General features: G+C 60.1%; 51 protein-coding genes and 1 riboswitch (2 of these 52 only partly in view). Of the genes, 24 read left to right on the top strand and 27 right to left on the bottom strand.

From position 1 onward, the window contains the following. The 8 genes from QLG10_RS12245 to QLG10_RS12210 form a co-directional block, all read left to right on the top strand. Positions 1–580: the 3' portion of a transporter gene (locus QLG10_RS12245; protein WP_282487413.1), read on the top strand. 347 nt of this gene lie to the left of the window's left edge; only the last 580 of its 927 coding nucleotides appear in the window; its start codon lies beyond the left edge, outside the window; it ends in the stop codon at positions 578–580. A gap of 141 nt (positions 581–721) precedes the next feature. Continuing rightward, positions 722–1,888 (top strand): DUF1624 domain-containing protein, encoded by a 1,167-nt coding sequence (locus QLG10_RS12240; protein WP_282487412.1) that lies wholly within the window; start codon positions 722–724, stop codon positions 1,886–1,888. A gap of 33 nt (positions 1,889–1,921) precedes the next feature. Continuing rightward, positions 1,922–2,117, top strand: a riboswitch (cobalamin riboswitch). A 145-nt stretch (positions 2,118–2,262) separates the two neighbouring features. After that, complete coding sequence (locus QLG10_RS12235) at positions 2,263–3,276, top strand: ABC transporter substrate-binding protein (protein ID WP_282487411.1); 1,014 nt, start codon at positions 2,263–2,265, stop codon at positions 3,274–3,276. 8 nt (positions 3,277–3,284) lie between these two features. Next, positions 3,285–4,289, top strand: a complete 1,005-nt coding sequence (locus tag QLG10_RS12230) for an iron ABC transporter permease (protein WP_177411642.1) — start codon at positions 3,285–3,287, stop codon at positions 4,287–4,289. Continuing rightward, positions 4,286–5,077 (top strand): ABC transporter ATP-binding protein, encoded by a 792-nt coding sequence (locus tag QLG10_RS12225; RefSeq protein WP_282487410.1) that lies wholly within the window; start codon positions 4,286–4,288, stop codon positions 5,075–5,077. The genes QLG10_RS12230 and QLG10_RS12225 overlap by 4 nt, the downstream gene beginning before the upstream one ends. Positions 5,078–5,098: 21 nt before the next feature. Then, positions 5,099–6,433: an OprD family porin gene (locus QLG10_RS12220; protein WP_282487409.1), complete on the top strand. Its 1,335-nt coding sequence runs from the start codon at positions 5,099–5,101 to the stop codon at positions 6,431–6,433. A gap of 62 nt (positions 6,434–6,495) precedes the next feature. Further along, positions 6,496–6,891 (top strand): hypothetical protein, encoded by a 396-nt coding sequence (locus QLG10_RS12215; protein ID WP_188263998.1) that lies wholly within the window; start codon positions 6,496–6,498, stop codon positions 6,889–6,891. 31 nt (positions 6,892–6,922) lie between these two features. Next, the gene (locus QLG10_RS12210; RefSeq protein ID WP_188263999.1) at positions 6,923–7,318 is read left to right on the top strand and encodes a GFA family protein; all 396 of its coding nucleotides are present in this window, start codon (positions 6,923–6,925) and stop codon (positions 7,316–7,318) included. 48 nt (positions 7,319–7,366) lie between these two features. Here QLG10_RS12210 and QLG10_RS12205 read toward each other — a convergent pair whose 3' ends face one another. Then, the gene (locus tag QLG10_RS12205) at positions 7,367–7,825 is read right to left on the bottom strand and encodes a helix-turn-helix domain-containing protein (protein WP_282487408.1); all 459 of its coding nucleotides are present in this window, start codon (positions 7,823–7,825) and stop codon (positions 7,367–7,369) included. 98 nt (positions 7,826–7,923) lie between these two features. On the opposite strand from QLG10_RS12205, the gene QLG10_RS12200 reads away from it, so the two are divergent. Both QLG10_RS12200 and QLG10_RS12195 read left to right on the top strand, forming a co-directional pair. Beyond that, positions 7,924–9,180 carry an MFS transporter gene (locus QLG10_RS12200; protein ID WP_282487407.1) on the top strand — a complete coding sequence of 419 codons (1,257 nt, stop codon included), beginning with the start codon at positions 7,924–7,926 and terminating at the stop codon, positions 9,178–9,180. Positions 9,181–9,297: 117 nt separating this feature from the next. Further along, on the top strand, positions 9,298–9,807 hold the full coding sequence (locus QLG10_RS12195; RefSeq protein WP_282487406.1) for a DUF417 family protein: 510 nt from the start codon (positions 9,298–9,300) through the stop codon (positions 9,805–9,807). A gap of 45 nt (positions 9,808–9,852) precedes the next feature. Here QLG10_RS12195 and QLG10_RS12190 read toward each other — a convergent pair whose 3' ends face one another. Further along, positions 9,853–10,698, bottom strand: a complete 846-nt coding sequence (locus QLG10_RS12190; RefSeq protein ID WP_282487405.1) for an AraC family transcriptional regulator — start codon at positions 10,696–10,698, stop codon at positions 9,853–9,855. A gap of 263 nt (positions 10,699–10,961) precedes the next feature. On the opposite strand from QLG10_RS12190, the gene QLG10_RS12185 reads away from it, so the two are divergent. Genes QLG10_RS12185 through QLG10_RS12175 form a run of 3 tightly spaced genes read left to right on the top strand, consistent with a single transcriptional unit; the run spans position 10,962 to position 15,747 of the window. After that, positions 10,962–12,764: an acyl-CoA dehydrogenase gene (locus tag QLG10_RS12185; RefSeq protein WP_282487404.1), complete on the top strand. Its 1,803-nt coding sequence runs from the start codon at positions 10,962–10,964 to the stop codon at positions 12,762–12,764. A gap of 41 nt (positions 12,765–12,805) precedes the next feature. Continuing rightward, positions 12,806–14,917, top strand: coding sequence for a 3-hydroxyacyl-CoA dehydrogenase NAD-binding domain-containing protein (locus tag QLG10_RS12180; protein WP_282487403.1), 2,112 nt, complete (start codon positions 12,806–12,808; stop codon positions 14,915–14,917). Positions 14,918–14,970: 53 nt separating this feature from the next. Then, complete coding sequence (locus tag QLG10_RS12175; RefSeq protein ID WP_110751361.1) at positions 14,971–15,747, top strand: SDR family NAD(P)-dependent oxidoreductase; 777 nt, start codon at positions 14,971–14,973, stop codon at positions 15,745–15,747. Between the two features lie 166 nt (positions 15,748–15,913). Here the strand turns inward: QLG10_RS12175 and QLG10_RS12170 are convergent, their stop codons facing one another. The 5 genes from QLG10_RS12170 to QLG10_RS12150 form a co-directional block, all read right to left on the bottom strand. After that, positions 15,914–17,590, bottom strand: coding sequence for an ABC transporter ATP-binding protein (locus QLG10_RS12170; protein WP_282487427.1), 1,677 nt, complete (start codon positions 17,588–17,590; stop codon positions 15,914–15,916). A 109-nt stretch (positions 17,591–17,699) separates the two neighbouring features. After that, positions 17,700–18,902: an aminotransferase class I/II-fold pyridoxal phosphate-dependent enzyme gene (locus QLG10_RS12165; protein WP_110751357.1), complete on the bottom strand. Its 1,203-nt coding sequence runs from the start codon at positions 18,900–18,902 to the stop codon at positions 17,700–17,702. After that, on the bottom strand, positions 18,889–19,149 hold the full coding sequence (locus tag QLG10_RS12160) for a phosphopantetheine-binding protein (RefSeq protein WP_110751355.1): 261 nt from the start codon (positions 19,147–19,149) through the stop codon (positions 18,889–18,891). Before QLG10_RS12160 ends, QLG10_RS12165 begins: the two co-directional genes overlap by 14 nt. Positions 19,150–19,184: 35 nt before the next feature. Then, on the bottom strand, positions 19,185–20,102 hold the full coding sequence (locus tag QLG10_RS12155; RefSeq protein WP_282487402.1) for an NAD(P)-dependent oxidoreductase: 918 nt from the start codon (positions 20,100–20,102) through the stop codon (positions 19,185–19,187). Continuing rightward, on the bottom strand, positions 20,099–21,829 hold the full coding sequence (locus QLG10_RS12150) for a fatty acyl-AMP ligase (RefSeq protein WP_188264003.1): 1,731 nt from the start codon (positions 21,827–21,829) through the stop codon (positions 20,099–20,101). Before QLG10_RS12150 ends, QLG10_RS12155 begins: the two co-directional genes overlap by 4 nt. An 828-nt stretch (positions 21,830–22,657) precedes the next feature. Between QLG10_RS12150 and QLG10_RS12145 the strand changes: the two genes are divergently transcribed. The 7 genes from QLG10_RS12145 to QLG10_RS12115 all read left to right on the top strand — a co-directional run bounded on the left by QLG10_RS12145 (position 22,658) and on the right by QLG10_RS12115 (position 30,006). Beyond that, the gene (locus QLG10_RS12145; protein WP_110751349.1) at positions 22,658–23,800 is read left to right on the top strand and encodes an N-acetyltransferase; all 1,143 of its coding nucleotides are present in this window, start codon (positions 22,658–22,660) and stop codon (positions 23,798–23,800) included. After that, entirely contained in the window at positions 23,784–24,614 is an 831-nt protein-coding gene (locus QLG10_RS12140; protein WP_110751347.1) for a nucleotidyltransferase family protein, read from the top strand. Before QLG10_RS12145 ends, QLG10_RS12140 begins: the two co-directional genes overlap by 17 nt. Before the next feature lie 72 nt (positions 24,615–24,686). Further along, on the top strand, positions 24,687–25,760 hold the full coding sequence (gene lptF / locus QLG10_RS12135) for an LPS export ABC transporter permease LptF (RefSeq protein ID WP_110751473.1): 1,074 nt from the start codon (positions 24,687–24,689) through the stop codon (positions 25,758–25,760). Then, positions 25,757–26,839 carry an LPS export ABC transporter permease LptG gene (lptG, locus tag QLG10_RS12130; RefSeq protein ID WP_110751345.1) on the top strand — a complete coding sequence of 361 codons (1,083 nt, stop codon included), beginning with the start codon at positions 25,757–25,759 and terminating at the stop codon, positions 26,837–26,839. Before lptF ends, lptG begins: the two co-directional genes overlap by 4 nt. A 79-nt stretch (positions 26,840–26,918) precedes the next feature. Then, positions 26,919–28,103 (top strand): CDP-alcohol phosphatidyltransferase family protein, encoded by a 1,185-nt coding sequence (locus QLG10_RS12125; RefSeq protein ID WP_110751469.1) that lies wholly within the window; start codon positions 26,919–26,921, stop codon positions 28,101–28,103. Further along, the gene (locus QLG10_RS12120) at positions 28,096–29,058 is read left to right on the top strand and encodes a hypothetical protein (protein WP_282487401.1); all 963 of its coding nucleotides are present in this window, start codon (positions 28,096–28,098) and stop codon (positions 29,056–29,058) included. The genes QLG10_RS12125 and QLG10_RS12120 overlap by 8 nt, the downstream gene beginning before the upstream one ends. A gap of 129 nt (positions 29,059–29,187) precedes the next feature. Continuing rightward, a complete protein-coding gene (locus QLG10_RS12115) occupies positions 29,188–30,006 on the top strand; it encodes a metallophosphoesterase (RefSeq protein WP_282487400.1) in 819 nt (272 codons plus the stop codon). 31 nt (positions 30,007–30,037) lie between these two features. Here QLG10_RS12115 and QLG10_RS12110 read toward each other — a convergent pair whose 3' ends face one another. After that, the gene (locus QLG10_RS12110; protein WP_110751341.1) at positions 30,038–30,835 is read right to left on the bottom strand and encodes a phosphocholine cytidylyltransferase family protein; all 798 of its coding nucleotides are present in this window, start codon (positions 30,833–30,835) and stop codon (positions 30,038–30,040) included. 211 nt (positions 30,836–31,046) lie between these two features. On the opposite strand from QLG10_RS12110, the gene QLG10_RS12105 reads away from it, so the two are divergent. After that, a complete protein-coding gene (locus QLG10_RS12105; protein ID WP_282487399.1) occupies positions 31,047–33,407 on the top strand; it encodes an ELM1/GtrOC1 family putative glycosyltransferase in 2,361 nt (786 codons plus the stop codon). A 47-nt stretch (positions 33,408–33,454) separates the two neighbouring features. Here the strand turns inward: QLG10_RS12105 and QLG10_RS12100 are convergent, their stop codons facing one another. The 4 genes from QLG10_RS12100 to QLG10_RS12085 all read right to left on the bottom strand — a co-directional run bounded on the left by QLG10_RS12100 (position 33,455) and on the right by QLG10_RS12085 (position 37,602). Next, positions 33,455–35,392 carry an LTA synthase family protein gene (locus tag QLG10_RS12100; RefSeq protein WP_282487398.1) on the bottom strand — a complete coding sequence of 646 codons (1,938 nt, stop codon included), beginning with the start codon at positions 35,390–35,392 and terminating at the stop codon, positions 33,455–33,457. A 234-nt stretch (positions 35,393–35,626) separates the two neighbouring features. After that, positions 35,627–36,307 carry a class I SAM-dependent methyltransferase gene (locus tag QLG10_RS12095; RefSeq protein WP_110751337.1) on the bottom strand — a complete coding sequence of 227 codons (681 nt, stop codon included), beginning with the start codon at positions 36,305–36,307 and terminating at the stop codon, positions 35,627–35,629. 130 nt (positions 36,308–36,437) lie between these two features. After that, positions 36,438–37,124: a histidine phosphatase family protein gene (locus tag QLG10_RS12090; protein WP_110751335.1), complete on the bottom strand. Its 687-nt coding sequence runs from the start codon at positions 37,122–37,124 to the stop codon at positions 36,438–36,440. A 259-nt stretch (positions 37,125–37,383) separates the two neighbouring features. Continuing rightward, on the bottom strand, positions 37,384–37,602 hold the full coding sequence (locus tag QLG10_RS12085; protein WP_282487397.1) for a hypothetical protein: 219 nt from the start codon (positions 37,600–37,602) through the stop codon (positions 37,384–37,386). A gap of 17 nt (positions 37,603–37,619) precedes the next feature. Between QLG10_RS12085 and QLG10_RS12080 the strand changes: the two genes are divergently transcribed. Beyond that, entirely contained in the window at positions 37,620–39,083 is a 1,464-nt protein-coding gene (locus QLG10_RS12080) for a HAMP domain-containing sensor histidine kinase (RefSeq protein WP_110751333.1), read from the top strand. A 453-nt stretch (positions 39,084–39,536) separates the two neighbouring features. On the opposite strand, the gene QLG10_RS12075 is transcribed toward QLG10_RS12080, so the two are convergent. From QLG10_RS12075 to QLG10_RS12035, 9 genes are all read right to left on the bottom strand, one after another. Further along, positions 39,537–40,904 carry an ATP-binding protein gene (locus QLG10_RS12075; protein WP_110751331.1) on the bottom strand — a complete coding sequence of 456 codons (1,368 nt, stop codon included), beginning with the start codon at positions 40,902–40,904 and terminating at the stop codon, positions 39,537–39,539. Continuing rightward, positions 40,901–41,563 carry a response regulator gene (locus QLG10_RS12070; RefSeq protein ID WP_110751329.1) on the bottom strand — a complete coding sequence of 221 codons (663 nt, stop codon included), beginning with the start codon at positions 41,561–41,563 and terminating at the stop codon, positions 40,901–40,903. Before QLG10_RS12070 ends, QLG10_RS12075 begins: the two co-directional genes overlap by 4 nt. Before the next feature lie 11 nt (positions 41,564–41,574). Next, the gene (locus tag QLG10_RS12065) at positions 41,575–42,219 is read right to left on the bottom strand and encodes a tetratricopeptide repeat protein (protein WP_110751327.1); all 645 of its coding nucleotides are present in this window, start codon (positions 42,217–42,219) and stop codon (positions 41,575–41,577) included. Further along, entirely contained in the window at positions 42,216–43,025 is an 810-nt protein-coding gene (locus QLG10_RS12060) for an SDR family oxidoreductase (protein ID WP_110751325.1), read from the bottom strand. The genes QLG10_RS12065 and QLG10_RS12060 overlap by 4 nt, the downstream gene beginning before the upstream one ends. After that, positions 43,012–43,686 carry an iron-containing redox enzyme family protein gene (locus QLG10_RS12055; RefSeq protein ID WP_033043748.1) on the bottom strand — a complete coding sequence of 225 codons (675 nt, stop codon included), beginning with the start codon at positions 43,684–43,686 and terminating at the stop codon, positions 43,012–43,014. The genes QLG10_RS12060 and QLG10_RS12055 overlap by 14 nt, the downstream gene beginning before the upstream one ends. After that, positions 43,683–45,164: an AMP-binding protein gene (locus QLG10_RS12050; protein WP_282487396.1), complete on the bottom strand. Its 1,482-nt coding sequence runs from the start codon at positions 45,162–45,164 to the stop codon at positions 43,683–43,685. The genes QLG10_RS12055 and QLG10_RS12050 overlap by 4 nt, the downstream gene beginning before the upstream one ends. Beyond that, positions 45,154–45,831 (bottom strand): thermostable hemolysin, encoded by a 678-nt coding sequence (locus QLG10_RS12045; protein ID WP_282487395.1) that lies wholly within the window; start codon positions 45,829–45,831, stop codon positions 45,154–45,156. The genes QLG10_RS12050 and QLG10_RS12045 overlap by 11 nt, the downstream gene beginning before the upstream one ends. A gap of 117 nt (positions 45,832–45,948) precedes the next feature. Continuing rightward, positions 45,949–47,304 (bottom strand): dicarboxylate/amino acid:cation symporter, encoded by a 1,356-nt coding sequence (locus QLG10_RS12040; protein ID WP_110751319.1) that lies wholly within the window; start codon positions 47,302–47,304, stop codon positions 45,949–45,951. Positions 47,305–47,410: 106 nt separating this feature from the next. After that, the gene (locus QLG10_RS12035; RefSeq protein ID WP_110751317.1) at positions 47,411–48,466 is read right to left on the bottom strand and encodes a tartrate dehydrogenase; all 1,056 of its coding nucleotides are present in this window, start codon (positions 48,464–48,466) and stop codon (positions 47,411–47,413) included. Between the two features lie 136 nt (positions 48,467–48,602). Here QLG10_RS12035 and QLG10_RS12030 point away from each other — a divergent pair, with 136 nt between their 5' ends. Further along, the gene (locus QLG10_RS12030) at positions 48,603–49,511 is read left to right on the top strand and encodes a LysR family transcriptional regulator (RefSeq protein WP_110751315.1); all 909 of its coding nucleotides are present in this window, start codon (positions 48,603–48,605) and stop codon (positions 49,509–49,511) included. A gap of 60 nt (positions 49,512–49,571) precedes the next feature. Here the strand turns inward: QLG10_RS12030 and QLG10_RS12025 are convergent, their stop codons facing one another. From QLG10_RS12025 to QLG10_RS12005, 5 genes are all read right to left on the bottom strand, one after another. Continuing rightward, on the bottom strand, positions 49,572–50,912 hold the full coding sequence (locus QLG10_RS12025) for an MFS transporter (protein ID WP_110751313.1): 1,341 nt from the start codon (positions 50,910–50,912) through the stop codon (positions 49,572–49,574). Positions 50,913–50,995: 83 nt separating this feature from the next. Continuing rightward, entirely contained in the window at positions 50,996–51,928 is a 933-nt protein-coding gene (locus tag QLG10_RS12020) for a 3-keto-5-aminohexanoate cleavage protein (protein WP_248677168.1), read from the bottom strand. A gap of 96 nt (positions 51,929–52,024) precedes the next feature. Further along, the gene (locus tag QLG10_RS12015; RefSeq protein ID WP_188264032.1) at positions 52,025–52,813 is read right to left on the bottom strand and encodes an SDR family oxidoreductase; all 789 of its coding nucleotides are present in this window, start codon (positions 52,811–52,813) and stop codon (positions 52,025–52,027) included. Next, the gene (locus QLG10_RS12010; protein WP_110751308.1) at positions 52,810–53,532 is read right to left on the bottom strand and encodes a GntR family transcriptional regulator; all 723 of its coding nucleotides are present in this window, start codon (positions 53,530–53,532) and stop codon (positions 52,810–52,812) included. Before QLG10_RS12010 ends, QLG10_RS12015 begins: the two co-directional genes overlap by 4 nt. A 108-nt stretch (positions 53,533–53,640) precedes the next feature. Further along, positions 53,641–54,513, bottom strand: coding sequence for a LysR family transcriptional regulator (locus QLG10_RS12005; RefSeq protein WP_282487394.1), 873 nt, complete (start codon positions 54,511–54,513; stop codon positions 53,641–53,643). Between the two features lie 100 nt (positions 54,514–54,613). Between QLG10_RS12005 and QLG10_RS12000 the strand changes: the two genes are divergently transcribed. Continuing rightward, positions 54,614–56,005, top strand: coding sequence for an aldehyde dehydrogenase family protein (locus QLG10_RS12000; protein ID WP_282487393.1), 1,392 nt, complete (start codon positions 54,614–54,616; stop codon positions 56,003–56,005). Between the two features lie 135 nt (positions 56,006–56,140). On the opposite strand, the gene QLG10_RS11995 is transcribed toward QLG10_RS12000, so the two are convergent. After that, positions 56,141–57,312: the 3' portion of a saccharopine dehydrogenase family protein gene (locus tag QLG10_RS11995; RefSeq protein WP_020801089.1), read on the bottom strand. Its footprint extends 73 nt past the window's final position; the window shows 1,172 of its 1,245 coding nt (coding positions 74–1,245); its start codon lies off the right edge, out of view — the gene reads right to left on this strand; it ends in the stop codon at positions 56,141–56,143.

Here is a 57,312-nt window from a genome sequence, read left to right as displayed (position 1 = left end):
TGGGTTGATAGATCCAAGATTGCGCTTCTCGGTCAATTTGTATGGCGCCCCGGCGATGTCCCTGGCTGAGTTCCCCAGCTATCAACAAGATGTGATTATCGGCGCCAGCCTGGCAATTACGGCGCCACTTGGCCAATACGACTCCAGCAGACTGGTAAATCTCGGCAACAACCGCTGGTCATTCAAACCCGAACTTGGGGTTTCCAAGCGCCTGGGTCCCGTGACCCTGGAATTATCCGCTGCGACAACTTTTTACACCGACAATAACCAGTACCTGGGTGACCGTACTTTTTCCCAGAACCCCACTTACCAGGCACAGGTGCATCTTATCTATGCCTTTAGTAACGGTGTCTGGGCCTCACTGGATGGGACGTACTTCGCTGGCGGGAGTACCAAAGTCGATGGGGTTGGTAACCACGATTTTCAGGAAAATACACGCTATGGGGGTACCCTCTCGCTGCCGTTGAACCGAAATCACTCGCTAAAGCTGTTTGCGAGTGAAGGTGCGCATACCCGTACCGGTAGCGAATACGATGCCGTTGGCATCGTCTGGCAGTATCGCTTCGGTGGAGGGCTTTAGGGACGCCATCACCGGCAAGCCGGCGCCTGCAAAGTCGAATAGCATTTCTCCCATACGTCAGTTTTTATGTTATGTTATAACAACCCTGACGCTATCGATTACTAACCGACAGCGTGACCCACCCCCTGCCTGCGACTTTCGATGACAAACCTTGTTCAAATCCCGCCCATCACCTGCCTGAGCCAACGCCTGACGTCCATCGACGCCCTCAGGGGCCTGGTGATTATTTTCATGCTGCTGGATCATGTGCGCGAGACATTCTTCCTGCACCGCCAGGTCACCGACCCGATGCTTGTCGACAGCACGGAGCCAACGTTGTTTTTCAGCCGCACCCTCGCACATTTGTGCGCGCCGGTATTCGTTCTGCTTACTGGACTGTCGGCATTCCTGTACGGTGAAAAGCACCAGGGCACGCCGTCGATGTTCCTGTTCAAGCGTGGCCTGTTCCTGGTTGTGCTGGAGTTCACCCTGGTGAATTTCGCCTGGACCTTTCAGTTCCCGCCTGCTGTGATCTACCTGCAGGTGATCTGGGCGATAGGTGTCAGCATGATTGCCCTCTCTGTGTTGGCCTGGCTACCTCGGCCAGTGTTGTGTGTCCTGGGCCTGGCCATAATCGGTTTGCACAACCTGCTCGATCCCCTGCACTTCCCGCCCGGATCGGCGCTGCACCTGCCCTGGGCGATTTTGCATGATCGCGGCTGGATCGAGTTCTCCGAGCACTTGCGCCTGCGCACCTCCTACCCCGTGCTGCCGTGGATCGGGGTCATCGCCCTGGGTTACTGCATCGGCCCCTGGTTCGCGCGCTCAACGCCGGTCGCCGTGCGTCAGCGTTATCTGTTGTTGGCCGGGGCGAGCGCATTGATCGGCTTCATCGCCCTGCGCCTGGTCAATGGTTACGGCGAGGTGCAGTGGGTGGTCCATGAAAGCACCACGCACACCCTCATGAGTTTCTTCAACATCACCAAGTACCCGCCTTCCCTGCTGTTCCTGTGTTTGACACTAGGCGTCGGGCTACTGCTGCTGTCCGGCTTCGAGCGGACCCGACAACACCAGTGGATCGGCGCCCTGGCGGTGTTTGGCGCGGCACCGATGTTCTTCTACTTGCTCCATCTATATGTGCTGAAAATCCTGTATCTGCTGAGCGTGGCGTTGTTCGGTCTGAACCAGGGCGACTACTTCGGCTTCGACGGCATAGGCGCCGTATGGTTGACCGCCGTGCTTCTGGCGGCAACGCTGTATCCACCGGTGCGCTGGTTCGCTGCATTGAAGGCGCGTCGTCGCGATATCGCCTGGCTCAAATACTTCTGATCACGCGATGGGTTCGCCTCGGGCGGCATGATCGACTACCATGCCGCCGCCGGTTCCCAAACGGGATTAATAGGGAATCCGTGATGCTGCCAATGCATCAAACGGAACTGCCCCCGCAACTGTAGGTGCCGAGCCTGCTCCTGAACTGCCACTGGGATCGATTCCCGGGAAGGCTGGAGCACGCCATGACGCATCAGTCAGGAGACCTGCCGGCCAAGCAACAAATCACTAACCGGCGGGGTGTCCGGGAAGGACATCTGTGCGCGCGTCACTCAGGTGATGGGCCTTGCACTGCTGTTTTCGGCAGCGCTCGATGATGTGTTTTCCTGACCTTGCACCCTGGCTGCGTGTACGGTTCAAATGGAGATTGCATCATGCTGTTGCCGCGCTTTTTCGCCCTTGTCACCGGCCTGGGACTTTCTGCCCTCGCCTGTGCCTCCCCGACTCATTACCCGCTGACGATCGAGAACTGCGGCAGCACACTGACGTTCACGCACGCCCCTGCACGTGCGGTAACTATCGGCCAGGCCGGCACCGAAATGCTCTTCGCCCTGGGACTCGGTGACAAACTGGTCGGCACTTCGCTGTGGTTCAATGATGTGCTGGGCAAATACAAGGGGCAAAACGACAGGATCGAACGCCTGGCCGATAACGAGCCGAGTTTCGAGTCGGTCATCGGCAAGCGCCCGGAACTGGTCGCTGTCGAACTTGAGTGGATGGTCGGCCCGCAAGGCGCAGTCGCTACCCGCGAGCAGTTTCACGAGCTGCAGATTCCAACCTATCTCATGCCCTCGGACTGCGAATCCAAGGACAACCTGGTGGGGGCCGACGGCACCCGCCTGCAGCCGTTTCGCGTTGACAGTCTCTACAAAAGCATTGCCCATCTGGCCGAGATTTTCGATGTCCAGGCGCGCGGGCAGCAACTGAACGCGCAACTGCAGGCCAGCCTGGCCAAGTCCATTGCCGCGGTGCAAGGCAAAGACCTCACGCACACCAGCGCGCTGGTCTGGTTTTCCAGTGCCAGCCTGGACATCGATCCCTATGTCGCCGGGCACAAGGGCATCCCCGACTTCATGCTGGGCACCTTGGGCGTGCGCAATGTGGTGCAGTCCGACGAAGAGTGGCCAACCGTTGGCTGGGAAACCATCGCCAAGGCCAACCCGACATTCCTGGTCATCGCCCGCATGGATCGCCGGCGTTTCCCGGCTGATGACTATCAAAGGAAACTGCAATTCCTGCGCAGCGATCCTGTGACCCGCAACATGGACGCGGTGAAAAACAACCGCATCATTATCCTCGACGCCATGGCCATGCAGGCCAGCCTGAGAATGTTCGACGGCCTCGAATCGCTGGCAACGGCCATCAACCGCTACGACCTGCCAAAATGACTGCGGCGCTGATTCGCACGCTGCTAGCACTGGTGATGCTGCTCGTGGCCGTGATCGCCGGCGTGGCCATCGGTGAAACCCGCATCGAACCCGGCGTGGTGTTCCAGGTGTTGGCCAACAAACTGTGGATGGCCGGGTATGCCCTCGATCCTATCGATGAGGGCATCGTCTGGAACTACCGCCTGACCCGCGCGTTGGTGGCGGCGGCTTGCGGGGCGGGCCTGGCGACCTGCGGGGTGATCCTGCAATCGCTGCTGCGCAACCCGTTGGCCGATCCCTACCTGCTTGGCATTTCCGCGGGGGCCTCGACGGGCGCGGTGCTGGTGGCGTTGCTGGGCCTGGGTGCCGGAGCGATTTCGATGTCGGCCGGGGCGTTTGCCGGCGCCGTCGCCGCCTTCTCCGTCGTGGTGTTGCTGGGCCGTGCCAGCGGTTCGCCCGGCAATACAGGCCAGATCATCCTGGCGGGCATTGCCGGTTCGCAACTGTTCAATGCGCTCACCGCGTTCCTGATCACCAAGTCGGCCAGTTCCGAACAGGCTCGCGGCATCATGTTCTGGCTACTGGGCAATCTCAGTGGCGTGCGCTGGCCCTCCGTGTGGCTGGCTGTACCGGTTGCGGTGGCCGGCCTCGCGGTTTGCCTGTGGCACCGGCGGGCACTGGATGCCTTCACCTTCGGCGCGGACTCCGCGGCCTCACTCGGCATCGCGGTACGTCCCGTGCAATTTCTGTTGATCAGTTGCGCCGCCCTGGTGACGGCGGTGATGGTGTCGATTGTCGGCTCTATCGGTTTCGTTGGACTGGTCATTCCCCACGCCGCCAGGCTGTTGCTGGGCACTCGGCATACCCGCCTGTTGCCGGCGAGTGCGCTGGGCGGTGCGGTGTTTCTGGTGGCCGCCGATGTGCTGTCGCGGACCTTGATCAAGGGCCAGGTGATTCCGGTCGGCGTGATTACCGCATTGGTCGGCGCGCCGGTGTTCGCGCTGATCCTGGTCGGTCGGAGGAATGCCCGATGAATGCGCTTGCGCCGGTTACCGACGAAACCGTGCTGAGTTGTTCCAGCCTCGAATTGCATATCCGCGAAGTTGAACTATTGCACCAGATTCACCTGGACATTCGTCGTGGCGAAACCCTGGGCCTTGTCGGGCCCAACGGCTCTGGAAAATCCACCCTGCTCAAACTGCTGGCCGGCGTGCGTGCGCCCAGCCGGGGAGCGGTCCATCTCAACGGCCAAGACCTCAAGGCCCTGTCCCGGCGAACCATCGCCCAAACCCTGGCGGTGGTTGAGCAGCAGGCCGACACCCTGGATGCGATCAGTGTGTTCGATGCCGTGGCCCTGGGCCGAACGCCGTGGTTGTCGGCCTTGACTCCATGGTCGAAGGCGGACGAAGACATCGTCCATCAAGCCTTGCGCGACGTCGATGCGACGCATCTTTGCAGGCGCACGTGGCGTAGCCTCTCTGGCGGCGAGCGTCAGCGCGTGCATATCGCTCGCGCCCTGGCCCAGCGCCCGCAGATCCTGTTGCTGGACGAACCGACCAACCACCTGGATATCCAGCACCAGCTGGCGATTCTGCACGTTGTTCACGCATTGCCCGTGACCACCGTGATTGCCCTGCACGACCTCAACCAGGCACTCACTTGCGATCGTCTGGCGGTGCTGGAAAAAGGGCGCATGGTGGCCCTTGGCAAGCCGCTCGAGGTGTTGACCCCGCGACGCCTGCTGGAGACTTTCGGGGTGCACGCGCACTACCTCATTGACCCCTTCGACGGCGCGCACATCCTGCGCTTGCGCTCATCCTGATTCGTTTGTGGACACCCCGGAATGCATACCCGATCGGCCATTCTCTTCGCCTTGGCAAGCCCTCTTACACTCGCCGATTCAGCTCAATCGCAAGCCAATGGATTTATCCAGGACAGCGCCTGGAGCGTGCTCAATCGCACGGTTTACGACCATCGCGAGTACCTCAATGGCGCCCGCAATGGCGCTGCGCGTAATGCCTACAAACCGCGTGACGAGCGTAATGGCTACGCCGAAGAATGGGCCTACGGGCTGATGGCGACGGTGCAATCGGGCTTCACCCAGGGCTTGATCGGGGTGGGCATGGATGCCCATGCCTACCTCGGGGCACAACTCGACAGCGGCGGTGGCCGCGCAGGAAAAGCGCGATTGCTCGGTCTCGACAACCAGGGACATCCCAAGGATGCGTTCAGCCGCGGCGGTGCGGCACTCAAACTGCGCCGGTCATCGACCGTGCTGAGCTATGGCGAGCAGCGCGTGAAAACGCCGGTGTTCAGTTCGTCCGATAGCCGCCTGCTCCCGGAGACCGCCACCGGGGTGTTTCTCACCAGCAGCGAGTTGGAGGCGCTGACGCTGGTAGCAGGACATTTCAGCGAAAGTACCGATCGCAACGCCAGCAGCCATGACCAGGGCTTTGTGGTCAACTACTCCAACGCCGGGAAAGGCGATGCCTTCGATCTCGCGGGCGTGGTCTTCACACCGGCAAAGAAGCTGACCGTCAGCGCCTATACATCGCGCTATGAGGACACCTGGAACCAGCATTACCTGGGTGGCACCTTCATCCAGCCGCTGGATGAAACCCGCGCGTTGTCGATCAACCTGAACCTGTACCGCACCACGGATGAGGGCAAGTCGCTGTCCGGCAGGATCGACAGCACGACCTGGAGCCTGATGTCCACGTACACCCAAGGCCCCCATGGCTTCAGCCTCGGCTACCAGAAGGTGGACGCCAACACACCGTTTGACTACGTCACCCGTGGCGCTATCTTCATCAGCAACGCCGTCCAGCTGTCGGACTTCAACGCTCCCCATGAACGGTCCTGGCAAGCCCGCTACGATCTCGATGCCAGCCCCTGGGGGTTACCGGGCCTGACCATGAGCGCCGTCTATGTGCGCGGAAGCCGGATCGATGGAAGCCATGTCGACCCGCAAGGCGGCTACGCCTACCTGGGTTATGGCGAAGGTGGCAAACATTGGGAACGTGACCTGCAGGTGCGCCATGTGGTGCAAGGTGGCGCGGCAAAAGGCACCACCCTGTCGTTACAATACAATGTGCATCGGGGCAATACCGCACAGGCAGAACTGGACACGGATCAGGTACGCCTGGCTGTGGAGTATCCGCTGACGGGAAGGTTTTGACGCTTGGCGCTCAATACTCCAACGCTAAGATAGACCCTCTCCACTACAAGGAAGCAACATTCATGGAAAGCCCCTTTTCTCAAGTCACCGAACGCTTGAACAATCGCCGATTCACGGTAGCAGGCAATACCCACGGACTGTCCGGTGCAGGCACGGTGTTTCACTACCAGGTCGAGGGAGATGCCATTTCAAGTACCTACCAGGGCGGCAAGATCCGCATCGGCCATCAAGTCGGCCGCGTGACGGGCGCCGATACCATCGAGCTGCTTTTTCATTGCCTGACTACGGAGGGTGAGATTCTGTCCGGCTGGTCTCGTGGCACGGTAGGCGTTGATCACGAGGGGCGGACCACCCTGTCATTCGTATGGGGTTGGTTGTCGGGTGCGACTGGAGGTGGGGAGTCGAGCTACGTCGAGCTTGTCGCTTGGCAAACGCCGTCAGACTGTAAAAAGCCGTGATCTTCACACAGTGCCCAAACCGGAGGATGAAATGAAAGGAAGCTGCGCTTGTGGGGCTGTAGGCTATGAGATCGACAGCATTGATATGCCCATCAGCCATTGTCACTGTAATACCTGCCGCAAGACCCATGCCGCTGCTTATGTCTCCACAGCTGGCGTGTTGAAAGAGCATTTCAGGTGGACACGAGGCCTGGACGCGTTGAGGCCTTTCGAATCATCTCCCGGGAAGATCCGACACTTCTGCTCGCACTGCGGATCGCACCTTGCGGCAGAGCGTAACGGCTCAAGCGCGATGATCGTGCGCGTGGCGACGTTGGACGAGGATCCTGGTTCCAGGCCGGAGTATCACATCTGGACGGAGCAGGACGTAGCGTGGCTGAATGGAGAGGGCCTGCCAGGGTACTCACAATGGCAGCCTGGGCGATGATGGAAAGTTTGCCTGGCCCTCACCACTTCTGGAATGACAACAGTCGATTCACGACTCGCCATCAACCAGTCTCACCCTGTGGCAATCAGCGGGCCCCAGCGTCTGCCCGCTCGCTGAGCGCACCTCAATCGACATCAACGGCTGGCCGGACGCGTTGTCCAACAGCACAGAACGGGTCTCCTGCGGCTCGAACAGGAATCGTTCGCCCCACTGCCTCATGCAGACCACCAACGGAAAGATCTCCCGTCCTTTCTCTGTCAGCACGTACTCCTTGTAGGCGCTGCCATCCGACGCCGGTCGGATGTCGAATATCCCGATCTCGACCAGGGTCTTCAGTCGCGAAGCCAGAATATTCTTGGCCACGCCCAGGCTCTTCTGAAATTCGCTGAACCGGCGAATGTCGTCAAAGGCATCGCGGATGATCATGAGCGACCAGCGATCGCCAATGGAATCCAGTGTTCTTGCGACCGGGCATTCGTTGCCTTGTGGCGTAGCGTCGTCGAGCATTTTTTACTCCCGGGAATGCGGTTGCAATTTGAAACCTGTCATGCCAACAATAGATTCAGGTTTTAATTTGCAACCAGTTTAACGCCACGGAGGCGCACATGACAGCAGATACCGATTCAGCGGCCCAATGCCTGGTCAGGCGGCCTGGGCAAATCGGCGAATGCACCGGGTTCAAACACTCTCCAGGGCTTTCACCATCGCTGACGTTATTGTTTTCCATCACCTGCGCACTTGCAGTCGGCAACGTTTACTTCGCGCAACCGTTACTCGATTCCATGGCCCAGAGTCTGGGCGTGGACTCATCAATGATCGGGATTGTGGTGACGGCCACCCAGGTGGGTTACGCGCTGGGGCTGCTGTTCATCGTCCCGCTGGGGGATCTGGTCAATCGCAAGCGGCTGATTCTGGCGCAAGTGCTGCTGTCGGTGGTGGCGCTGGCGGCGGTCGGTGCTGCACAGCAATGGCTGCCCCTGTTGAGTGCCATGATCGTGATGGGCCTGCTGGCCGTGGTCGTACAGGTACTTGTGGCATACGCCGCCGCGCTGGCAACGCCCTCGCAACGTGGGCAAGCCGTCGGGACGGTAACCAGCGGGATTGTCCTGGGTATTCTTCTGGCGCGGTTTACCTCTGGCGTGATTGCGGACATCGCGGGTTGGCGCGCCGTGTACTTTTTGTCTTCAGGACTGATGCTCACGCTCGCGGCGGTGCTGTGGAAAAGCGTGCCCGTAACGGCGGTGCCAAGGCATCAAGACAGCTACCTCACGCTCATCCGTTCGCTGTTCACCCTGTTCATTACCGAGCCCACGTTACGCACCAGGGGCCTGTTGGCGATGCTGATCTTTGCCGCTTTTTCCGTGTTGTGGACGTCCATGGTGCTGCCCTTGAGCGCCCCGCCGCTATCGCTGTCACACACGGCTATCGGCCTGTTTGGCCTGGCGGGCGTCGCCGGTGCCCTGGCCGCCAGAAGAGCCGGTCGCTGGGCCGATAAAGGCCTGGGGCAACGAGTGACCGGCATTTCGCTAGGGCTCCTGACGATGTCCTGGTTGCCCATCGCTTTCGCCCAGACGTCCCTGGTCGCGCTGGTCTGCGGCGTCGTGCTGCTCGACTTTGCGGTGCAGGCAGTACACGTCAGCAACCAGAGCATCATCTTCGCCGCACGACCCGACGCGCACAGTCGCATGGTCGGCGCCTACATGTGCTTCTACTCGGTCGGCAGCGCGCTGGGAGCCGCCGCAGCGACCCAGGTTTATGCGCTTTGGGGCTGGATGGCCGTTAGCCTGTTGGGCGCCTCGATCAGTACTGCTGCTCTGGTCTTGTGGTTTTTCTCGTTGCCAAGTCAAGACGATCTGCACTGAACGCAATACGTTCTGACGCCACGAGAAGGGGATCAAAGGCAACACTGTCCGCACTCCCAACGCACACCGCGGCGGGTTGTTGATTAGTGTTCCTCACCACTCCTGGAAGCCTTGATCATGAAAACCTTAAGCATCGACAACAGCAGCACCCACAACGTGCAGAACCCTTCCACGCTCGGGATCAAAACCATGGCGCTTGGCACCTACGGTGCCTACTTTGCACTCACCGTCATTTACTTCTGGTTTGGCGGGATGAAGTTCACCCACTACGAAGCCGTCGGGCTGGTTCCGTTGGTGAGCAATAGCCCTCTGCTGGGTTGGGTCTACGACATTTTCAGTGTCGATACGTTCTCCAGCCTGCTCGGTATCCTGGAGGTCTCGATCGGGGTCCTGATTGTAGGTCGCTTGCTGTCACCCAAGCTTTCATTGATCGGCGCAGCCCTGTCTGCCGGTCTGTTCTTCACCACCTTGAGCTTCATGCTCTCAACCCCCGGCGTGATTGAACCCGGCCTCGGTTTTCCAGGCATTTCGGTGGCGCCGGGGCAGTTTCTGCTCAAGGACATCGGCTTGCTTGCCGCCTCGATATTTATCGCCGGCCACTCCCTGACCGAACTGCAAAGCCGTTGAACCGATGATCGACCCTGCGCGATGGCCTGAAGCAGTTCGATGCTTTCAGGCCATTGCCCCATCATCTTCTCCCGCCACGTCTTTCACCCAGTCACGCGGGCTGCAGCCCGTCTTGCGTCGAAACGCACGTGCCAGTGCCGAAGGGCTTTCATAGCCGACCTCAGCGGCGATCAGCGTAATCGACCGCCCTTCACGCAGGCGTTTCTGCGCCAGGCTGATACGCCAACTCAACAGATATTCGGCAGGTGTCTGCCCGATGACGTCGCGAAAATGCACCGCGTAGGCCGCGCGCGACATATTCGACTCGCTCGCCAGTTGCGCAATTGACCAGGCACGCTCAGGTGCGTTGTGAATTTGCACGAGGGAGCGCGCCAACCGCGGATCGGCCAGGCCGGCCATCATTCCGGTGCGCAATTGTTGGTGATCAAGCAAATGCCGAAACAACAGGATGATCAGCAGTTCAAATAAACGCTCCAGAGCTGCCTCCCTGCCACAATGCGCGCTCGCTGCCTCGCCGAACATCCATTTCAGCGTATCGGCCAGCATGGGCAGTTCATCCAGGGACAACACCAGGCGATCGGGTAGCGAAGCCGCCAACGGATTATCGATTCCGCCCTCGAACTCCATGGAGGCACACAACAGTTGAGCGCCCTCGGACTCATTGGCAAACAACTGATGCCGGCTGGGGCGTGGCATGAAAATCAGGCTGGGCCGGATCAGCAGCATGTCCTTGCGATCAGCGCCCAGCAACGTGACGCTGCCCGCCTGCAGCAGATGAATATAACCACGCCCTTGCGCACCATCGTAGGACGCCAGGCCGCATAACCTGCCGTTGTAAAACAGATTTGCGCGTACGCCGAACTGCGAAAACAAGGTAGACAGGCGATCCATGGACGATCTCTTGGCCAGGCATAGACGCTCAGATCATAGCATCGGCGGTGGGTGCTTCGACGCAAGCCCCGTGCGTGGAACCGTCAAGGTTCTCTCTTCGCGCCTGTTGCGGGCGAGGACACTGTTTCCATCACCTGACCACGTCCGGGCCTCCCCCAAAGGAGGGGGATAAAAGCCCGGCACATCACACTATTGTGGACGCCTGTAACGGGCCGAGAATTGCTTCCATGGCCCACACTCGACACTGTTTGACGAGAGATGCCATGACTGACCTGCTGCTCAACGAACGCGAACTGCGCTTCCAGCTTTACGAGCTGCTCGATACCGAAGCGTTGTTGCAACGCCCGCGCTATGCCGAGCACGACCGCGGCGTGTTCGACGCTTCTCTCGCCACCGCCCGCCAGATCGCCGCTGAGCTGTTCGCCCCGCACAATCAAAAGGGCGACGCCAGCGAACCGAGCTTCGATGGCGAGCGGGTTCACATGATCGCCGAAACCAAAGTCGCCTGGGACGCCTTTGCCCAGGCCGGGTTCCTGGCCGCTCACCACGACTTTGCCGATGGCGGCCTGCAATTGCCGGAAGTGATCCTGCGAGCTTGCATGGCCTACTTCAACGCAGCGAATATTTCCACGGTCGCCTATTCCTTCCTGAGCATCGGCGCGACCAATCTGCTCAGAGCCTTCGCCAGTCCACCGTTGCTTGAACGCTTCCTGGCGCCCATGCTCGACGGTCGCTTCAGCGGCACGATGGCCCTCACCGAACCCGGCCAGGGCTCGGCGCTGGGCGATCTGCGCACCCTGGCACGCCCGGCTGAAAACGGCACTTACCGAATCTTCGGCCAGAAGATGTTCATCTCCGGTGGCGACCACGAACTGACCGAGAACATCGTGCACATGGTGTTGGCCCGTATCGAAGGCGCGCCCGCCGGGACCAAGGGCATTTCGCTGTTCCTGGTGCCCAAGTTCCTGGTCAATGCCGATGGCAGCGTCGGTGCGCGCAACGACGTGGCCCTGGCCGGCCTGCTGCACAAGATGGGCTATCGCAACACCACGTCCACGGTGCTCAGCTTCGGTGAGCACGACGGCGCCGTGGGCTACCTGGTCGGTGAGGAACATCAGGGCCTGAGCTACATGTTCCAGATGATGAACGAGGCCCGCATCGGTGTCGGCCTCGGGGCCGCCAGCCTCGCCTACCAGAGCTACATTCACGCCCTGGACTACGCCCGCCAGCGGCCACAGGGCCGCTTGCCCGGGAACAAGAACCCGGCGGCACCCCAGGTGCGCATCGTCGAGCACGCCGATGTGCGCCGGATGCTGCTGCAACAGAAGGTCTACGCCGAGGGCAGCCTGGCGCTGTGCTTGTATGCCAGCAGCCTGGTGGAAGATGCCCACACCGCGACCACTGCGCTGGCGCGCAACAATGCCGGCGAATTGCTCGACCTGCTGACGCCGGTGGTCAAGACCTACCCTTCGCGCTACGGCCTGCTCGCGTCCGAGATTGGCGTCCAGGTGCTTGGCGGCGCCGGTTATACCCGCGAATACCCGCTGGAACAGTACTACCGCGACAATCGCCTGAACCCGATTCATGAAGGCACCGAAGGCATCCAGGCCATCGACCTGCTGGGTCGGAAACTGGGGCCGCGCGGAGGTGACGGCTATCGACTGTTCACCGCCGAAGTGCTTGCCACCCTGCTCACCGCCAACAGCGACCCACATTGTGCGCCGCTCGCGGCACTGCTGGCCGATGCCTTGCGCGTACTCGAGCAAGTCACCGCCAGCCTGCAAGCGCAGGTGACGGCCGATGCCAACCTTGGCATGGCCAATGCCACGCCCTATCTGGACCTGTTTGGACGCGTGGTGGTCGGCTGGATCTGGTTGCGCCAGGCCCTGCTGGCCAGCCGCGCCCTGGGTTCGGGCGCCGGCGACAGCGACGCCGATTTCTATCAAGGCAAGTTGCAGGCTGCGCATTACTACATGACCTGGGAACTGGCGTCGCTGGAGTCCCAGGGGCGGCTGCTCACTGAAGCCAACCATGTCGCCTACTACATGCAGGACCGCTGGTTCTAAAGCCCCTCCCCTGTGATAACAATAAATTTCGGGAAATCAACATGAGCAACCTGGTCACCTACCACGTCGAAGACAATCTCGCCCTGATCGGCCTGGCATCAAAGCCGGTCAACGCACTGGGGCAACCCCTGCGTGCGGCCATTCTCGACGCCTGTGAGCGCGCCGCCAGCGATCCTGCCGTCTCGGCGATCATCGTGCACGGTGCAAACGGCTTGTTCTGCGCCGGTGCCGATATCAGCGAATTCGGCCTTCCCGGGTCTTTCGCCGCCCCTTCGCTGCCCGACTTGCTGTTGCGTCTGACCCAAATCGACAAACCTCTGATTGCCAGCATCGATCGCTTCGCCCTCGGTGGCGGGCTGGAGCTGGCGCTGGCCTGCGGTTATCGCATCAGCGCTGCCGACAGCCGTCTCGGCTTGCCGGAAATCAACCTGGGCCTATTGCCCGGTGCGGGTGGGACCCAGCGTTTACCGCGACTGATCGGCGCCGAACCGGCACTGGAAATGATGATCTCCGGCCAGCCTGTCAGCGCAGGCAGGGCCCTTGAGCTCGGCTTGATCGACCGCTTGCCCGGGGATGGCGAATGCCTGCTCGATGGCGCACGTCACTTCGCCCGGGAGTTGATCCGCGAAGGCGCACCGGCGCGCCCCGCAGAACGTCACGCCAACCCGGCCGCGGCCCTGCCCGATGGGTATTTCACAGACTATCGGGCCAGCCACGAACCGCGCTGGAAAAACCGCCTGGCGCCCCGACTGGTGCTGGCGGCCGTCGAATCGGCCTGCGTGCTGCCGTTGCAGGCCGGGCTGCAGCGCGAAGTCGCCCTGTTCAAGGAAGCCGAAGCCTCGACGCAATCCCAGGCCTTGCGCCATGTGTTTTTCGCCGAGCGCGAGGCCGGCAAAGTGGCCGGTGTCACCGCTAACACAGCCTTGCGTCCGGTCGCCCGGGTCGCGGTGATCGGCGCCGGGACCATGGGCGGTGGCATCGCCATGAACTTCGCCAACGTGGGCATCCCCGTCACGCTGCTGGAGCTCAAACCCGAGGCGCTGGAGCGTGGGCTTGGACAAATCCGCAGCAGCTATGAGATCAGCCGGCAACGCGGCAAGCTGACCCAGGAACAGCTCGACCAGCGCATGGCCTTGCTCACCGGCACCCTTGACTATGCCGACATTGCCGAGTGCGACCTGGTGATCGAGGCGGTGTTCGAAAGCCTGCCGATCAAGCAGCAGGTGTTCCGCACCCTGGATGAGGTGTGCAAGCCAGGCGCGATTCTGGCCAGCAACACCTCCACCCTCGATGTCGACCAGATCGCCGCGGTTACCCGCCGCCCGCAAGACGTCATCGGCCTGCATTTTTTCAGTCCGGCCAATGTGATGCGCCTGCTCGAAGTGGTCCGCGGCAAACTCACCGCGCCCGAGGTGCTGGCGACCACACTGAAACTGGGCAAGACGATTGGGAAAATCCCGGTAGTGTCCGGCGTGTGCTTCGGCTTCATCGGCAATCGTATGCTCGAACCCTACTCCCGCGAAGCCCATCGCCTGGTATTGGAGGGCGCTACGCCAGCGCAGATCGACCAGGTGCTGACTGATCTGGGCCTGGCCATGGGGGTGATGGCGATGCACGATCTGGCCGGGATCGACGTCAGTTTCCTGGTGCGCGAGTCGCGTCGTGAAGCGATTGCCCATGATCCGAGCTATTGCCGCCTGGCTGACGAACTGAACGCCCTCGGCCGCTTCGGCCAGAAGACCCGGCGCGGTGCGTATATCTATGAGGGTCGCGAGCGCAAGGAGGACTTCGAGGTCATCACCCTGGCCGAACGCATCGCCGGCGAACTGGACATCCGCCGCCGGCCGATCGCCACGCAGGAGATTCATGACCGCTGCCTGTTCATGCTGATCAACGAGGGCATTCAACTGCTCGACGAAGGCATTGCCGAGCGCAGTGGCGATATCGACCTGGTGTGGATCAACGGTTACGGCTTCCCGGCGTGGCTCGGCGGGCCGATGCACTATGCCGAGCAGATCGGCCTGGACAAGGTGCTGGACGGTATCCGCCATTACCGCAAGGCCCTCGGCGAATACGGCGAGATGTGGTTCCACCCTGCCCCGTTGCTGGAACGCCTGGTGGCTGCCGGCAAGACCCGCATCGAACGAATCTGAGTACCGATCGGCCGCCATGGGCGGCCGATCCACTCCCCGACAGGAACAATGCGATGAATGACAACCCCGGTTTTTCCCTGATTGGCAAGACGGTACTGGTCACCGGTGCCTCCAGCGGCATTGGCGCACATCTGGCGCGCGTGGCCAGCGGTGCGGGTGCGCGCGTAGTGCTGGGCGCCCGGCGCGCGGAGCGCTTGCAGCAACTGGCGGAGGAAATTCGCCAGACTGGCGGTGAGGCTATGGCCGTGGCCTTGGACGTTACCGATCGCGACAGCGTCGAAGCAGCGTTTGACGCCGCCCAAGCTGCTTTCGGTGTGGTGGATGTAGTGCTCAACAATGCCGGCATCGGCAACGGCCAGCGCGTGCTGGAGATCAGCGAGGCCGATTGGCGGGCGATGCTGTCGACCAACCTCGACGGCGTCTGGCGCGTTGCCCAGTGTGCGGCGCAACGCCTCGCAAAGGCACAGCGACCTGGCAGCATCGTCAACATCGCCTCGATGCTCGGGCTGCGCGTAGGCACTGGCTACAGCCACTACTGCGCGGCGAAGGCTGGCGTGGTGCAACTGAGCAAATCCCTGGCGCTGGAACTGGCGCGCTACCAGATCCGCGTGAATGCCATTGCGCCGGGTTACTTCAAGACCGAAATGAACGATGAGTATTTCGACAGCGAAAAGGGCCAGGCGTATATACGCGACACCGTGCCGATGCGGCGACTGGGAAGCCTGCAGGAACTGGAAGGCCCGTTTCTCCTGCTCGCGAGCGAGGCCGGCGCCTTCATGACAGGCGCGGTCCTGGCAGTGGACGGCGGCCATCTGGTCGGCAGCCTGTAAACGCAAACTCCCGCGAATGAACGGATATCTCTGTAGGAGCGAGCATGCTCCGGGCGGCGTTCCGACGATGGAGGTCAACGATGACGCGAGGAGCCTGACACGCCGCGGTGCTCTCTGGTTTTTCGCGAGCATGCTCGCTCCTACAGACCGTACCCCTGCGCTTTTCTCAGGCTTTCGCCTCGTCAGCCCGAGTGCCATCAGGACCGACGGCATGGTGCGTGGCCAGTACCTTGCCGTCTCGGACCTCGAGAATCTGATCCGCAATGCGGATCACGGCTGGCCTGTGCGACACTGCGATGACAGTGATACCAGGCGTGAGGTTCTTCAGCACCTGGCATATTTCCGCCTCCGACTCCGGATCGAGGGCGCTGGTAGCTTCGTCCAGGATCAGCAGCCTGGGGCGATGGGCCAGGGCACGCGCGATGACGATACGCTGCCTTTGCCCACCCGAGAGTTTGGCACCGCGCTCGCCGACGATCGATTGCAGTCCGCCAGGGCATTCCTGCACAAACTGCCATGCACCGGCTTGACGCAGCGCGCGCTCTGCGTCGGCGGCGTTCAAGGCCCTGTCTCCCAAAGTGACGTTCGCCAGGATGCTATCGTGCAACAGTAGGGTTTCCTGGGTGACGTAGCCGATCATTCGGCGCCAGGCCTTCCTGTCCAGGGCGTGCAAGTCACAGTCGTCGACCCTGATACGTCCGGACTGTGGCGCGAGGAGCGCACAGATCAGGTCGAGCACAGTGGTCTTGCCGGAGCCGGAAGGACCGATCATGGTGGTGAATGAACCGACCGGGAAATTCATCGACACGTTGTCAAGAACCTGCCGCCCGCCGTAGCCAAAACTGATATTTTCAAAAGCGATATGCCGCTGCAAGGAAGGCGTGCAAGTCCCTCCGACAGGCTCGGCATCGGCAATAGCGTTGTCGATCGACTCGTTGATGGCCCAATAGGCGCTCTCTTGCGCGGCCATCCGGTGATAGCGCTGCTGTGCCTTGTGCAGCAACCCCAGCATGCGCACTACCACGAAGATCAACACCATCACCGAAGACAGCGGCATGCCGCCGATGACCAGCCCCGCGTAGAGGCCCGCCGCGGCAAGGATCGCCAGCATGGGCTCCTGCAAGGCCCGCAGCGTTTCGCGGCTCATCACTTCGCGCTCCAATGCAGTATTGAGCTCGCCGGCGTGACGACGCAGCAAGGAGTCGGCGATGTCATCGCGTGCCATGGCTTTGAGCGGTTTCACCGAGCCAAGGGTGTCCGTCAGGTGCACCAGCAACTCGCGCATCAGGCGGGTCTGGCTTTTCCCGACACGCCGCGATGTCTTGACCAGACCTCGCACGGCAGCCAGCAGGACGAAGCCGATCACCAGTGACAGGATCGCGGCCTGCCACGAGACAAAAAGCGCGATCAGTGCATAGGCCGCCGCCTGGATACCCAGCGCCAGCATATTGGCCGCATGCTCATAGGCCGTTGAAGCCCGGAAGGCTTCGGTTGCCACGGCATTGGCCAGTGCTCCGGAAGGTTGGCGCAGGTAATATTCCCAGCGGCTACCCAGCAATGCCTTGATGAGGCTCACACGCAAGTCGGTTGCCACATGCGCCACGGTATAGCCCACTTGACGGTTGCCCAACAGTATCAGCAGGTTGCTCAGCGTCATGCCCACGACAATGACCACCAGCATGTTCGCGATCGTCGGCTGCAGGCCAATCGAGTTCATCGCCCCGAAGACGTAGACCGCCAGCTTCGAATGGGGCTGGTCTTCAAGCATGGCCGATATCAAGGGCAGCATCGTGCTCAAACTGACGCTTTCAACCACCCCTGCCAGCAGCAGACTCAGGAGCATCAGCACGGTGCGGGCCGGATAGGAGCGGCCAAAGGCAAAAATAATCCGCATGACTGTGGTTCGCTATGACGTGGGTGTAGATCAGCTCACCAACATCCTGGGACACTGATCAAGCGTTTCCTGCGACAGGCCCCATCGGGCCACGCAAAGAAGCGAAGGCCTCGATGATATGGTCTATTTGTCCAGCTGTATGCGCCGCACTGACGCTGCATCGCACCAGGGTGACCGCGCCGGGTGTCGCCGGCGGAAGGACCAGATTGACATACACGCCCTTCTCCATCAGCGCCCGCCAGACCGCAAGGCCTTCGTGAGGCGATTTCAACATGACGGCAATCACCGGGCTGACTTGTGGTCCCAGTTGGTAACCGGAATCGGCCAAGCCCTGATAAAGACGCCGTGCGTTCGACCATAGCTGACTGCGCAGTTGCGGGCGTCTTTTTATGGCCATCAGCGCCGATCTTACCGAGGCAATCGCAGAAGGAGATGGCGAAGCGGTAAAAATATAAGGCCTGCTGGCGTAGCGCAGCAGGTCCATTTGCGCGTCGTGGCAGGCGGCAAATCCGCCTACCGCGCCCAAACTCTTGCTGAACGTGCCTAACAGGATGTCCACCTCCGAGTCTACGCCCAACTCCTCGGCCAAGCCCCGGCCGTGAGTTCCCAGGACGCCAAAGGAATGAGCCTCGTCGACCAGCAGGTAACCTCCGAGGCGGCGCTTGACGTCGACTATTTCCCGCAGTGGCGCCTGGTCACCCAACATGCTGTAGATTCCCTCCACCAGGATGATCGCTTCTCGGGCACGCTCACCGAGCCGAACCATGCGCCGCTCCAGGTCAGCGGCATCGTTATGGCGAAACCGGATGACTTCCGCACCTCCCAGCTTGCAAGCGTCGTAGATGCTCGCGTGGCAGTCGGCGTCAAGCAACACTACCTCGCGCGCCCCTGCCAACGTCCCGATGACAGCCAGGTTGGCGACATAGCCTGTGGAGAACACAATGACGGAACGCCGCCCCAGGAAATCGACCAGTTCCTCTTCCAGCGCGCTATGCCCGGCGTAACTGCCGTTGGCCATGCGAGAGCCAGTGGTGCCGGTACCTTCAAGCTCCAGCGAGCGCTGCGCCGCCTTGATGCTGGCGGGGTCGAAGGTGAGCCCAAGATAGTTGTTGGTGCCGGCAAGAATGACCCGCTTACCCTGGATCATGCCCTCGGTTGGGGAATACATCTCATCGATGCGAATTCCAAAGGGATGGATCTGCGAGTCGCAGAGACTGGCGCGCTCGGCTGCCAGCTTGCCGAACTTGTCAAACAGTCCCATATTTACGCTCCGTCAGGGTAAGAATGGCCTCGGCCAACTGCTCGGGGGTGCGCACCTTCACCAGAACATTGAGCTCGATCGAGATGTCGTACTCGTCCTCCAGTACCATCAGCATGTCCATCACTCTTATAGACTCAATCCCCAGGTCCTGGATCAGGTCGGTATCCGGTTTTATCAGCGCTTCATCAGGTGCAAGTTCCTTGATGAGCTCTATCACCTTTTCGAGTATCGCTTCTTTTGAGATCAACGTGGCTCTCCTTGAGTTCAGTAGCGGTCACCCGTTCAGAACAAGTGATCGTGCAGCGCCTGGCGCAAAAGAATCCGTGGCGCCCAACCCAATGCCGCGCTGATGCGGGCATTGCTGCAAGTCCAGTCAGGGTGCATCAGTTCATTGACTTTACCGGGGGTCAGCATGGGCGCCTGGCGGGTGAAGCGCGACAGCACCAGGTTCGCTCGTGCGATCCCCTTCAACACTTTGGCAGGCACTACCGCTTGCCGTACCGGCGCATTGCGGATATCGGTGGCGATGCTGGCCAGGCTTGCCCAGTCGTACCCCTGTGCCTGGCCATCACATAATTCAAAGGTCTGCGATTGCATGACAGGCGCATCCAACCACTGCATGACGGCACTGACCAGATCGTCGACATGCAGAAAGCTAAGCAGTGAATCGCCTTTACCCGGCGTGACCAGCCAGCCCCGCAGGAGCCACTCGAACACCGGGCGCAACTCGCGGTCGCCTGGCCCATACACGGCGGTTGGCCTGAAAATGCACACGGGTATCGTCCCGGCCGCCTCCCTGACCTGGCACTCCCCTTCGAATTTGGAAGCGGCGTACCAGGACAATGTCGGATATCGAGCGGCAAGGGACGAGATCAGCAGAAAACGCTCGCAACTGCCACTCATCCGCGCCGCCTCCATCAAGCGCTTGCTGCCCTGCACGTTGACCTCGTCGAAATCTCGGGCATTCCTGCCCCTGACCTTCCCTGCGCAATGAATGACCGCATCCGCCCCCCTGGTGAGCTCGGCCAGGGCCTGTTCATCTTCCAGTGTTCCGCTGATCCACTTTGTTCCATCCGCTGTCATTGCGCTCCTGGAGCGAGCCAGGGCACGGACCTCCACGCCACGGGTGATGAGCCGTTTGCGTAGGACACTGCCTATGAAGCCAGTCGCGCCAGTGAGCGAAACAATGCGAGCACTCACATCTCCTCCAGTGCTGGATAAGGAAGGTCGGTGTTCGCCTGGGCCAAAAATCGTTCAAGGGCTTCGGCACGGGAAGGCTTGCCCGAGGAGGTTCGGGGCAACGAGTGAGGCGGCACAAGGTGCACGTCAGCAGTGAGACCGAACTCACTGGTGATCTTCGCCACCAGGGTTCGGACCAGGCGTTCACGACCTTCTGGCTCACGGATGCGGCATTGAATCTGGACCACGACCTGGGGCTCATCATCGACGGGAACGACGAATACAATCGCATCGCCGGGCCTCAGTTCAGGTTCGGATTCCACCAGGTATTCAATATCCTGCGGCCAGATGTTGCGACCGCGCACAATCAGCAAATCCTTGCTCCGACCGGTGATATGCAGTTCACCCTGGGACAGGTAGCCCAGGTCACCGGTGTTCAGCCAGCCATCTTCCAGGACTGCCCGGGTGCTCTGTGGGTCATTGAAATAACCCGACATTACGCTGGGTCCCTGGACGAATATCTGCCCGACCTCACGCTCCGCAACCTGCTGCCCCGCAGCGTTGCGGATTTCCACGCGATGGCCGGGCAAAGGGGCGCCACAGTTGGTGAAAGCGCAGCTTGCCGGATCATCGGTGGCGCTCGCCTGCGCCCTGAGCTGATGCTCCAATACCGAGCGCGCGACATGGTCCACCTGCACCCCCACCCCGCGACGGGCGAAGCTGACAGCCAGCGTGCTTTCCGCCAGACCGTAGCAAGGCGTGAAGGCCGCCGGATCGAATCCGGTGTCGAGAAAACAATCGGCGAAACGGCTTAACACCGATGCCCGAATCGGTTCTGCCCCGATCCCCGCGACCCGCCAGCAGGAGAGATCCAGCGGCGTTTTTTCCAGGTCCCGGACTCGCCGGGTACAAAGGTCATAGCCAAAGGGTGGCGCCACCGAGACAGTGACCCGATTCTGGCTGATAAGCTTGAGCCATTGCCCGGGCCGCGTGGCGAAATCCCGGGTGTGCAAGTAGTCGACAGTCAGTTGCGCCGCCATGGGCGCCAGGACAAAACCCACCAGCCCCATGTCATGATAAAAGGGCAACCATGAGGCGCACCGATCCCCTGCGCGAATGCCAACACCGTCCACGACGATGCCTTTGATGTTGGCCATCACCGCACGCTGGGTAATGATCACGCCACGCGGGAAGCGGGTACTGCCGGACGTGTATTGCAGGTAGGCGATGTCCTCCGGCGAGACCGTGGGTAGCGTCTGCGACGCGGGCAATTGGCCCAATGTCTCAAGCGACCCGACGAACACCTGCCGGGTGTCCCCCAGTGCTTCGCGGATATAGGGCAGCCATTCCTCCAACCCCAAGACGGCCGCCGGCGTGCAATTGGCGAACAGCCCCTTCAACTTGTCCACATAGGAACGATGGCTTCCCAGGCTGGCAGGAACCAGCAGAGGAACGGCGATCAAGCCGGCGTACTGGCAGGCGAAAAACGACTCGATAAAGCTTGGGTGCGTATCGGCGATGAGCGCAACCCGATCGCCTTTGTTCAACTTGAGCCCAAGTAGGCGCTGGGCAATCGAGACAGCATTACTTCTGAGCGTTGAGTATTCGAGCGCTGCATTCAAGCGGCAATGTCTGTCGTAGAAGTTCATCCCGCCCTGGCCTGAAGCGGCATAATCGAGCGCTTCCACCAGCGTGGGAAAGTCCGCTAGACGTTGGGTGAGTGCCTGGTTTGAAAGGGTCGCAGACATAAGTAGACACCCATCCATTTAGCCAAGTAAGGACAAGTCAAATAGCGGATTTATCACCTGCGCCAGTAAAACACGTGCCGTTCTACTGCCCTCAAAACCGTTTCCATGGAGTCGTGGCCCCAAGGATATCCGGCTCAGCCTTTTCAATTATTTACAAAGCCTAACGCAATACTAATCGGCATCTGGATGAGCGCAAATTTTTTCCCGGATGAGCGACGACCGGCGAGTATTAATCGTGATGAAAGCTTCTCGTTCTCAGCGTGATGTCTATCACAAAGTGCGTGGATTACTGTAATGCAGCTCACTTTAGGTTTGGGGGGTTGCAGGTGGATATTTGGATTGGGTGCATATCCATTGCTGCGGTAACGGCCACTTAGGGTTCCGCTTTTACACTTGGAAGAACGGAACACCGCTCCTACAGGGCCCGCCGCCATCCATGCCGGTTTACCCACTGCGCAGAACCGGAACGAAGCCTCTCGAGGCAAGAAAATCAAAAGCCAAAGCCAAAGCGAGGCGGCCTTATAGCCGACCTGATTGCAGGTCTGTCCGCGATGTGATCGTTCCCACGCGCAGCAAAGGAACGCCGCCAGGGACGCTCCGCGTTCCGCTGACGACACGTGGCGTGAGCCGTGCGCAATGGTGACGCGGAGCGTCACGGGATGCATTCCCACGCAGAGCGTGGGAACGATCACGGAGTACTAAGCTTTTACTGGTTCACTGGCTCCCTCGTTTTCTACACATACGCCCTGCGCCAATACTTCAGCTACGCTCTCTGAGGTACTAAGAAAGAGATACGAGTTCAACTGCTTCGGACTTTTGTGGCCAACGATGATCAATAAGAAGTTGCCAATCATTACGCGACCCGTCCTCACAAGCCTGGACCTCAAGACATTCATCAGTTTCCCCGGCACCCTGTATCGCAACGATCCTTGCTGGATCGAACCGATCCATTACGAGCGTCAGGAACTCCTTTCACAAAAGAATCCAGCCTCCCCTCACCTGACATGGCAGGCGTGGCTGGCCTGGTCGGGAACTGAAGTCGTGGGGCGGATCACCGCACAGGTCGACAGTCTTCACCGGCAATTGCACGGCCATGATTCGGGGCACTTCGGGATGCTGGAAGCGGTGGACGATCCCGCTGTGTTCGACAGCCTGTTCGCGGCTGCTGAAGCCTGGCTGCGCGAGCATGGCGCTGCACGTATCACGGGTCCCTTCAACCTGACCATCAACCAGGAAAGCGGGTTGCTGGTAGAGGGATTCGATCATCCCCCTTGCGCCATGATGGGGCACGGACAGCGTTTTTATGACCAAAGGCTCGCCGCCCTTGGCTACCGGCAAGCCAAGGATCTGCTCGCCTACTGGATGCGCACCGATCAATTGCACTTCCCGCCAGCGTTGACGGCGATGATGGCGCGCGAGCGAAAGCGCGTGGTGATCAGGCCCCTGGACCCCCGTCAGTTCCGGCGGGACATGCTCATCCTGCGGGAAATCTTCAATGACGCCTGGAGCCGCAACTGGGGTTTCGTCCCGTTCACCGAATCCGAATTCTACGAGCTTGGCAGCCAGTTGAGGCTGCTGGTCCCCAAGGACTTGCTGTACATCGCCGAAGTCGATGGCGAGCCCTGCGCGTTTATCGTGGCCATGCCTAACATCAACGAGGCGATCGCCTCGCTCGACGGGCGCTTGCTGCCCTTTGGCTGGCTACGCCTGCTGTGGCGGCTTTACGTCAAAGGTGCGCGGACTGCACGCGTGCCCCTGATGGGCGTCAAGCAGGCTTACCAGTTCAGCCGATTGGGGCCTGCACTCGCCTTGCTGTTGATCGAAGCGCTCAAGCCGCCCTTCGTCAAGCGCGGCATAGAAGCCCTGGAAATGTCCTGGATCCTGGAATCGAACGCGGTAATGCGCAAGATTCTCGAACAAATCGGCGCCACCGCCTACAAGCGCTACCGGATCTATGAAAAGCACATTTGAGCTCAGGCCGTTCACCGCGCTGGTCCTGGCTGCTGACAGGGGGCCGGCCGATCCCGTTGCCGCCATGGCCGGGACTTGCTGCAAGGCATTGGCGCCGGTGGCCGGGATCCCCATGGTTCGTCGCGTCATCGAGGCGCTGGCGGCCAGTGACCGGATCGACCGGATCGTACTCGTGGGGCCTGCGCAACATTTAATGGCGCAAGAGGCCTCGTTGACGCATTTGCTGGACTGCGCCAGCGTCAGTTGGCTGGAACCTGCCAACTCCCCCAGCGCCAGCGCGGCGCTGGCGCTGGCGCGTCAACCCGCAGACAGTCCCGTGTTGGTGACCACGGCGGATCATGCGCTGCTCAGTCCGCAGATCGTCGACTATTTCCTTGCGCAAGCGACTTCAAGCGGCCATGACTTTGTGGTGGCGGTAACGCCGCTGGACACGGTGCTGGCGGGTTTTCCAGGCACCCGACGCACCAGCATCCGGCTCCGCGGCGGCCCCTATTGCGGCAGCAACCTGTTCGCCTTCATGACCGAGGACGCGCGACGTCTTGCCAGCTACTGGCAACGGGTCGAACACGATCGCAAGCATCCCAGGCGGGTCATCGCTGGCGCTCTGGGCGTCGAAGGAGTACTGCGATATTTGTTGGGTCGATTGACCCTGGAACAAGCGCTGCAACAGCTTTCCGACCGGTTGGGGGTGAGTCTCGGGGCGGTGGTCATGCCCTTCCCGGAGGCCGCTGTCGATGTCGATTCGCCGCTGGATTATCAAATGGTGGAGAGAATTCATGCCCAGAGAAATCAATCGATACCGAGCGATACCTGATGGATCCTGGCGGCAGGAATGCTCGATCGCGCGAGCGCGGCATGGGCAAGGCTGCCGGCCAGGATCCAGGGCATGTTCCTGATCGAACGCTACGTGATCGCCGAGATCCGGCGGCCGGTGATCGTGATGGTCAGCATCCTGGTGTTCATCTTTGCCAGTTATTCGGTAGAGCGGTATCTCGCTGACGCCGTCGAGGGCACTCTGGCCTTGCAAGCGGTACTGGCGATGGTGTTCTACAAGGTACTGATTGCCCTGGAAATGCTGGTGCCCGTGGCGTTGTATGCCTCGGTGACACTGGCGGTGGGACGGCTGTGCCATGATTCTGAAATCATTGCGATAGCCGCTTCGGGTGCAAGTCCCCTGCGGATCTATCGAGCCGTCCTGTTGCTGGCTATTCCGATCTCACTGGCGGTGGCCATGCTGTCGCTCTACGGCCGCCCCTGGGCCTATACGCAGGCCTATGTGCTGGAACAGCAATCGCGAACAGACCTGGACGTCAATCATCTGCAGGCGCAACGGTTCAACCTGAACAATGAAAACGGCAGGATGATCCTGGCGCAACGCATCGACCGCACTGATGGCCGCCTCCACGATGTACTGATCTATGACCCGGGTGACTCGAAAACCCGTGTATTTCGCGCCAGGCAAGCGAGAATCCTGGATCCGAATCCGGACGATCCGATCGTGGAGTTGACGCAAGGCCATTCCTATTTGCTCAAGCACAGTGCTTCCCGGGACATTTCGGAAAAGTTCGAGCATATGCGACTGCACTTGCTACCCATCGAACGGGCCGCCGAGGGTAAGCGCAAGGCAGCCCCCAACGAAGTGCTGAAGGCTTCCAGCGCGCCCTCGGACAAAGCTGAATTGCAATGGCGCCAGACGCGGGGTGTAAGCGCCATGGTCCTTGCGTTGCTCGCCATTCCGTTAAGCCGTACCCGACCCAGGCAGGGACGGTTTGCGACCCTGCTGCCCGTGACCGCCGTCTTCGCGGTGATCTACTACGCAGCGGACATCTGCAAGACGATGGTGGGCAACAGTACCCTGCCCTTGTATCCGGGCTTGTGGACAGTGCCCCTGCTGATGAGCCTGGCCCTGCTGGTTTTCCTGGCGCGCGACCTGGCAAACTTTCGGTTCGGCTATCGATGAAAATCCTCGATCGCTACATTACCCGCCATGTGTTCTTCGGTTTCGCGGCCGCGGCAGCGCTGCTGCTACCGTTGTTCACCACCCTTGACCTGGTGGGTGAATTAGACGACGTCGCGCCCGGCGGGTATCGGTTGAGCCAGGCCATCGAAGTCGTGTTCCTGACGCTGCCGCGCCGTGTCGTCGAGCTTGGCCCCTTTATCGCACTGCTGGGTGGCATTGCCGCGCTGGGGCAATTGTCAGCCACACGGGAACTGACGGTCATGCGCGCTACCGGGCTGTCGATTGCCCGGATCGGGTTCACGGCAACAGTGGCCGGTCTCGCGCTGGCGCTGTCATGGGCGGCGCTGGATGAGTGGGTGGCCTCTCCCCTGCAGCAAAATGGCCTGGAGCTGCGCAACGAAGCCATCGCCGCCGGTGCGCAGGCGAGCAACGATCAAGGCAGCGTCTGGGCTCGACAGGACGATCAGATCGTCCGTATTGGCAATCTTGCGCACAAACGGTTGCCGGTCAATATTGAGATTTTCAGGTTCGACAACGACCGCTCACTGGTTTCCTACATCTTTGCCGAGACGGCGGACATATTGGACGCAGGCCAGTGGCGTTTGAACAATGTCCAGGTAAAACAGTGGGACCAGGGCGCTGAAACGACGCAACAACTCGATCAAATGCCCTGGCGTTCGATTTTTGGCAGTGCGCGATTGGGCGACATTACGCTGCCGACCGAAAGCCTGTCTGCACGCCAGCTCTACCGCTACATCGCGTACCTCAAAGGCTCGGGCCAGCCATCGGCACAATACGAAATGGCGATGTGGCAAAAGCTCGGGCGACCGATCCTGACCCTGGCGATGATCCTGTTCGCCATCCCGTTTGCCTTCGCACAACCGCGCTCGCCCAACCTGGGTGCACGGCTGGCTTTGGGTGCGCTGGTCGGGTTAATGGTCTATGTAAGTAATCAGATCATCGTAAACCTCGGTCTACTGCTAAAAATGAACATTCTGGTCACTACTTTGGGGCCGGCCCTGGTCTTGCTTGTAGTGGCTATTATGATCGTGGCGTATCTGGACCGGGGCAGTCGTTGAAACCGTCATGCTGTTCAATGGACAGGGCGTTGGCGCCCGCTCCTTCAATCAATGTGATTCGGCGCAGGCGCAACCAACCATGAAGACTCCCGTATACCTGATCTGTAGCTGCCCGGTGCGGCTGTGGGGACTGACTTCCAGGGAGCGAGTGGGCCGTATGCTCGCAAAGTTTCCCAACGCCCATCTGTGCAACGCGAACGATCCGTTGCCGGCGCAAGGCGAGGTGGTCCTGCTGCGCGAGGATTACCTTTACGACGACCGCGTGCTCCAGGGGCTGCTGGCAACGCCTGAGATCGCGCTACAGGACCCGCGCACTGGCACCATTGTCGCCGCCCACGCCAGTGTCGAGCGGCTCGCCCACTTACCCAGCCTGGACACTGACGCTGTCGCCGGATTGCGCAAAGTGGTTCCCGGCACCGTGGCCACCGCGATGCAGACGCAACTGCGCAAATTCGATCCTCCCTGGGTCGCGCAAATCACCGCCGACAACCAGGCGCATCTTGAGAAGTCTCTGTTCAACGGCTCCTACAAGGGCGTCACCGATTTCATCACCCGGGCGATCTGGCCTGTCCCTGCTCGCTGGGCCACCGTCTGGTGCGTGCGGCTGGGGCTAAGTCCCAACCAGGTCACGGCAGCAAGCTATGTCCTGGCCATCGCGGCAGGCTTTCTGTTCTGGCATGGATTATTTGGCGCGGGCCTGCTGGCCGGCTGGTTGATGACGTTCCTGGATACGGTGGATGGCAAGCTGGCACGCGTCACCGTGACTTCCACGCGCTTCGGAAACCTTTTCGACCATGGCCTGGACCTGATTCACCCGCCGCTCTGGTACATCGCCTGGGGAGTGGGCTACGAGTCGACCTGGGATTCGACCATACCCCTCGAGCCCGTGCTCTGGGCCATTTGCCTGGGCTATGTCGCAGGCAGGCTATGCGAAGGTGCGTTCAAGCTGGCCGCGCCTTTTTCGCTGTTTCTCTGGCGCCCCTTCGACTCACTCAACCGGCTGATCACCGCGCGGCGCAACCCCAACTTGCTCATATTGACCAGCTTATGGGCGTTTGATGCCCATGACACGGCGTTGATCTGGGTGGCCGTCTGGACCTGCGTCTCGACGCTGATCCTGGGGGTGCGCACGATGTCCGCCCTTGTCTTGAAGCACCAAGGCCAGCCGCCACAGCCCTGGCTCAGCCGAATCGACATGAGCGCCGAACGCGACCGCTTGATCGTGCGGATGTTCGCGCCCCGCTCGGGCCTCAATGATGCCTGAAGCTTGCCCGCCGCTTCCTGCGAAGCTGCTTGAACAGGTCAGTGAGCAGTGCACGCAGCCGATGCCTGACGAGGTGCAGGCCATTGTCCAGGCATTGCACACACGCCTGGGCGATGCATTGGTGGCGCTGCTGGTCTACGGTTCATGCCTGCGCAACGGCGATCTCACCGATGGCCTGGTCGATGTCTATGCGCTGGTCGATAGCTACGCTCACGCTCATCACACGCGCTTGCAGCAGCTCGCCAATGCCTGGCTGCCACCCACGGTGATCCTCGTCAGGGCTGCGGCGGCCGATGGGCAAATACTCCATGCCAAATGCGCCATCCTGTCGCTGCAGGACTTCGAGGCGGGAACCGGTTCATGGTTTCAAAGCTACCTCTGGGCTCGCTTCGCCCAGCCCTGCCGGCTGGTTTATTGCAAAGACGAGGAAACGCGCAAGCGTATCCGTTTGGCCCTGGCTCAAGCCGTGATGACCCTGATGGATCGCTGCGTCGCCACGCTGCCGGATCGATTCGACAGTTTCACCCTGTGGGAGAGATCACTGTCGCTGACCTACCGGACCGAGCTGCGTCCCGAGTCAGCTGATCGCCCCAGGCAGCTTGTCAGGCATGACATGGACTATTATTCGCGCATCACCCGGGCAGCCGCGCCTGCGGTGAAGCAAATGGCGGCCTGTGCGGGCGAAGAAGACAGTTATCGCAACCTTTGTCCGATGGCCACGCGCCGAGGCAATGAACGTCTGTGGAAATGGCGGCGGGTCCAGGGAAGAACCCTGAACGTGGCGCGGTTGGTCAAATCCTTTTTCACCTTCGAAAACGGTGTCGACTACCTCATATGGAAGCTGGAACGCCACTTGGGTGAGCCTGTCGTCGTGACCCATCGCTTGCGTCGTTTTCCACTGCTCTTCGGCTGGCCATTGCTCTGGCGCCTGCTCAAAAGCCGCCGGCTTCGCTGAAGACGCTGCTGCTCGCAATGCGAACAATGGAGGCACCCCATGAACAGTGGCAAAGAACGTGGTCAGTGGCACCAACGGACGAAAAATTAAGCGCCAAGCCCTGTCGGGTATAGAGGATGTCCAGCAACGATGACCCGTCTCCTGCATATTTCCGATACCCATTTCGGCACCGAACAGCTCCCCGTCATGCAAGCCTTTGAAACGCACGTCAAGGCCCACGGCGCCGACCTGGTCCTTTTCTCCGGAGACATTACACAGCGCGCCCGGCGCGGGCAGTTCGCCTCGGCGCAGGCATTCATCAACCGCATCAAGGGCTATGGAATACCGCAAGTCCTGACGATCCCCGGCAACCACGATATCCCCATGTTCAACCTGTTCGCGCGCCTGTTTGCACCCTATGGGAATTACTACAAGTACATCGACAGCAATCTCGCACCCGTTTTCGAGAATGACGATGCCTTGATCATTTGCTTGAACACAACCCACCCGGCACGCCGCAAAGACGGCAAGGTCACTGCCCGACAAGTCGAGGAAGTGGCTGAGCGGCTACAGAAATGCGATCCGCAAAAACTGCGCATCGTCGTCGCTCATCAGCCGTTCGGCGCAATCGTCGCCAGCGACCGGCGCAATCTGCAGATCGGTGCGGGGGCTGCGCTGGAACGCTGGGCCTCGTCCGGGCTCGACCTGGTGATGGGGGGGCACATCCATCTTCCCTATGTGCTGGCACTCAGCACGCAATATGGCGCATTGTCCAAGGAAATCTGGGGGGTGCAGGCCGGAACGACCCTCTCCTCACGTATACGCGGCAATGCCCCCAATTCGTTCAATCGAATCCATCTGGACAAACAAACAAGGCGCGTCACCGTCGAACGCTGGGAATATTCTTCCTTGCGCGAGACCTTTGAGCCCAGCATCGAGTCTCATTGTGACTGCCTGCCTGGTCGATAGACGGGCTTGAAACCCCACCTTACGAGCAGCCCTACTCTCCCTCCGCGAGGGTAATTGCCGTCCCTTGCTTGCGGCATACCCAGGGCCTGACCAGTGCCTGCGCAGCCCGGAGGTCGGCAGGAAAGTCCAGCTCAGCCCAGCCCAATCCTTCGATGGACTGCGCGAACACTTGCCCGGTAGTCCCTGCGAGGTGATCGATGATGCTCAAGTACCACCTTTGCAGGGCTTCAGGACGCCGCATGCTGTCTTCCAGCGCACTACGAAACAGTGGTCCTCCACCGGCCTGAAAATGCATCATGCCGATAGACTCCCCGTCGACATCATCGAGCGGAATCAGTTTACCGATGGCGCTGATTCGATCACCGATCAGTTGGACTTTCATATCGTCGCTGTCGTACGCCAGTTTCTTGTCCACCGCGAGTGTAATCGCCCTGGCCGGTGCATCAAGCAATCGCTCCAGGACTGGCTGGTCGAATAACGTATCGCCATTGAGCAGGATGAAATCGTCATGCATGATCTGGCGAGCCATCCAGCAACTGGCCAGGTTATCGGCGACCTCAAAGAACGGGTTGTAGATCGTGGAAATGACGCCAGGCCCGTAACGTTCGTTCAGAGCCCGTTCGACCTGCTCTGCGCCATAGCCGATGACCGCGGTGATCCGGCTTATCCCGGCGGCCATCAGCGCATCGATCTGCCATTCTATGACCCGCTGCCCGCCGACTTCGATCAGGCACTTGGGGGTGTTCGTCGTATAGGGAAGAAGCCGTCGTCCTTGGCCGGCGCTCAACAAGATTGCAGCTGTACGGGTGCGTTGTTCGAATAGACCCATTTCTCCCGGGCTCCCATTTAAGGATTTGAACGAGCAGGACCCTGCGATCACTTAAAGACTTGCTTGGAAGACTAGAACAATCCATTCGCTGAGTTAAACCTTTCGACACCCGCCCATCGCCTCGATTCAAAAAAACACCGCACGCAAACTTTATCCTCGACTTGCGTATTTCGCTCTATGCTGTGGAGATTAATGTTCCGAGGAAACGCCCATGCGCCTGGAGGGTTCAGCACAGTCGTCCTCAAGCATCGGTACCTATGCCCCCGCTACCCCAGGGGACATTGGGGAACACATCGCGATACCGCGTATCGAGCCGATCGTCTTGGCAGCCCGAGCCGGGGCACCGCACGCACCTGCCGTGCGCATATTCCTGGGTACCGAACCTGCCCAATATCGCGCTGAGCGCATGTTTGTCTATGCGCTGGAACAGGTGCGCAACCCGGACCGCCGTTATGAGGTCTACCGCATGACCGGCCTGCCCGGCTTCAACCAGGCGGGCTGGCGCACCGGCTTTACCAATTACCGCTTCGCTATCCCGGACCTGGCGGGGCGCCACGGTCGCGCGCTGTACAACGACGTCGATCAACTCTACACCGCCGACCCGGCCGAGCTGTTCGACCAACCGATGGGCGAGCACGGCTATCTGGCGCTCGCGCCCAGGGAAACGGCCGTCATGCTCATCGACTGCGAACGGATGCACTGCTGCTGGAACATGCAAGCAGCCACCACGACCAGCAAAAAAAAGCTGCATGCGCTCGCCTCCGAGATACCGGGCTGCTTCGGCGTACTGGATGCCATCTGGCATGCTCGCGACCTGGAATACAAACACGGCGAGTCCCGGTTGCTGCATTACACGACGCTGCATCTGCAGCCCTGGCGACCTCTGCCGGCACAATACAGCTATCAGATTCATCCCTACGCGGAGATTTTTCTCAGCCTTGAGGAGGCGGCGGACGCTAGTGGGTATGAGCTCTACACGGCAGCACAGCCCAGTCCGCGATTCGTCCACTGCAGCCGGGAAGCCACCACTCTACCGGCGCTTATCCCGCAGGATGTCAGGCTGCTCAGTCGCAAGCTGCAGTGTACGAATCTCGGGTTGATCGGGCGTTGGCAACCCACGGAGGCACACGGCCCGACGGTCAGGCAACTGGATATCGAGCAGCTTCGCCAGGTGGATTTACCTCCCCAGGATTTCATCGCGGCCCAGGGTCTTGAAAAGCTGCCGCCGGAAGACTTGCCCTGGGTCATGGATCGCCTGTTCAACCAGGCTTCCCGATTGCTCTATATTCACGCAAGGCTCAGTGGCGATGGTTCAATGACCAGTTCTGTCAGCGGCTGGCGACGACTGCTGCGGCGCATCGCGCGGCGCTACCCGGATCGTTGCTGGCAGCTTGATTGCGTGGATGAAAAAGGCCATACGCAACGTTTCGTCGCGGACTACGCATTACGGCGCAAAGCGGCCGAGAACCCCAAGGTCTGGGTGCTGCTGAGTCAACATGCCGGCGACAATGCACAGCTGATAGCCATGGCCGACGCCCTGGGCTGGCCCTACGAATGCAAACACATCACCACACCCCCACGTCCTTATCTGCTCGACGCCCTGTTGGGCACCCGGTTGCCCAGACGGCCAGTCCCAGGCCTGAGCGCGCCCTGGCCAGACCTGGTCTTGAGTGCAGGACGGCGCTGCGCCCAGGTTGCCCAATGGATCAAGCATCGCTCCAAGGGCACGGCAAAACTGGCCCATGTGGGACGTGCCCAGCTCCCGTTGTGGCGCTTCGACCTGGTCTTGTCGACGCCACAATATGGGCTTGCCCTGGCAGACAACGTAGTGGACCTCCCTGCCCCGTACATGAATCCGCGTACGCTGGATCAGGCGCAACTGGCGCTATGGCGCCAGCGCTTCGCTGCACTGCCGCGCCCCTGGATCGCCGTCCTCGTGGGAGCCAGTGCCGCACCTTATTGCATGGACACGGAATCAGAAGTTCGACTTGGCCGTGAAGCCAATGCCGCGGTCAAGGCCCTGGGTGGCTCGATCCTGTTATCGACCAGCCCTCGCTCATCGGCGACAACCACCGATGCGCTGCTGTCTGCCATTGACGTTCCATGCTGGGCGTATCGATTCGGAGAGACGCAAGACAATCCCTACCCTGCGTTTCTCGCCCTGGCAGATGGATTTATCGTTACCGGCGATAGCCTTTCAATGCTCACAGAGGCTTGCATGACCGGGCGTCCGGTTGCGGTATTTCCGCTGCCTATCCAACGCAAAGGCAAGGCCCGGCTTCGCCACACACTGGAACAACGACTGGGGGTCATCGACCGGACAACGGGGGTACGTGGCACGCCCAAGCAGCAGGAGGGCTTCAGCAGGTTCTATTTCAAACTCGTGTCGGGCGGAGTGATCAGGCGCGAACGACAATTCGAACAGGCGCACATTGCGCTTGGTGTCATGCCCCTGCCCCAAGGGCTTTTGCAAGCGCCGTTGGTTTCCCCGCAATTGCTCGCCAGCGCGCGCGAACGCGCCATAAACGCCATTCGCGACTTGATATCCGGCGAACGTCCCTCAAGTGATTGATCGGCCCCCGCCCAATAGACGGGAAAGGGGGCGATCAATGGCGCTAGCTATTGCGTGGCAATACGTTCACTACCGGGCCAATTCAATAAACGATGAGTGAACCCATAACTGGCGGACTGGTAATAGGTAATTGCACGTGCGACCAGCGGGTCGTCGAGCTGAACCGTCACCTCATGGCTTGCACCCAGCGCGTCATCGTGGCGTCGCAAGGTCGCCCGGGGGCTGAGAATCGCCAGGTCTTTACCATCGAACAAGCCAAGGTGCTGGTAATTACCGACTAACACGCGGGGCGGCAAGGTGGAAGGTTGAAGCAAATCGCGACCGAAGAATGTCGACTCGTAATTGAGATTCAACAGACCCAGCAGGGTTGGCGCCAGGTCGATCTGACTCGCCAGCTGGCCGTCTTCACGCGCCGCGATGAGTTTGGGCGCATAGATGAACAAAGGGATCTGGTAGTTGCGAATCGGCAGATCTTCCTTGCCCGCGCTGCCAGCGGTGTGGTCAGCGACAAAGACGAAAATCGTGTCGTCGAACCAGGCTTTCTTTCGAGCTGCTTCCAGAAACTTGCCGATCGCATAGTCGGTGTATTTCACCGCGCCGTCACGCCCGTCACCGGATGCAATATCGATCCTGCCTTCAGGGTAAGTGTACGGACGATGGTTGGAGGTGGTCATCAGTTGCAGCAGGAACGGTTTCTGCTTGGCATAATTTTCGTCTGCCAGCTTCAGCGTTTGCTGGTAGAGGTCTTCATCAGCCATACCCCAGGCATTTTTGAAATGAATCTCGGCTTCATCGACGCTGCTTTGATCTACGACCCGATAACCATTGCCGCCGAAGAAGGCATTCATGTTGTCAAAGTAGCCACGGCCGCCGTACACGAACACGCTGTCGTAACCGACGTGATTGAGCTGTCGGCCCAGGCTGGCGAAACCACTTTCACGACCAACCCGTTTGACAATGGAGCGTCCCGGGGTCGGCGGGATAGACAGTGTTATGGCTTCCAGGCCGCGGTCCGTCCGGGTGCCGGTGGCATAGAAGTTGTTGAAGTACAGGCTCTCTTTGCGCAGTTGATCGAGGTTGGGCGTCAGGTTGTCGGGGTTCCCATTGCTGCCCATGTACTTGGCGCTGAAACTTTCGATAGTCACCAGGACAATATTATGTCGCTGGGTCTTATCGTTCGGGGTCACGGTACGGCGGACATCGAGCGAATCCTTGTCGATGAATTGCACGCCACTTTCCGCCAGCTCCTGATGGATTTGCTTGCCAACTACCTCCGCCGGCAAGGTGCCATAGAACTGATCGTAGTCCAGCTCGTTGTTGCGAAAGGCGGCAAAGAACTGATAGGGACCATTGCTGGCCAGCTCGTGTTGATAGGTATTGCCGCCCTTGCCACGTGGTGTGTCCTGGTCGACGACCAGAAGAACCACAGCACTCAAGGCGAAAATCACGCCGATACTCGATAAACGCTGGCGCCAGGAAGGCAATGGCGCACCCAACACCCGCTGTAGAGGCTTGTGCAAGGCAATGCAAATGACCACCGCGATCACCGCCAGCGCGCCAAGCAATTTGCCGATTGGGTAGGACTCCAGGATGTTGTTCAGCACCTCGTCGGAGTACACCAGGTAATCCACGGCGATGAAATTGAAGCGCACGCCGAACTCGTCCCAGAACAGCCATTCAGCCACCGCCGTAAACAGCATGGCGAAAACACTGAGCGTCAGCAGCCCTTGCAAGAACCAGCGATGCCCACGCGAGCGCCACAATGCGGGCGGACACAGCAGCACATACAGGCTCATTGGCAGTGCGGCGTACAGCAAAAAACTCAGGTCGTACAAGGCGCCAATCCCAAAGATCGACGCATAGGCTGTACCCGCCTCTGAAAGGTGGGTAGCGAATAACACCAGGCGGGTGAGGAAAAAAACCACTAGCCACAGGCCGGTGATCATCAACAGGAAACGCAGAGGGGCTGAAGCGGGCAAACGCATTGTTAACTCCTTGTTGTTCTCCCTCCTGGTTACATATTGATGCGCCGATTGGCCGGCAAGTCATAGGCATTAAGACTTTCTTGTCTTCGAATGCACTGAGTTACGACTCATGCTGGAGGGGCGGTAAATATATCCGACGGGTTGGTAAAATTTCGTCAAAACAATGAGCCATTCAAGTGCTTCAGCGACAACAACTCGACCATTGCCCATGCAGGCCAATCAATTTGCCCCCGTTTAAATCTTGCGCAGAACGTAAACGCGCCACATTGCATAAAACGGGATAAAGTCCGACTTGCTGTCGATGACGAATCCAGCCTGCTTGAATTCGGCTTCTGCGACGGATCGAGGGATAACAAACCTGTTCTGGTATTCAGTTTGTTCGCCGCGGGCCTTGCGCCTCTGTTCGTGGCGTTTTCGCTTCCAGGACTTGAAGTTGCCATCGACCCACATCGACAAGATGACGGTGTCTCGCGTCACCCTGTGAAACTCTCGCAGCATCGTCAAGCGATGCGCAGATTCACCGATGTGATGAATCAACCGCATGCTGAAAATACTGTCGACCGAATTACTGGGTAGATCGATGGCAAACGCTGAAGTCTCGAGAGGCTTGACACGTTTAACTATATCGGCGGGTTGATTCTCAAGAGCGGTGTTAATCATAGCCGGCGAATTGTCTGCGCCAATGATGATTCGATTGGAGTTTTCTGCAAGTACAGGCCAGAATCGCCCCGCACCGCATGGAAGGTCGAGAACCAGCCCGGGGTCCCCAGCCTTGTGCAGCGCATGTCGAGCCATCTGCACGTCCCGATAATGGGACAGTTTGCGAGATAGGCCATCCTGATGCTTCAGGTAGTATTGATGTGCGTGATCCTTATCGTATTTTTCGGAAAATTTAAGTTTGAGGGGGGCGCTCATGGCGATCTCCAGTGACCAGAATTGAGGCTAATCATTCGCCTGTCGCCGGAAAGTAAACGTGATGTGAATTTTCTGTGGTGCGAAACCTGGGGTAGACCCTGCCGAGCGCCGTCCGTGTAAATACACGTGCTCATATTAAATGTGCGTCGGCCAGCGCTTTCCACTGTGCAGCATTCAATGATCCGAGAATCCTTGGTTCGTGCTTGCCATCCACCTTGACGAATATGGATTGCGTGTAAGCGCTGGAGCGATCTCCCGCACGCACGCCCATCTGACGTTCGAAATGATCGATGCAACCGCTGTGGGTGATCAGGATCAGATTTTCATTGCGGCTTTTATGAGCAACTACGGCATCTTTGAAAGCACTGTCGCATTCACTCACCCAATCCTGAATTGCCACGGCCGCGCCAGAAATCAGATCGGCAGTCTGCCGGGTGCGAGTCGAAGGGCTGGCGATCATGCGGGCTCTTTCAAGACCGAGTTGTCGTAACCCTGTGCCGACCGCTATCGCTGCATTACTGCCATTGACCGTAATGCCCTCGGCGTCACTCAGACAAGGATTCGCCGATCGGTCGCATCGTTCGGCGTGCCTGACCAGGACCACTGTGGAACCTTGCATCCACGTCTCTTTGAGCTCTGATTTGATCATGTTGTTGCCCGCGCCAAGATCCATCACTTGGGTCGCCGTCGAAAACCATAAAATCACCGCGCCGAGTGCTAGCGTAGTAAGGAACAGAGCGAAATATTTGCCACGTAAGCCTAAAGATTGCGGGACGAATCTTGAAATTAACGAATCATTGATCAGGGTGCGGGGCATACCATCGAACCTGCAGGGCTTGGTGCCAGCCAGGGATACCCCTTAGAACTTCACCATCCGGTAGCGCCAAGGTAAATACGACGCTGTGCTGGAGTAGTGAAAGCGATGTGAAAAAACAGTAAACCCGACACTTCACCGGCGGCGTTGCGCAACGAAATTCTCCATGACTGGTTGAAGGAACATCAGAGCATGGCGTTGCTGCCAAGCGCGCCCACGCACATGGACGGTGAGACCTGCACGGCCGAGTATCGTCTGAGCTTCAAGAAGTGATTGAGCGCTTTCCTGTTGCGTATTTGCTTCCCCACGGCCAGGGGACAATCACCCCCATATATGGGGGATAAAACCCGCTTCGCACCGGCGTTTTTTTCCTGGAGAAATGGCTGAAAGATGCACCGCCCAAGCGCAGCGTTGCATTGGCATGGATGCTGCTATTCACCCAAGGCTTGCTTGAGAGGTTGAAGCTGCTGAAAAGCAGCATACCCTGGAGTACTCCCTATGCCTGCAATCGACGTGCTGTATAGACGCTTTCTCCCTGGAACAGTTGACGCGATTGCACCCACTCAACAATTCAATCTCCTGCGCTGGTTTTCGATCGTCAGTTTCGTTCTGATCAGTGTGATCGCTTTCGGGGTGGGTTCTTGGTCGACCAGATTTCTGGTCGCCGAAAGCCTTGAACGCGATGCGCTGATAACAGCGCAGTTCATCCAGACCATTGCCAAAGGTGAGATACGTCACCACGGGCTGGCGGGTAAACAGATCGGGGAGGTGCTCGCCTACGCTCAACACCAGTCGATGCCAGAAGAAAAGAAACAGAGCGCACAGCCCGCCAGCTTCGAGTTCCTGGACTATCTTGCGCATCTCCCGAATTCGCTCTTGATCAATATCTATTCCCCAAATCGAACAGTGGTCTGGTCAACCAACCAGAAGCTGGTTGGGCGAGCATTTTTGAACGACGAGCTTGAACAGGCATTCAGTTCCAAAGAACGGATATCCACCAAATACAGCAATGTCGCTGCAGACCGCAGTGAACAGAAATTCCTGTACCCCCCAAAAAAGTTCTTCATCGAAAGCTACATCCCTCTGGTCGATGACCGGGGAAACATTCTGGCGGTGGTTGAAATCTACAGGGAGCCCATCGACCTGATTGAACGCCTGAACCACGGTCACTGGATCATCTGGTTGTCCACCATGGGCGGTCTGCTTGTTTACTTCGGGATTTACCGGATTGCCCGACGAACATCGATCCAGTTGGCGTCGCAAGAGGCTCAAGTCGTTGCCAACAAGACGTACGTTGGCCTGGGCGAAATGTCCACTGCCGTCGCCCATAGCCTGCGTAATCCTCTGGCCTGCATCCGCTCAAGTGCGGAATTGGCAAATGACATTCAGGGCCAGCCTGCAAAGAAGCAGCTCGACGATATTATCAATCAGGTGGAGCGGGTGTCGCGGTGGGTGCAGGAATTGCTCCTGTGCCTGGGACCGATCCGCGGGGAGGCGCAACGGGTGGATTCGATGGAGATGGTACAGGCCACCCTAAACAGCTTCAGTGCGCAACTGAGTCAGGCAAAAATCCAGGTCGAGTTCAAAAACGAGCCAATGCCTCGGGTAATCAGCAATCCGCTGTTGCTCTCGCAGATTTTAGGTAGCGTCATTGCCAATGCCATAGAAGCGATGCCGACGGCAGGAAAACTGAACATCGCGGCTCGCCTGGATGATGCCCATCAATGGCTGCACCTGACCATTGGCGACACCGGGGGTGGCGCTTGCCGGCAACAGCAAATGATGGCCTTCAAATCGTTCTACACCACCCGACAAGGCAGGCTGGGTATCGGATTTATCATGGTGAAGCAGATCATGGAAAGCTTCGGCGGCGATGCGAGCCTGATAATCGATGAAAAACAGGGCACCTGCGTGCACTTGAGTTTCAGGGTCCAGGACAGGAGAACCCACGCACCGCGCTAATCCTTGGCGGGTGCACGCTGCAACACGAACAGGATGAACAGGACGATCGCCGAACTGAAGACCAGGCGCGAACCGAAATGGTCAGCCAACCAGCCATTGATATAGGGCAAGAAAATCAAAAGCCAAAGCAAAAGCAAGGCGGCCTTAAAGTCGAACTGATTGCAGGTCTGTCGCCGATCCCCTGTGGGAGCGAGCCTGCTCGCGATGGGCGTCAACGATAACGCGCCCTTTCTGGATGAACGCGTTGTCTGGACATTTTTCGCGAGCAGGCTCACTCCCACAGTGGATTGCGGATATCTGAAAAAGTCAGGTCGGCTTTAAGGCCGCCTCGCTTTGGCGTCAGATTTGCGCGCATGCCGAGCCTTAGCGAGGCACCGAGTGGTGGGGCAAAGCATTTTTTGCGTGTTGCTCTTCTGAGTAACCTGGGCACTTTGCGTCATGTCCATGGCAAGGTCAAAAACGCCGAATTTCCAACGAAGCGCGCAATCCTCCCTCTAAACGATTCTCCAGTTTGACCTGCCCGCCCAGGCGATCCGCGATGGCCCGAACGATGGTCAGGCCCAAGCCTGCGCCCTGGTCATTTGCCCGGCTGTAGAATCGTTCGAACAGCCGCTCACGGTCCTCTTCATTGATCCCCGGCCCCTCGTCCTCCACGGACAATTCATAGCCCTGTTCTGTTTCGGCCAGCCTTACGCTGATCACCCCGTGCACAGGGGAGAAGTTCGCCGCATTGGTCACCAGATTGTTCAATGCAATATCGATGGCAGCGGGATCGACTCTGACCTGGCTGACGTCGCCGCTGACATCGAACACCAGTTCCAGGTTTTTGCCCAACAACCAGGGCGTCAGCTGAATCAGGCTGTCGCGAACCGTGGCCGCCAGGTCAATGTATTCCGGCGGTCGAATGGCTGCCTGGGGTTCGATGCGCGCCATCGTGAGCAATTGGTTGACCAGTCGGCTGGTACGGTCCACGCCGGCGATCAGGTGTTCCAGCGATGTGCGGCGCTCCTCCTCGCTCCCCGCCTCCATCAAGTTCTGGGCATGCACCCTCAGCACCGCCAGCGGCGTACGCATTTCGTGGGCGGCGTCTGCGATGAACCGTCGTTCACGCCCCAGTACTTCCTGAATCTGCGCGAGCACGCGGTTGAGCGCCGCTTGCATGGGCTCCAGTTCGCTGGGCAGTGGCGACAGGTGCAAAGGCTCCAATGATCCGCTGTGCCGTGCGCGCAGGGTCGCCGCCATATCTGCCAGCGGCTTGAGACCCCAGCCGATGGCCAGCCAGACCATCACCGCAAGCAACAGGCTGCCCAACACGTTAGGCCAAAGGGTATGACGCACGATACGGTCGACCAGGTCCGCCCGCACATCGTCCCGCTCACCGACCCAGATCCGCAGGTGATTCTGCTTGTCTTCCAGCAGGAACGCGCGCCAGTGGCGGTTATTCAGGTCCACCACATCGCTAAAGCCGGGTGTGGTGGGGACAGCAGTGAAAGAGGGAGCGCTGGCGGTGTGCACCAGCACTTCGCCCTGGGGATTCCAGACCTGGAAGGCAATTTTTCTTTCATAGGGATGTCCGTCTCCCCTGGGCACCGCTTCGCCCAGGGATTCGTTGAACGCCTGGTACAACTCGGCGTGTTCCTTGCTGGCCAGTGGCATGCGGAACACGCCTTGCAGCAATCGCGCATTTTGCGCGAGTTGGGCGTCGTAGACTTCGGCAATTTCGTGTTGGCTATCGTGCAGGTTCAAGGCGCTGATCACACCCAGGCCCACGAGCATCAGGCCAATGATCAACGTCAGGGTACGACGGCGGATCGACGTCACCGACGCTCCTCCACCAGATAACCGACGCCGCGAACGGTACGGATCAGGTCGGTGGAGAATTTCTTGCGCAGGTGATGGATGTGCACTTCCAGGGTGTTGCTTTCAGCCTCTTCGTTCCAGCCGTAGAGCAACTGCATCAAATGGTCGCGGGTCATGATCCGGCCCGGGGGCGAAAGGAGTTCATGCAACAGTTGATACTCCTTGGGCGTGAGCGCCACCGGTTCGCCCTGGTAGCTGACTTGCTGGGTGCCAGGGTTGAGCCGGATGCCAGCGTGCTCGATCAACGCCTGTGCGCGCCCGGCACTGCGCCGCAACAGCGCCCGCAGGCGCGCCTTGAGTTCGGCCAAATCGAAAGGTTTGATCAGGTAATCGTCAGCCCCGGCGTCGAGCCCGGCTATGCGGTCTTCGGTGGCATCCCGGGCCGTGAGAATCAGCACTGGCAGGTTCGAACCGCTGTCGCGCAGGCGCCGCAGCACTTCGAGCCCGTCCATGCGCGGCAGGCCAAGGTCAAGCAATGCCAGGTCAAAGGTTTCGCTGAGCAATGCATGCAAGGCGCTGCTGCCATCGCGCAACCAGTCGACGGTATAGCCTTCGCGCTCCAGGGCTTGATGAATGCCTTCACCGAGGGCCACGTCATCTTCAATCAGTAGTAAACGCACGCGGACTCCTGTCAGCCGAGTTTCTTGTTCACATCCACCAGCAGTGTTTCGATCTCTTTGCGACGCCCGGCATCGGCGGTTTCCCGCCCGGGCCGAGGGGCGGCCAACAGGGCCTTTTGCAACGCTGCCTTGGCCTCAGCGTAGCGCTTTTGACGGTAGAGGTGATCACCCCAAAAGTACAGGCTGTCGATGCCATTGGGGTTCATCTGCAAAGCGACCTTGAGCAATTGCTCGGCTTTGTCCGAGTCACCGAAACCGATGGGCCAGCCTGGCACACGATCATACAACGCGCCGAGACTGGTGTAGGCCGAACCTTGCAAGGCCTTGGGGTCCAGGGTCAGGGCTTTTTCCAGATATTGCTTCGCGTCCTTGACCTTGCCAAGGGCTCCGAGCCCCCCTTGGGCGCCGGCCCAACTGCTGGTGACGATGCCGGACCAGATCCAGGCCTCAGCCACCGATTGGCGCTCCTGGGTAAACGCTGCCGCCTGGGTGGCGAGCTTTTCGAAGGCGGCGGTGCGTTGCTCCTCTGGCAACTCGTACTGAATATGCGCCCAGCTCTGCTGGATGCCATTGAGACGTTGCTGGTCGGCGGCGTCCAGGGCCCAGACGCTCTGGCTCAAGGCGCCCAACAGTAAATACGCGGCAAATTTTTTCATGGCTCGAGGTTCTCGTTGTCTGGCTTTTGACTCAGGCGGCGAATCAGCGGCAATTGCTTGCGCAGACCCCGATCCACCAGGTTGGGCAACAGGCTGTTGAGGCGCACGAAGAATCGCTCCGGCCAGCCCAGATACAGGTCGCGGCGGTCGCCGGCAATGGCGTGGATGACCGCCGAGGCGACGGTTTGCGGGTCATCGACGCTGGATTTGAGTGCGTCATTCAAGGCCTGCGCCGCCGGGCTGTTCATGCTTGTATGGGTGGCGCGCGGTGCGACGTACAACACACCGACCCGGGTGTCCGCCAATTCCCGGCGCAGGGCTTCGGAAAACCCGCGCAGGGCGAATTTGCTCGCGCAATAACTGGCGTAACCGGCATAGCCGATCGAGCCATAGGTCGAGCCGACGTTCACCACCATGGCGCTGTCCGCCTGCTTGAGCAGTGGCAGCAAGGTTTTGGTCAGGCAGATTGGCGCGCTGATGTTCACCGCCAGCATCGCGTTGATTTCGCTGTCTTCGAGCTGTTCGAGCATGGCGAAGTGGTTGACCCCGGCCGCATTGATCAGCAGGTTGATCCCACCCAAGACTTCGGCGGCGGCCAGCACCTTGCGCCGGTCGGCCTGCAATGTCAGGTCGGCGCCCACCCAGAACAGCCTTTCCCGGTAGCGTTCGAGCAAGGGCTCCAGCGCCTCCCGATGCCGGGCCACGGCCAGCACCGTGGCGCCACTGGCGCACAGCGCGGTGGTGATCGCCAGACCAATGCCGCCGCTGGCACCGGTCAGTACCACGCGAGTCTCAGACAGGCGCATGCGGGTTCTCCCCGTCGTGTGGCAGGCCGCGGAACATGTCGGCGTAAAGCCGGTACACCACTTTGGAGGCGTGAATGACGGCGGCCTGATCGCCAGGGTCGTCCAGTTTGTTCATCAGTCGCCGGTAGGTCTGCATATGCTCGATGTCCAGCGACCCATGGGAATCGAGGTAGCTGAAGGCGCTTTGCGGCAGGGCCAGACGTTCTCGAATGCTGCCAGCGGCATGGGTGGCCAGGGCGATGCTGGTGCCTTCCAGCACATTGACCATGCCGAACAGCCCCACCGGGTTACCCCGGGCAATCAGGTCGTAAAGAAAGCTGACCATCAGCTCGATGGCCAACGACGGCTGGCCGCCGCGCACCGCCTCCTTGTCGCCGCCACAGGCCTGAATGTCATCGAGTACCCATTGTTCGTGACCGTATTCATCCTCGATGTACTCGCACACGGCTTCGCGCAGCCACTCCAGGCGTGACGGCAGGCGTGCACCGCAGGCCATCATCAACGGCACGGTATGGCGCACGTGGTAGTAAGCCTGGGCCAGAAAGGCCCGGTAGCTCTCCAGGCTGACCTTGCCTTCGAGGGCATCGACGATGATTGGCAGATTGAACAGCGTACTGCGCTCCTGGTGGGTGGCCTCTTGCAGGGTGTCGAAAAAGCTCATGATGCGGGTTCCTCGAATAGTACCGACTCAGTCAGCTGCGCCCGGTATCGCTCGACGATGGCGTCGCGGCGTGGTCGACCGTTGGCTGTCAGCAGGCCATTTGTAACGGTGAAGGGTTGTTCCAGACGGGTCCAGTGCTGGACCCGGGCGTAATCGGGCAAGGCCTCGTTGGCCTCGGCCACGGCGGCGGCCAATTGCTCGTCCGTGCAGTCCGCACGGTGCGGCCAGAGCAATGCATGGTTGCCCGGCAGGGCTTCGCCATGGACGAAGGCCTGGGCGATATGACGGCGCTGGGTCAGTTCGGCTTCGACCCACTCGGGGTTGACGTTGCGCCCGAAACTGGTGACGAACTGATGTTTCTTGCGGCCCTTGAGGTAGAGGAATCCCTCCTCGTCGAACTCACCGAGGTCACCGCTGGGCCACCACTCATCAGCATGCGGCGCCTCCCCCAGGTAACCCAGCAGGGTCGAGCCCTTGATCAGCACTTCGCCGTCGTCGGCCAGGCGAACCTGCACATGGGGCAAGGGGCGGCCGACACTGCCAGGACGGCAGGCTTGCGGTGTATTGAGGCACACCACCGACGCACATTCCGACAATCCGTACCCCTCGTAAGCCGGCACGCCTGCACGTTGGGCTCGATGCAACAGATCTTCGCAAACCCGGGCGCCACCCACGGCGGCAAAACGCAGGTGCTGCGGGTCGAAGGCTTTCTGCTCGGCCGCGCCGACCAGCATCAGCAGCAACTGCGGCACCAGGATCAGGCTCTGGGGCGATCGTTTCGCCAGGCACGCCAGCAGTTGCGGCACATCCACGCCACTGGCCCCCTGGATCCCGAGGGTTTTCTGGCTGGGCAGGCTCAAGGTCGCGCCGGCATACAACGCGGCATAACAACCGATGTTCTCCAGCAAAATGGCGAGCGGCAACAGCGCCAGATGATGCTGCGGATGGCAGCTTCGACTGGCCTGATCCAGTTCGCGGGCGACTTGCAGAATGCTGTCGGCACTCAGGCACACGCCTTTGGGTGTCCCCGTGGTGCCGGAGGTAAACGTCAGTTTGGCGGTGCCTTCGGGCATCCGGTTCGAGCCACTGAAGGTACGGCGCCAGAACTCGCCGGATTTTTCATAGCCGCCTGCTTGCAGTTCGGCTGTCTGGTGCGGCTCAGCGATCACTATTTCGGCCTGGCTTTGTTCCAGGCAATGACTGCGCTGCGCCGGGCTGAAGAAAGGCGGTAAGGCGACACACGTCAAGCCTTCGAACAACGCGGCCAGGTCCCAGAGCATCGCCTCGACACCGTTGTCCAACGCCAGGGCGAGCACCTTGATGTGTTCATCGCGCAGTCGTTGCTGGCGCTCGATCACTTCGGCGTACAGGGTGGCGTAGTCCAGTTTCAACTGATCGCCCCACAAGGCAATGTCATCGCCCTTGCGGGCGGCATGATCGCGCAGTGTCCGTTTGAAACGCTCCACTTCAGGCGACATGGCAACACCCCTCGATGGACGAAGGCAAACCCAGTCGACTGAACAGACCTATGTTGCGTAAATGAATGAACCCACTGCGGATATTGCCAACGTGGACCCAGGGTTTGCTTTCGTAGTAACTGCCCCAGGCATGGCGCTCCTCGCCCAAGCGCGCAGGATCGGCGGCACACAGTGTCACCGGCTTCAAACCCAGGCGATGGAAGCTGTTCACCAGGCCAATATTGCCGGTGAACGCCACCCACTCCAGGCCACCCATGGCCAGCACGTAGGTCAACGCGATGATGCTCATGCGCGCGCTGCCTGTATCGGCGGCCGCCAGATTACCGACTTCGACGATGGCGGATCGCTCCACGGTGCGGTCCGCCGTGGCACTGATCAGCGGATCGATCGGCTCGTCCAGATAACCCTCCAGAAACAACGGGTGTGTGCCTGCCAGTCGCACGCCAGCCACTGCGCACAAGGTACCGCAAGCATCGTTCATGCCAAACAGCTCTGGCATGAAATGACGGATGTCGGCGCCGTGGGCCTTGCGAAAACGTTGCTGGATGAAGCTTTCGAAGACGCTCCGCTGCTCGTCGCCGGGCAAAGCCCTGAGGAGACTCATTGGCGGTGTTTCGGCTTGGCCGAAATACAGCGGCAACTGCACATTCCAGTTGAATTCGGACATTGGAAAACACCTCCCCCGGATCAATTGAGAGAAGTATCAAAGGGATTTCTTAACGAAGTCTGAAGATGACAAAAAACTGCCAGGGCGCTGAACCTCGACCTTCAGCGCCCTGCCCCCTCAGGCCCTCGTGGTTTTCTGCAAATTCCCTCGCAAAGGGTTGATGGCTAACGAGGGCGCCACGGCGGCACTCTCTGGCGGCACGGCCTCGGGCACTTTGTCTTCGGCGTCGCCATTGAGGGCCTTGTGCATTTTTACCGTATCCAGCGCTCCGACCCATTTGGCGATCGCCATGGTGCCCACGCCATTGCCGATGGTGTTGGTGATCGCACGCGCTTCCGACATGAATCGGTCGACCCCCAGCAGCAGCACCATGCCCGCCACAGGAATGGTGCCCAGGGACGAAAGCGTTGCCGCCAGAATGATGAAGCCGGAGCCGGTGACGCCCGCCGAGCCCTTGGAGGTGAACATCAACACCGCCAGCACGATCAACTGATCGGTCAGGGTCAGTGGCGTGTTGGTCGCCTGGGCAATGAAGATTGCGGCAATGGTGTAGTAAATCGCCTGGCCGTCGGGGTTGAAGGTCAAGCCCGAGGGGATGATCATCCCGGCCACGGGCTTGGAAACGCCGGCCTTTTCCATCTTGGCAATCATCTGCGGCAACACCGATTCCGAAGAGCTGGTGCCGAGCACGGTAAACAGCTCTTCCTTGATGAACTTCAGGAACTTCCACAGGCTGAAACCGCTGTAGCGGCAGATCGGCCCCAGGACAAAGATCACGAATACCGCGCAGGTCAGGTAGACGCAGGCCATCAGTTTGCCAAGGGAGAACAGCGAGCCGAAGCCGTACTTGCCGATGGTGAATGCGATGGCACCGAATGCACCGATCGGGGCCAGGCGCATGACCATGTTGACAATGCGGAACATGCCCTGCATCAGGCTATCGAGCGTGTCGACAAATACCTTGCCACGTGGCCCCACATACGCCAGCGCTACACCGAGCAGTATCGAAAACAACAGGATCTGCAGGACATTGCCCTTGGCAAAGGCGTCGACGATGGTGTCGGGGATGATGTTCATGATGAAGTCCATGAACGATGCATGCTTGACCGCGGAGGTGTAGGTGGCGAGGCTTGAAGTGTCGAGCGTGGCGACGTCGATGTTCATGCCGGCACCAGGTTTGAAGACATCCACCACCACCAGGCCGACCACCAGGGCCAGGGTGGAAACCACTTCGAAGTAAATCAACGCGCGAAACCCGACGCGCCCCAGTTCCTTCATGTTTTCCATCTTGGCGATGCCGGTGACCACGGTCAGGAAGATCACCGGGGCCAGGAGCATCTTGATCAGCTTGATGAACGCGTCGCCCAAGGGCTTGAGCGCAGTACCGGTCTCGGGCATGAACACCCCGACGATCGCGCCGAGAATGACGGCGATGAGCACTTGTACGTAGAGTTTGCCAAATATTCTTTTCATGACAGGGCCCTGATTTTTTATTGTTGTCAGGAAATGCCAAGGAGCCGGACCGGTGATCCGCCCCTCGGCGTTGTGCCGCAGTACTCGTTTGAATCGCTGGAAACTATCAGCGGTTGATCAAGGCGATGATGGCCTCGGTGATCTGCCGGGTGGTGGCGTTACCGCCCAGATCCGGGGTATGCAGGCCGCTTTCAGTCACGGCTTCGATGGCCGACATCAACTGCTTGGCCGCGGCTGGCTCACCGAGGTGTTCGAGCATCATCGCCGCTGTCCAGAATGTCGCGATCGGGTTGGCGACACCCTTGCCGGTGATGTCGAAGGCCGAGCCGTGGATCGGTTCGAACATCGAAGGAAATCTGCGCGACGGGTTGAGGTTGGCGGTCGGCGCGATACCCAAACTGCCGGACAGCGCGGCGGCCAGGTCGGAGAGGATATCGGCGTGCAGGTTGGTGGCGACGATCACATCCAGTGTCGATGGCTTGAGCACCATGCGCGTGGTTACCGCGTCGACCAGTTCCTTGTCGATCTTCACGTCAGGGAAGTCCTTGGCGACCTCAAAGAAAATCTCGTCCCACAACACCATGCCATGACGCTGAGCGTTGGACTTGGTGACCATGGTCAGGTGCTTGCGCGGACGGCTCTGCGCCAGCTCGAAAGCAAAGCGGTGAATGCGCTCCACCCCGGCACGGGTGAATACCGACACCTCGGTGGCGACTTCTTCCGGCAAGCCCCGGTGCACGCGACCGCCGTTGCCGGAATATTCGCCTTCGGAGTTTTCCCGCACCACCACCCAGTCGATCTGGTCGCCGTTGTGCAGCGGGCTTTTCACCCCGGGCAGCACGCGCGCCGGACGCACGTTAGCGTATTGGTCGAAGCCCTGGCAGATCGGCAGGCGCAAGCCCCACAGGGAAATATGGTCAGGTACGTTGAGCGCACCGACGGCGCCGAAGAAAATCGCGTCGAAGGTTTTCAGTTCTTCCAGCCCGCCTTCCGGGATGTAGTAACCGTTTTTCAGGTAGTTGTCCGAGTTCCAGTCGAAGTGTTTGAAATCCAGTTCGAAGCCGGACTTTTTCGACAGGGCCTGCAGCACCTCGACACCCGCGGCGATCACTTCCACACCGATACCGTCACCTGGAACCGCAGCAATTTTGTATGCGCTCATCGTTAACTCCACTCTCGTCACGTTTTTGTTGTGCCTGCTGAACGGGGTGTTCAATCAGGGGGTGAGCGGAGTATATGTAGTGAGTAAATGAGCGTGAGTTACCCAAAATAACTACATAGATGAATTTGAGTTACGAATGGACCAGACCCTGGATTTGTCTTTTTTCTACCTGCTGGCCAACAAAGGCAGCCTGGCAGCCACGGCCCGAGAGCTGGGCGTGACGCCACCGGCAGTGAGCAAACGCCTGACCGCCCTGGAAGCACGGCTCGGCACACGCCTGGTCAATCGCACCACGCGGTCGATGAGCCTGACGTCGGAAGGCGAGCTGTATTTCTCCCACGCCGCACGGATCCTCACCCAGATCAACGAGCTTGAGCAGTTGGTCAGCAGCAGCCGCGCCACCCCCAAGGGGCTGATCCGGGTCAATGCCTCCCTGGGCTTTGGCCGGCGCTATATCGGCCCTGCCCTGGCGGCGTTCTTCGCCCAATACCCGGAGGTGGAAATACAGCTGGAAATCAGCGACCACCCACTTGACTTGGCGACTCACGGATTTGATTTGGGCATACGTTTCGGCACCCTGCCAGACGCCGCCTTCCATGCGCGCAAGATCGCCTCCAACCGTCGCCTGTTGTGTGCCTCACCGCTCTACCTGGACAAATACGGCACACCAGGAAAGCTTGCCGAGTTGCAGGATCACAACTGCATTTTCATCCGCCAGAACGAATCACCCTATGGGGTCTGGAGCTTCAACAACGGCGGGCGCAAGGAAAACATCAAGGTGCATGGCGCCTTGGGTTGCAACGATGGCGAGGTGGCGCTGAACTGGGCGCTGGATGGCTTCGGCATATTGCTGCGGGCCGAATGGGACATCGCCCGCTATGTACGCAGCGGCCGCTTGCGCCTGGTGCTGGAAGACCAGACCCCTACCCGCGCCGACGTGTATGCGGTCTATCCGCAACAGCTGCATTTGTCAGCGAGAGTGCGCTGCCTGATCGACTTTCTGATCGAACGTTTCAAGCACATTGATAACATCGAGGAAAACTAGGGTGGGGAGGTAGCAAATATCCTTCCCACCCTGTTGCGGAGCCTTTTTATCAGCGCGCACTCACACAGGCTGACGCCGGCCTTGCAGCCGTTGTTTGCCCAGCTGTTGCTCATGGCCCTGGCGCAAACGCAACGCAGCCAATGCCGCGACGACCAGGATAATCGCCACGATTTTCATGCCATTCATGGCATTGCCCGTGCTTTGCTCGATCAATCCCATGACAGAGGGGCCGACAAAACCGCCCAGCAGGCCGCACGAGTTAACGAACCCCAATCCTCCGGCGAGCGCTGCGCCCTTGAGTCGCGAAGCGGGGTAGAGAAAGATGATCGACTGCACGACGAAGAACATCACCGCCGAGATGCAGAAGCCCAGCAGGCTGATCACAGGCCCCGCCAGCGAAGCGATCGCCAGTCCCGCGGCCATGGTCAGCAAGCCCGCTACCAGCATTTGTCGGGAGCGCGCTGGCGTGGAGGCGTATCGGGGCAGTGCAATGGCGCCCACCGCCGCCGCCAACCAAGGCAGGGAAGTCAGCAACCCAACCTGCAAAGTACTCAGGTCGCCGTATTTGCCGATGATCCCGGGCAGGAAAAAGATCACCGTGTAGATCGTGATCTGGTGGCAGAAGTAGACCAGGATCGCCAACAGGATCTGCGGGGTGAGGCATTGTTTGAACGAGTGGCCACCTTTGCCTGCGCCCTCCTCCGACTCAGCTGCCAGGCGCTGCTCGATCTGCTCGGCTTCGGTGGCAGTCAGCCAAGGCGCCTTGCTTGGACGATCGGGCAATTTTTTCCAGACCACCATGGCGAAGAACACGGCCGGCAAGCCTTCGAGCATGAACATCCACTGCCAGCCGCGCCAGCCCCAGACACCGTCCAGTTGCATGAGCACCGCACCCAATGGCCCGCCGATGATGTTGGCAAAACACACACCCAACAGGAAGTAACCGGTCGCCCGGGCGCGTTGCTCCCGGCCAAACCAGTACGTCAGGTACAGCATGACGCCGGGGAACAGGCCCGCTTCGGCGATGCCCAGCAACAGGCGCAGCACGTAGAACGACGTTTCGCCCTGGACAAAAGCCATCGCCGCGGAGAGCAGGCCCCAGGTGACCATGATGCGTGCAATCCAGAATCGCGCGCCGACCTTGTGCATGATCAGGTTGCTGGGTACTTCCGACAGTGCGTAGGTCAGGAAGAACAACCCGGCGCCCAACCCGTAGGCCGCAGCGGAAATGCCCAGGTCGACATCCAGGTGATGCTTGGCCAACGCGATGTTGGTGCGGTCAAGAAAGCTCAGCACGTACGCCGCTATCAACAACGGCATCAGTTTGACGAACATCAACTTGTTCAGCGTCGCCGGATCGCGGGGTTCGGAAAGCGCGTCGGTTTTATTTATTATTGTCATCGGACTAACCTTTTCGAGTTGTCATGAGCCAGTCTCGAACGCGGACGCTCGAGACATGGAGGCCGAGCCAGAGAGCGGCGATATTAAAAATCGACCTGGTCCTTGCCCTTGAGATCGAGCATTTCCCGTGCCTCATCCGGGGTCGCCACGCGCCCGCCCAAGGCTTCGATCACCGTGCGAATGCGCTTGACCTGATCCGCATTGGACGCCGCCAGTTTGCCCGGTCCGTCCCACAGCGAATCCTCAAGGCCGACCCGCACATGGCTGCCCATCGACAGGCCCATGGTGCCCAGCGGAATCTGGTTGCGACCGGCGCCCAGGATCGACCATTGGTAAGCATCGCCAAACAGACGGTCGGCCGTGCGGCGCATGTGCGCCAGGTCTTCAGGATGGCCACCGATGCCGCCGCGCAGGCCGAACACCGACTGAATGAAGATCGGCGCCTTGAGCAACCCGCGCTCCAGGAAGTGCGCGGCGGTGTACAGGTGGCCAATGTCGTAGCATTCAATTTCAAAACGGGTACGGTTCTCGGCGCAGGCATTGAGGATGTGGGCGATGTCGCGGAAGGTATTGCGGAAGATCCGGTCGTCACTCTCGGCCAGGTACGGCCGCTCCCAGTCGTGCTTGAACTCGGTGAAACGGTCGAGCATTTCGTACAGGCCGAAGTTCATCGAGCCCATGTTCAACGACGCCAGCTCTGGCTTGAGCTGCGCCACGGGCTGCAGGCGTTCTTCCACGCCCATGGTTGGCGCGCCGCCGGTGGTAATGTTGATCACCACGTCACTCTTGGCCTTGATTTGCGGCAGGAACTGACGGAACAGGTCGACATCCTGGCTGGGCCGGCCATCGATGGGATCGCGCGCATGCAGGTGGACAATCGATGCGCCCGCCTCGGCGGCACCGATGGCGGCGTCGGCGATTTCCTGCGGCGTGATCGGCAAGTGTGGCGACATCGACGGCGTATGGATAGCACCGGTGACTGCGCAGGTAATGATGATCGGGCGTTTTTTGGACATGAGTATTCTCCGTTCTTGTTCTTGGCGAGAAAGTTATCGGGGTCACTCGACGCGGACTGGTTGTCCGGCCGTTGTTGCGATCGGGGGTCGAGGCGCCTAGAGGTACTCGACGTTGCCATCCACGCTGATGGCCTGGCCGGTCACGTTGCGTGCGGCCGGTGAACACAGGAACAGCGCCATCGCGGCAACGTCCTCGGCAGTCACCATGCGTTTGAGCGAGATCTTTTTCAGGTACTCCTCGCGCATCTCGGCTTCAGGCACGTTCATCTGTTCAGCGCGGGCACGAATCACACCGTCCATGCGTGGGCCTTCGACGATGCCGGGCAGCAAGGCGTTGACGCGGATGTCGCTTTCGCCAAGCTCCGATGCCAGGGATTTCATCAGGCCGATGATCGCCCATTTGGTCGCCGCGTACGGCGTGCGCCAGGCGTAACCCAGGCGGCCGGCCACCGAGGCGATGTGGATCAGGTGCGCGTTGGGTGACGCCTTGAGCAGCGGCACGGCGTGGTGGGCAAAGCGGTACTGGCCAGTGAGGTTGATGTCGATGGTGCGCTGCCATTCTTCGTCTGTGATCGCATCGATTCCGGCAGTCGGTCCGGCGATCCCGGCGTTGTTGACCAGGACATCGAGGCCACCGAAATGTTCGAGCTGAACCTTGAACACCGCTTCGATCTGCGCCGGGTCACCCACGTCCGCGCGGGTGGCGACGCTGTCCGGATAACGGTCGCGGAACGCGGCAAGGGCCGCTTCGCTTACATCGCACACATGCACCTTGGCGCCGGCTTCCATGTAGGCCGCCGCCAACACTTCGCCGATCCCGGCAGCACCGCCGGAGATCAGAACACGCAGGCCGGTGTAGGGAATCAGTCGGTCGAGAACGCTCATGCCTTTTTTACTCCAGAGACAGGCGACCGTGAACGGTCGCTCTTGACGATCAGGCGCGACAGGGAGTCGGCAGCCTGCATGATGTCGTCGGTGACCGCCGCCCGGGCTGCAGCCCCATCACGGGCGGCCAAGGCCTCGACGATGCGGTTGTGCGCTTCCATCGAGCGCTGAAGGTGCGCCTTGTCAGGTGCTACCAGCGCAAAGCAGGGGCCCATGTGCAGCCAGAAATTCTCCACTGCCGCGATAGTCAGGTCGGCTTTGGCAACTGCATAGATGCGTCGGTGGAAGGCAAAGTTGGTCCACAGGTAACGGGCCACATCGACACTGTCGGCGGCTTGCTGCATCTGGTCGCACAGGTGGCTGATGTCCTTGAGGTCGGCGTCGTTGAGCAGGATGACCGCTTTCTCGGCCAGCAGGCCTTCGAGCGCAACCCGGGCATCGCGGATCTCGCGCAGGCGTTCGGGGGTCATCATGCGTACACGCAGGCGGGACGTTTCGGTGACTTCGAAGGCGTTTTCCGCACTCAGGCGGTTCAGTGCTTCCCGCACCGGCATCGGGCTGGAGCCGAGCGCCTCGGCAAGACCGCGGATGGTCAGTTTCTGGCCTGGCTGGAAGCGGCCGCTCATCAGCGCTTCGCGGATCTGGCGGTAGACCTGATCCTGCAGGGTATCGCGGGACACCTGGCGCATGGTGGGCAGGAGGATCGGATGATCTGTCATGAGTAATGGCTCACATTGGACGTTCTTATGGGTCCAATATGTGATCACAAATAACATATGTCAAATTTTTTTGAGAATGCGCCTCGACGTGCCCTCCCCTCCATTTGACTAATTCATTGCTTTACACCGCTCCTCCAGCAAGCGCACGAACATGGTCAGGCTCTGCGACACCGTGCCCCTGCGCCATACCAGCCAGGTGAGCAAGTAGCGGAAGGATTCGGACAATGGCCAGACGCTGACCGTGCTGCACCCGGGCATGCTCTGCAGCATGCTGCGCGGCATCAGGGCCAGGCCGGCACCGGCGCTGACGCAGGCGAGCATGCCGTGGTAGGACTCCATTTCGAAGATCTTGCCCGGCACTGCCGCGTCGTTGGCGAACCAGCTTTCGAAGTGATGGCGGTAGGAGCAGTTGGAGCGGAAGGCGTAGATATTTTCGCCGTTCACGTCCTGCGCGCGATGGATCGGGCTGTGGTTGAGCGGTGCGATCAGTACCATTTCTTCTTCGAATGCCGGTACGCCTTCCAGCGCCGGGTGCAGCACCGGGCCATCGACAAACGCGGCGGTCAGGCGGCCCGCCAGCACCCCGTCGATCATGGTCCCGGAAGGTCCGGTGGACAGGTCAAGCTCGACCTTGGCGTACTGCTGGTTATAAGCCGCCAACAGCTCGGGAATCCGCACCGCTGCGGTGCTCTCCAGCGATCCCAGGGGAAATGTACCCTGGGGTTCTTCGCCGGCCACCGTGGCGCGGGCCTCCTGGACCAGGTCGAGAATCCGTCGGGCGTAGTCGAGGAAGCTCCAGCCGGCTGGCGACAGGCGCAGGCGGCTTTTTTCGCGGATGAACAGGTCGACACCCAGGTCCTGCTCCAGTTGCTTGATCCGCGTGGTCAGGTTCGAAGGCACCCGATGAATGTGCTGCGCGGCGACGCTGATGCTGCCGTGCTCGGCGACAGCCTTGAAAATCTCGAGCTGAACCAGGTCCAATTCATTCTCCAAACGTGAACAAGACGCTCATTATTATTCAGTTTCAAGAAAACATACAGCACCGTAACCTGAGCCCATTCTTACCCCGCAGGACGGTGCCATGACCCACATATCCAGCCTTACCCACGCCATTTCGATCAACCCGGCGACCGGTGAACAGATCGGCCACTATCCTTTCGAATCCGTAGCGGCAATGGACGCCGCCCTGTCGCGTTCCGCCAACGGGTTCCGCGCCTGGCGCCGCGAGCCGGTTGCACAACGCGTGCAACGATTGATTGCCCTTGGCCAGGCATTGCGCGACAACGCCCAGGCCATGGCCACCATGATTACCCTGGAAATGGGCAAGCCGATCGCCCAGGCCCGCGGTGAAATCGAAAAATGTGCGCAGCTCTGCGACTGGTATGCCGAACACGGGCCGGCCATGCTCAGCGCTGAACCCACGCTGGTCGAAGGCAACAAGGCGCGCATCGAATATCGCCCGCTGGGCCCGATCCTCGCGGTCATGCCGTGGAACTTCCCGGTCTGGCAAGTGCTGCGCGGTGCGGTCCCGACCCTGCTGGCCGGCAATACCTATATGCTCAAGCACGCGCCCAATGTAATGGGCAGTGCCTACTTGCTGTTGGACGCCTTCAAGCAGGCGGGCTTCGCCGAAGGCGTCTTCGAGGTTATCAACGTCACGCCGGACGGCGTTTCCAAGGCGATCGCCGACCCACGCATCGCCGCCGTCACCTTGACCGGCAGTGTGCGAGCCGGCATGGCTATCGGCGCCCAGGCGGGTGCGGCACTGAAGAAGTGCGTGCTGGAACTGGGTGGTTCCGATCCATTCATCGTGCTCAATGATGCCAACCTCGACGACGCCGTCCAGGCGGCCGTGATCGGTCGCTATCAGAACACCGGGCAAGTCTGTGCGGCCGCCAAGCGGCTGATCATCGAGCAAGGCATAGTCGAGGAATTCACCCGGCGCTTTGTCGACGCCACGCGTAAACTGGTGGTCGGTGAACCACTGTCCGCCGAGACGTACATCGGCCCGATGGCCCGCTTTGATCTGCGCGATGAACTGGATCAACAAGTGCGCGACACCCTGGAGGAAGGCGCGACCTTGTTGCTGGGCGGCAAGAAAGCCCAAGGCCCGGGCAACTTCTATGAGCCTACGGTGCTGGCGGGTGTCACTGACCAGATGACTTCATTCAAACAGGAGCTATTTGGACCGGTCGCTTCGATCATCACCGCTCGTGACGCAGCGCATGCGCTGGAACTGGCAAACGACAGTGAGTTCGGTCTGGCGGCTACCGTCTATACCGGCAATGTCGAGCAGGCACAGCAGATGGCCAGCGAACTGGAAACCGGTGGGGTCTTCATCAATGGCTACTGCGCCAGTGACCCGCGCGTGACCTTCGGTGGCGTGAAGAAAAGCGGGTTCGGCCGTGAGCTTTCGCACTTCGGCGTACGCGAATTCTGCAATGCACAGACGGTGTGGCTGGATCGCCACTGATCGAATCTGCGCAGTTGATCCAATGTGGGAGCGAGCCTGCTCGCGATGGTCGTTGACGATGACGCTGGTTTACTGAATAAACGCAGTGCTCTTCAGTCCATCGCGAGCAGGCTCGCTCCCACAAAGTCCCTATCCTCAGGCGTTGCAGTCCCACGCACGATCGCCGTGCTCGTCCTTGATGCGGGTCGGCAGGCCCATCACGTCCAGCGCCTTGAGGAATGCCTCGGCTGGCAGCTCCTCGACGTTGACCATGCGCTGCACGTCCCACTCGCCACGGGCTACCAGCAGGGCTGCAGCCACCGGTGGTACGCCAGCGGTATAGGAAATGCCCTGGCTGTCGGTTTCGGCAAAAGCTTGCTCGTGGTCCGCAACGTTGTAGATGAACACTTCGCGCGGTTGGCCATCCTTGGTGCCCTTGACCAGGTCACCGATGCAAGTCTTGCCGGTGTAGCCAGGCGCCAGCGAGCTCGGATCAGGCAGCACGGCCTTGACCACCTTGAGCGGCACGACTTCCAGGCCTTCGGCGGTCTTGACCGGTTGCTCGGAGAGCAGGCCGAGGTTCTTGAGCACGGTGAACACATTGATGTAGTGCTCGCCGAAGCTCATCCAGAAACGTACGTTGGGCACGCCGAGGTTCTTCGACAGCGAGTGCACTTCATCGTGACCGGTCAGGTACAGGTTCTGCGAACCGACTACCGGCAGGTCGTCGGTGCGCTTGACTTCGAACATGGTGTTGCTGGTCCACTGGCTGTCCTGCCAGCTCCACACCTGCCCGGTGAACTCGCGGAAATTGATTTCCGGATCGAAATTGGTGGCGAAATATTTGCCATGGGAACCGGCATTGACGTCGAGAATATCGATCGAATCAATGCTGTCGAAATACTGTTGTTGGGCCAGTGCCGCGTAGGCATTGACCACACCCGGGTCGAAGCCCACGCCGAGGATGGCGGTGACGTTCTTCTGCTGGCATTCCTCGAGGTGCTTCCACTCGTAGTTGCCATACCAAGGTGGCGTCTCGCAGATCTTGCCTGGCTCTTCGTGGATGGCGGTGTCCAGGTAGGCCGCGCCGGTATCGATGCAGGCACGCAGCACCGACATGTTGAGGAAAGCGGAACCGACGTTGATGACGATCTGCGATTCGGTTTCGCGAATCAGCGTCTTGGTCGCCTCGACGTCCAGGGCATTGAGGGTGAATGCCTTGATTTCAGCGGGCTGTTTGAGGCTGCCCTTGGCCTTTACGCTGTCGATGATGGCCTGGCATTTGGAGATGTTGCGCGACGCGATAGCAATACGACCGAGCTCGTCGT

Origin of the sequence: Pseudomonas sp. V98_8, from assembly GCF_029967975.1 — a bacterium.
GTDB classification, from domain to species: domain Bacteria; phylum Pseudomonadota; class Gammaproteobacteria; order Pseudomonadales; family Pseudomonadaceae; genus Aquipseudomonas; species Aquipseudomonas umsongensis.
This window is presented reverse-complemented; position numbering and strand designations above follow the sequence as displayed.

What these genes read in the sequence shown, in the direction of transcription:
- QLG10_RS12240 (WP_282487412.1), top strand. Translation starts at nt 722, where the DNA reads ATGACAAACCTTGTTCAAATCCCGCCCATCACCTGCCTGAGCCAACGC.
- QLG10_RS12235 (WP_282487411.1), top strand. Translation starts at nt 2,263, where the DNA reads ATGCTGTTGCCGCGCTTTTTCGCCCTTGTCACCGGCCTGGGACTTTCT.
- QLG10_RS12225 (WP_282487410.1), top strand. Translation starts at nt 4,286, where the DNA reads ATGAATGCGCTTGCGCCGGTTACCGACGAAACCGTGCTGAGTTGTTCC.
- QLG10_RS12220 (WP_282487409.1), top strand. Translation starts at nt 5,099, where the DNA reads ATGCATACCCGATCGGCCATTCTCTTCGCCTTGGCAAGCCCTCTTACA.
- QLG10_RS12215 (WP_188263998.1), top strand. Translation starts at nt 6,496, where the DNA reads ATGGAAAGCCCCTTTTCTCAAGTCACCGAACGCTTGAACAATCGCCGA.
- QLG10_RS12210 (WP_188263999.1), top strand. Translation starts at nt 6,923, where the DNA reads ATGAAAGGAAGCTGCGCTTGTGGGGCTGTAGGCTATGAGATCGACAGC.
- QLG10_RS12205 (WP_282487408.1), bottom strand. Translation starts at nt 7,825, where the DNA reads ATGCTCGACGACGCTACGCCACAAGGCAACGAATGCCCGGTCGCAAGA.
- QLG10_RS12200 (WP_282487407.1), top strand. Translation starts at nt 7,924, where the DNA reads ATGACAGCAGATACCGATTCAGCGGCCCAATGCCTGGTCAGGCGGCCT.
- QLG10_RS12195 (WP_282487406.1), top strand. Translation starts at nt 9,298, where the DNA reads ATGAAAACCTTAAGCATCGACAACAGCAGCACCCACAACGTGCAGAAC.
- QLG10_RS12190 (WP_282487405.1), bottom strand. Translation starts at nt 10,698, where the DNA reads ATGGATCGCCTGTCTACCTTGTTTTCGCAGTTCGGCGTACGCGCAAAT.
- QLG10_RS12185 (WP_282487404.1), top strand. Translation starts at nt 10,962, where the DNA reads ATGACTGACCTGCTGCTCAACGAACGCGAACTGCGCTTCCAGCTTTAC.
- QLG10_RS12180 (WP_282487403.1), top strand. Translation starts at nt 12,806, where the DNA reads ATGAGCAACCTGGTCACCTACCACGTCGAAGACAATCTCGCCCTGATC.
- QLG10_RS12175 (WP_110751361.1), top strand. Translation starts at nt 14,971, where the DNA reads ATGAATGACAACCCCGGTTTTTCCCTGATTGGCAAGACGGTACTGGTC.
- QLG10_RS12170 (WP_282487427.1), bottom strand. Translation starts at nt 17,590, where the DNA reads ATGCTCCTGAGTCTGCTGCTGGCAGGGGTGGTTGAAAGCGTCAGTTTG.
- QLG10_RS12165 (WP_110751357.1), bottom strand. Translation starts at nt 18,902, where the DNA reads ATGGGACTGTTTGACAAGTTCGGCAAGCTGGCAGCCGAGCGCGCCAGT.
- QLG10_RS12150 (WP_188264003.1), bottom strand. Translation starts at nt 21,829, where the DNA reads ATGTCTGCGACCCTTTCAAACCAGGCACTCACCCAACGTCTAGCGGAC.
- QLG10_RS12145 (WP_110751349.1), top strand. Translation starts at nt 22,658, where the DNA reads ATGATCAATAAGAAGTTGCCAATCATTACGCGACCCGTCCTCACAAGC.
- QLG10_RS12140 (WP_110751347.1), top strand. Translation starts at nt 23,784, where the DNA reads ATGAAAAGCACATTTGAGCTCAGGCCGTTCACCGCGCTGGTCCTGGCT.
- lptF (WP_110751473.1), top strand. Translation starts at nt 24,687, where the DNA reads ATGTTCCTGATCGAACGCTACGTGATCGCCGAGATCCGGCGGCCGGTG.
- lptG (WP_110751345.1), top strand. Translation starts at nt 25,757, where the DNA reads ATGAAAATCCTCGATCGCTACATTACCCGCCATGTGTTCTTCGGTTTC.
- QLG10_RS12125 (WP_110751469.1), top strand. Translation starts at nt 26,919, where the DNA reads ATGAAGACTCCCGTATACCTGATCTGTAGCTGCCCGGTGCGGCTGTGG.
- QLG10_RS12120 (WP_282487401.1), top strand. Translation starts at nt 28,096, where the DNA reads ATGCCTGAAGCTTGCCCGCCGCTTCCTGCGAAGCTGCTTGAACAGGTC.
- QLG10_RS12115 (WP_282487400.1), top strand. Translation starts at nt 29,188, where the DNA reads ATGACCCGTCTCCTGCATATTTCCGATACCCATTTCGGCACCGAACAG.
- QLG10_RS12110 (WP_110751341.1), bottom strand. Translation starts at nt 30,835, where the DNA reads ATGGGTCTATTCGAACAACGCACCCGTACAGCTGCAATCTTGTTGAGC.
- QLG10_RS12105 (WP_282487399.1), top strand. Translation starts at nt 31,047, where the DNA reads ATGCGCCTGGAGGGTTCAGCACAGTCGTCCTCAAGCATCGGTACCTAT.
- QLG10_RS12100 (WP_282487398.1), bottom strand. Translation starts at nt 35,392, where the DNA reads ATGCGTTTGCCCGCTTCAGCCCCTCTGCGTTTCCTGTTGATGATCACC.
- QLG10_RS12095 (WP_110751337.1), bottom strand. Translation starts at nt 36,307, where the DNA reads ATGAGCGCCCCCCTCAAACTTAAATTTTCCGAAAAATACGATAAGGAT.
- QLG10_RS12090 (WP_110751335.1), bottom strand. Translation starts at nt 37,124, where the DNA reads ATGCCCCGCACCCTGATCAATGATTCGTTAATTTCAAGATTCGTCCCG.
- QLG10_RS12085 (WP_282487397.1), bottom strand. Translation starts at nt 37,602, where the DNA reads ATGCTGCTTTTCAGCAGCTTCAACCTCTCAAGCAAGCCTTGGGTGAAT.
- QLG10_RS12080 (WP_110751333.1), top strand. Translation starts at nt 37,620, where the DNA reads ATGCCTGCAATCGACGTGCTGTATAGACGCTTTCTCCCTGGAACAGTT.
- QLG10_RS12065 (WP_110751327.1), bottom strand. Translation starts at nt 42,219, where the DNA reads ATGAAAAAATTTGCCGCGTATTTACTGTTGGGCGCCTTGAGCCAGAGC.
- QLG10_RS12060 (WP_110751325.1), bottom strand. Translation starts at nt 43,025, where the DNA reads ATGCGCCTGTCTGAGACTCGCGTGGTACTGACCGGTGCCAGCGGCGGC.
- QLG10_RS12055 (WP_033043748.1), bottom strand. Translation starts at nt 43,686, where the DNA reads ATGAGCTTTTTCGACACCCTGCAAGAGGCCACCCACCAGGAGCGCAGT.
- QLG10_RS12050 (WP_282487396.1), bottom strand. Translation starts at nt 45,164, where the DNA reads ATGTCGCCTGAAGTGGAGCGTTTCAAACGGACACTGCGCGATCATGCC.
- QLG10_RS12045 (WP_282487395.1), bottom strand. Translation starts at nt 45,831, where the DNA reads ATGTCCGAATTCAACTGGAATGTGCAGTTGCCGCTGTATTTCGGCCAA.
- QLG10_RS12040 (WP_110751319.1), bottom strand. Translation starts at nt 47,304, where the DNA reads ATGAAAAGAATATTTGGCAAACTCTACGTACAAGTGCTCATCGCCGTC.
- QLG10_RS12035 (WP_110751317.1), bottom strand. Translation starts at nt 48,466, where the DNA reads ATGAGCGCATACAAAATTGCTGCGGTTCCAGGTGACGGTATCGGTGTG.
- QLG10_RS12030 (WP_110751315.1), top strand. Translation starts at nt 48,603, where the DNA reads ATGGACCAGACCCTGGATTTGTCTTTTTTCTACCTGCTGGCCAACAAA.
- QLG10_RS12025 (WP_110751313.1), bottom strand. Translation starts at nt 50,912, where the DNA reads ATGACAATAATAAATAAAACCGACGCGCTTTCCGAACCCCGCGATCCG.
- QLG10_RS12020 (WP_248677168.1), bottom strand. Translation starts at nt 51,928, where the DNA reads ATGTCCAAAAAACGCCCGATCATCATTACCTGCGCAGTCACCGGTGCT.
- QLG10_RS12015 (WP_188264032.1), bottom strand. Translation starts at nt 52,813, where the DNA reads ATGAGCGTTCTCGACCGACTGATTCCCTACACCGGCCTGCGTGTTCTG.
- QLG10_RS12010 (WP_110751308.1), bottom strand. Translation starts at nt 53,532, where the DNA reads ATGACAGATCATCCGATCCTCCTGCCCACCATGCGCCAGGTGTCCCGC.
- QLG10_RS12000 (WP_282487393.1), top strand. Translation starts at nt 54,614, where the DNA reads ATGACCCACATATCCAGCCTTACCCACGCCATTTCGATCAACCCGGCG.